The sequence below is a fragment of the Otoolea muris genome (assembly GCF_943193115.1).
Lineage (GTDB): Bacteria > Bacillota > Clostridia > Lachnospirales > Lachnospiraceae > Otoolea > Otoolea muris.
On sequence record NZ_CALPCY010000004.1, the window covers coordinates 56,907 to 114,577 of the forward strand.

Sequence of the window (57,671 nt, forward strand, 5' to 3'; positions counted from 1 at the left end):
GGGAAGCGACTGCGAAGGCGCGGGCGAGATGTTCCAGGTGACGACTCTGGATATGAATAATCCCCCAAAAACCAGCGACGGGGCTGTGGACTTTTCGCAGGATTTCTTTAACAAGCCCACGAGCCTGACCGTGAGCGGGCAGCTCAACGGCGAAACCTTTGCCATGGCTTTCCGCAATATTTATACCTTTGGCCCCACGTTCCGCGCCGAGAATTCCAATACCACGCGCCATGCGGCGGAGTTCTGGATGGTGGAGCCGGAGATGGCGTTCGCGGATCTGAAGGACAATATGGCCGTGGCGGAAGGGATGCTGAAATATGTGATCCGCTACGTCATGGAGCACGCTCCGGAGGAGATGAATTTCTTTAACCAGTTCATCGACAAAGGGCTGATTGAGCGCTTAAACCATGTGCTGAATTCCGAATTCGGACATGTAACCTATACCGAAGCCGTTGAGCTTTTAAAGGAACACAACGACGAGTTTGATTATAAAGTATACTGGGGCTGCGATTTGCAGACTGAGCATGAGCGGTACTTAACCGAGCAGATTTTTAAGCGCCCTGTCTTTGTCACAGACTATCCAAAGGAGATCAAAGCCTTCTATATGAAGATGAATGATGATAATAAGACCGTGGCCGCCATGGACTGCCTGGTTCCGGGCATCGGGGAGATCATCGGAGGCAGCCAGAGAGAAGATGATTACGAAAAGCTGGCGGCCCGTATGGACGAGCTGGGGCTTAAGAAGGAAGATTACGGCTTCTATCTGGATCTGCGCAAATACGGCTCTGCCAGACATTCCGGCTTTGGGCTTGGATTTGAGCGCTGCGTGATGTACCTGACCGGGATCTCCAACATCCGGGACGTGATTCCGTTCCCGAGGACGGTGAATAACTGCGAGCTGTAGCAACCGTTCAGAGGTTGTCTGAACGGTTATGAGCTGTAAGCCATACTGTGAAAAGAAGAGGGGAATGACTTGAAGTTTATCCATACCGGGGACATCCACTGGGGCATGTCCCCTGACAGCGACAAGCCCTGGAGCAGGGAACGCGCCCGGGATATCCGGGATACCTTTGCCGCCATCATTGAAAAAGCAAAGCAGATGGGCGTCGATTTTCTGTTTATCGCCGGCGATCTGTTCCACCGCCAGCCGCTTTTAAAGGATTTAAAGGAAGTCAATTATCTGTTTTCCACAATCCCGCGCGTGAAGGTGGTCATGATCGCCGGCAATCATGACCGCATCCGGAGCAGCTCGGCGGTTCTGAGCTTTTCCTGGAGCCCTAATGTCACATTCTTAAGCGGAGCGGAGATGGCTTCCGTGTATTTTGAGGAGCTGAATACAGAGGTGACGGGCTTTTCCTACTACACGCCCGAGATCCGCGAGCCGAAGATCAATCAGGCGTCCGCCCCGCGGGACGGACGCATCCATATTCTTCTGGGGCATGGCGGGGATATGAACCACTGTCCCATTGACAGGGCCTCCCTGGCCGCGTCGGGCTTTTCCTATATCGCGCTCGGCCATATCCACAAGCCGGAGATTCTCACAGACAAGAAGATGGCCTTCTGCGGCTCCCCGGAGCCGCTTGACAAGACGGAGACAGGGGCGCACGGGATATTTTGCGGCGAAATCAGCCCCATCAGTTTAGAGGTTACCTCCCTGTCCTTTATCCCCATGGCCAAAATCCGCTATATCCCGCTGGTGGTCAACGTAACCCCTGCCACGGCCAATACGGAGCTTTACTTAAAGATCTCGCATGAGGTGGAGAAGCGCGGAACGGATCACATCTACCGCTTCCGCATCCGGGGCATGCGCGATCCGGAGACATGCTTTGATCTGGAGGCGCTTAAGCTTCGCTACCGCATCACGGATATCGTGGACGAGTCCGAACCCCAGTACGATTTCAGCGCCCTGTTTGCCGAGCATCCGGGCGATATGATCGGCTTTTATATCCGCGCCCTGCAAAAGCCCGAAATGAGCCCCGTTGAGAAGAAAGCCCTGTTCTACGGAATCCACGCGCTTTTACTCACGACCGATGAAAGGAGTTAGAAGACATGCGGTTCCTTGATCTATATATCAGCGGCTTTGGGAAATTCCACAATATGTCCGTCTCCTTTGAGGACGGCATCAATGTGGTTTACGGCAAGAATGAGGCCGGAAAGTCTACGATTCACACCTTTATCCGCAGCATGCTGTTCGGCCTGGAGCGCCAGAGGGGACGCGCCGCCAGGAATGATATCTACAGCCGCTACGAGCCCTGGGACAGCAGCGGGACATACGAAGGCCAGCTCCGCCTGGAAGCGGACGGCATGGTTTACCGGATCGAGCGCAGCTTTCAGAAGAACCGGAAGGAATTTACGATCATCAATGAAACCACCGGGCGGGAGGAAACCGGCGGCAAAGCCTTTATGGACGAGCTCCTCGGCGGCTTAAGCGAGATGGCCTACAACAATACCATCAGCATCAGCCAGCTCAAAAGCGCCACCGAGGACGGCATGATCTCAGAGCTGAAAAACTATATTGCCAATATGAACACCTCCGGCAATATGTCCCTTAATATCACAAAGGCCAGCGATTATTTAAAGAAGCAGAAAAAGGAGCTGCAGGCCCAGCTAAGCCCCGAGGCGGCCAGGACCTATACCATGCTTCTGACCGAGATAAGGGGCATCGAAAAGGAGATCGCCTCGCCGGAATATGAGAACCAGATGCTGCAATACACCGCTCTGCGCGAAGAGCTGAAACAGGCGATTGACGAAAAACAGAGGGAAAAGAACGAGCTGGCCGCAAAGCTTGACCGCGGCTGGCAGATGATGGAGGAATTCGAGTTTTCGGACGACGCCTCAATCCAGTCCTATCTGAATAACGCCGAGGCGCTCTACCGCAATTATACGGAGTCTGAGGAGATCGCGAAAAACCGTTCCGGGCGTATCCTGCCCGGCCTGTTCTTTACCGCCGCCGCTCTCCTCTGCGCTGTCTTTGGCGTTTGCCTTTACGCCTGGTATTACCCGGATCGCCTCCCGCTTTTCTCCTCCCTTTACTTTGCCGGCGCGCCTGCCGCGGCGATCCTCTCCGGACTGGCCGGGGCCGCCTCCCTTGCGGCAGGGCTTTTTTCAATGTTCCGCCGCAGGAGGCACGATAAAGAAGCCCGCCTGTGCCATGCGGCTCTCTCCGAGATCTTCCGGCGGCATCTGGGCGACAGCGCCGTCAGCGATCCGGCTATGGAAGCGCTTCGGGTGCGGATCGCGGAATTTAACCAGCTCTATCAGAATATGTCCCATTCGCGGGAAACCTTAAAACAGCAGACAGAAGCCATCTCGTCTCTTTTAGAGCGCCAGAATGCCTGCGGCGAGACGATCGAACGCCAGCAGCGCGTCCAGTGGGAGCTGGAAAAGAAGCTCGAGCATCTCTCGGACTGCAAGGACCGGGCCGCGGCCTTAAAGCAGATTATCAGCGAAAACGACCGGCTGCATGTCGATATCGAGGCCATTGATCTGGCTCTGGAAACCATGCAGGATCTGTCGTTCTCGATCCGCGACTCCTTTGGCCTGTACTTAAACAAGACCGCCTCGGATCTGATCAGCGGCATCACCGGCGGCGTCTATGCCAGCATAAGCATTGACGAAAACCTCAATGCGTTCCTGAATACCAGCCGCAAGCTGATCCCCTTGGAACAGACCAGCAGCGGCACAGCGGATCAGATCTACCTGGCTCTCCGCCTGGCCGCCGCCCGGTTTATCCAGCGCGGGATCGACCGCATGCCTTTGATCTTTGACGACAGCTTCGTGCTGTACGATAATGACCGGCTCAAAACAGCCCTGCGCTGGCTGCCGCAGGCTTATAAGGGGCAGATGATCCTCTTTACCTGTCACGAGCGCGAGGAGCAGGCGCTCCGGGAGATGGATATGCCGTTTCATCTTATTAGAATATAGGTTACAGTTTTCCCCGCCCCGTGTGAGCTGTAACATTTTTTCCTTAGTTTGCATATTGAAAAGTAAAAATGCATATGCTATAATGCCAGTAGGCAGAAAGAGATTGCAAGTCCACATGGACAAAGAACGAAATCCCCTGACCGTGTTGCAGCACAGTCAGGGGATTCTTCTTTTCTTTTTTAGTGGCAAAGCACCCACCAGGCTATTGTTTGCCCTTATCGTTCCTGTCTAGCCATTTGCAAATCGGGTGGCAGACCAGACCCGCTGCGACAGTCACTAAAAAGGAGATTGCAACTTCCACATAAACACCTCCTCCCGCTGCCGGGTATCGGTTGGGCAACACTGAAATTATATCATGTAATACCACAGTTTTCTATAATGTACTCTCGGAATCTCTCTGCGCCTGCTTTTGCGGCTGATTTTCCGCCAGATGCACCCAAATTTAATCAACGTACGCTCCACGTACGCCTCATAAATTTGTGCACATCTGACAAAAAATCATCTCACAAAATCAGGCACAGCAAGATTCCGAGAGTACATTATATTTATTTTATAAGTCCCGTATCACTGCGCTCTCCCTTGGTTACTGTTCACAGCAACCAGCAAAATCCATGAAAATCGCCTGCGGAGATGGGATTTTTGCCCGCCAGCCCAGGTTATCATACGGTCTGCGCAGACCTACTTGAACAGTAACTCTCCCTTCTCTCCCCTCACCCCCGCGCGGTATCTCTCCAGAATCCGGTTAATCCGCCTCGTCGGGTTCAGCAGCTCGCTGAGCGACGCGTCGTGGTTCAGATTGTCAATAATCAACGCGATATATTTGCTCATATCCACATCGATATAGTAAGGCTTTGAGAGAAGCTCCGGCGTCTGGTAGACCAGATTTGTGGTCAGCACCCGGTCAATCAGCCCGTTTTCATAATACTTGTCAAACTTGCCCAGCCCGTTTGTAAAAAGCCCGAAGGTAGAGCAGACAAAAACCTTTCCCGCTTTCCGGCTCTTTAGCTCCTTTGCCACGTCGAGCATGCTTTCTCCGGAGGAAATCATATCATCCACGATGATCACATCCTTGCCCTCCACGCTGGAGCCCAAAAACTCATGGGCCACAATCGGGTTGCGCCCGTTTACAATCTGCGTGTAATCACGCCGCTTATAAAACATCCCCATATCCAGGCCGAGCACGTTGGCAAAATACACGGCGCGCGACATGCCGCCCTCGTCGGGGCTTATCACCATCATGTGCTCGCTGTCAATCTGAAGCTCTGTCTCATATTTTAACAGATATTTGATAAACTGGTAGATCGGCTGCACTGTCTCAAAGCCTTTGAGGGGAATCGCATTCTGCACGCGCGGATCGTGGGCGTCAAAGGTAATGATATTCTCCACTCCCATGCTCACCAGCTCCTCCAGCGCCAGGGCGCAGTCTAAAGACTCGCGCCCGGAGCGCTTGTGCTGGCGGCTTTCATATAAAAAGGGCATAATCACATTGATGCGCCTCGCCTTACCCCCTACGGCGGCAATGATTCGTTTTAAATCCTGGAAATGGTCGTCCGGGGACATGTGGTTTACCATCCCGCACAGGGAATAGGTTAGGCTGTAGTTGCATATGTCCACCAAAATATAGATATCGTCCCCGCGCACGGACTCTGAGATCGAGCCCTTGGCCTCGCCGGTCCCAAAGCGCGGCGTATCGGCGCCGATGATATACGTATCCCTCTGGTATCCCGAAAAGGCGATGGTGGTCTTGTGCTCGCTCTCCCGCTCTCTTCTCCACTCAACCAGATATCTGTCCACCTTTTTTCCCATCCCGGCGCACCCCTTTAAAGGAATTAAACCCAGCGGCCCCGCGGGGATTGTCTCAATAATTTTTTCTTCGTACAGCATTGCTCTCCTCCAGCTATCGTTCTGTCGCTGCCCGCGCCCCGCCCGGCAGCGGACAGTAGCATCGTGTTTCCCGGCATCGTATCTCCTTACAGGGAGCCGGCGGCGGTATACCCTTTCAGTTTCATCTGAATGCGGATGTCCTCGCCGAAGAGCGGGATCACCCGGTATTTGCTGATAATACGGGACATCACACGATCCGTAAATTCATCCCGCATCTCATTGACCGGAAGGTTGGTGGAAATGATGGTTCCCTTTTTCCGGTTCAGGCGCTCATTGATCACATAAAAGAGCTGGGAGGTGGTAAAGGTATTGACCAGCTCTGTCCCCAGATCGTCGATGATCAGGAGATCACACTCCATCAGATACCGCGAGCGATCCCGTTCTTCGTCTGTGGAGTCATAGGAAAAGCGCTCTTTTGAAAAGATCTCGAACATCTCCACCGCGGGAAGATAGACCACGCTGTGGCAGCGCTCGATCAGCTCCCTGGCGATGCAGTTGCTCAAAAAGGTCTTTCCAAGGCCCGTCTTTCCGGTAAAAAGGATATTTCCCTTTTCGCTGTCAAAGCGGTCCACATACTCCCGGCAAATCTGCACGACCTGGCGCATGTACTCCCTGGCTGTCTTGCCGCTGCGGCCGTCAATCCTGGTATCATCGAAAAAATCGTAGGAAAAACGGCTGAAATTTTCCTGCTTTACGATCTCCTTTATATTGGACTGGGAGTACAAAAGATCAATCTCCCTCTGACGGAAACAATGGCACTTCTTCCCGTCCCTGTATCCTGTATCCTTACAGTCCGGACAGTCATAGCGCATCTCCAAGTAATCCTTTGGATAGCCATAGGCCGCCAGCAGAACCTGCCTCTCCTCCCGAAGCCCTTCAATGGTCCTCTTAAGGCGCTCTGTTGCCGTCGTATCGCCGTCCAGTAACTGTCTGGCTCCTTTCACCGCTGACGAGGCGATCTCCTCATTCATCTCCCGGATGGCAGGTATCCTCTCATAGATCTCCGCCGTCCTCTGATCCAGCGCGTGCTTCTGAGAAAGCTGCGTCCGGTTGTAGAGCCGCATGATGGAATCATACTGCGAATTGCTAAGCGCCATCTCTGCCTCCTGCCTCTTTTCCTGCATTAATCATGGTCCATATCATCTCATCATAATCATAGCCGTGCTCTTCCAAATTGTGGAAACGGTTCGACGCGCGCCCGGAACCGGATCGCTTTGCCCTGCCCCTGTCCGGGCTTCTCTCATCCTTTGCCTCTTTTGCGGCGGATTTCTCCCTGCGGACCTTGTCCAGGGCGTTTATGTCGCGCATCGTCCGCACCCCGGCCTCCTTCCAGTCCGTCAGAATCCGGTCCGCATACGCAAAGCTTGGATTATGTATGGCCCTGATGGTCCTGCTGCACGCTTCCACCACGAGCTCGCGGGTAAAACCATAGTTCCGGAACCATTTTTCCATCAGATCATACTCAAAATCCGCCGGGCTGCGCCCGTTTAATCCCATGGCCTTCATAACGGCAAAGGATTCCTTTGAAAAGCTCCGGGAATGGGCCCTGGCCTCCTCCACGGTGGCGATGTTCTTTTCATGCCAGCTTAAGGCCACCTTCTCCGCATAGCGCAGGCTGGTGTGATGGTTCTGCGCGCAGTATTCCATCAGATACTCCAGAAGCTCCGGCGCAATCCCCACATTTGCATAGAGGTTTCCCAGAATCTGACAGTCTGTGGGGGTAAACGTCTTATTCAAATACTTCTGCGCGATGTAAACAAGCTGGGTAAACGCCTCGTCCCTGGACAATGCCTCCATATCACAGGGCCCATACGCGCCGGGAACTTCGGACGGCGCCGGGCCTGACCCGCCGGGCGAAGTTCCTTCCGGGGGCTTTACAGGCTCTCCCGTGCGGACAGGCGCGGGATCTCCCGTCTCCTCTCCCGCCGCCTGCGCAGACAGATCGTCCAGAACCCCGACGCGCTGCCAGTATGCCAGGGCGCGGCGCACATCCGATTCCGTATGGTTCAAAGCGTCCGCCACGGCCTCCACGCTCACAGCCTCGCCCTCATGGCGCATGAGATACAGATACACTTTTATGTATTCCCCGCTGGCGCCGGCTAAATACTGATCAATAAAAATATTGGAGATCGTCGTGACTCCCACGGTCAGTCTGTTCTTTAAACGCACATCCATCTTCTCACCATCCCTGCTCCGCCCGGCAAAAACGCCGTGTTCCCTGTCCGGCGCACATCCGGGCCTTCCTGGCGCGCCGTATCTTGGCAAGCGGCCCGAAGCGCCTTTTGACCCCCGCTCAGTTTCCTCTGTATTCATCATATCACACGTTCCCGCAAAAGGAAATAGTCCGATTTATCCACCAAATATGCTGTGGAAATTGTGGATAATGTGGAAAAGCCTCTGATTTATCCTTCCGATTCGTGTCTGTTAATGTCGAATGCCTGATTTATCAACATTTGCGGACATCCCCCGTTTCCCCGTTTAATCACAAAAAATCCACATAGCTTTCCGTGTTAAAATGTTGAAAACTATGTGGATAATGTGGATAACTAGAGTCCAAGCAGCTCTTCTCCCACTTTTACAATGTCTCCCGCGCCCATAGTTATCAACAATTCACCCTGTATACAATTTTTTAAAATAAATTTTTCCGTCTCCTCAAATGTGGGTAAATACCATACGGAAACGCCCCGGGCCTTTAAGCGATCCGCGATATCCGCCGAGCTCACGCCCAGCGTATCCGTCTCCCTGGCCGGATAGATATCGGTCAGGATCACGCAGTCGGCCAGAGAAAGGGCCTCGGCAAACTCATCTAAAAACGCCTTTGTCCTGGAATACGTGTGCGGCTGAAACACACACCAGATGCGCCCGTCCGTGTATTCCCTGGCGGTCCGCAGCGTCGCCTGAATCTCGCTCGGGTGATGCGCATAATCATCAATGATCGTCACGCCGTCCCTGACCCCTTTTTTCTGGAACCGGCGGTCCGTGCCCTGAAAATTCAGCAGGCCCTTCCTGACCGCGTCCATGGAAATCCCGTGTTCCACCGCGACCGCAACAGCGGCCAGCGCATTATACACATTATGCCCGCCCTCAACGCCCAGACTGACTCTCCCGAAGCTCTCGCCGCGGATATAGACGTCAAAGGAGGGCCTCGCTTCGCTGTCATACGTGATCGCATCCGCGCTGTAATCATTCTCCCGGCCGGGCCCAAAGGTGACGACTCTGCCCTTTGCCTCATCAGCCAGTTCACGGAAACGGTCGATCTCCCCGTTTATCACCACAATCCCCCTCTCCGGCACAAGATTTATAAACCGTTTAAAAGAGCGGCGGATCGCATGGATATCCTTAAAATAATCGAGATGATCCTCTTCCACATTCAGCACCACCGCCGTATCCGGCCAGAAGGAAAGAAAGCTGTCCGTGTATTCGCACGCCTCGGTCACAAAATATTCCGGTCCCCCCACGCGGATGTTGCCGCCGATCGTGTGCAGGATCCCCCCCACTGAAACCGTGGGATCCGTATCCGCCGCCAGAAAAATCTCTGTCACCATCGACGTCGTCGTCGTCTTTCCATGCGTGCCGGCAATCGCGATCGCTTCCTTATAATTCTTCATCATCTGCCCCAGAAGCTCTGCGCGGCTTAAAAGCGGGATACCCTGCCGCTCTGCCTCCTGATACTCTTCGTTGCTCTCTTTATGGATAGCCGCTGTGTACACCACTGCGTCCATCCCTTCCTTTATATTCTCCGCCTTCTGGCCGATCGCAGCCTGTATACCCATCTCGCGCAAGTGCGTAGTCTGCTCCCCGTCCTTTACATCAGAGCCGGAAACCTCAAAGCCCTTATCCTTCAATATCTCCGCCAGGCCGCTCATGCTGATCCCGCCGATCCCGATGAAATGAATCCACTGCGGCCTGTTAAAATCAATCTTATACATATCCCTCTCCACCTTTTTTATTATTATTCCTGCCAGATGCCTGCCCATAACCGTTCAGGCAGCCTGAACAGTTACCTTTTTCTATTTTATTTTACTTCTTTTGTGTAAAAATCTCAATATAGATTTATCTTGTCAGGAGTCATGAACCGTGCGCTCAATTTTTTCCTTGCATTTTGTGTGTCTGTGGCGTATAATTGTCTCTATTGCACGAACAGGCAAAAAATACATGAAATGAGGGAAAAACTATGATTACTGATTTACTTGTAAAAATCGATGATCTGGTCTGGGGGGTTCCTCTGATTGTACTGATCATCTCCTGCGGCATATGGCTGACGATCCGCACCGGGCTTTTACAGGTCTTCCATCTCGGAAAGGCGCTGCGGTTTATGGTTAAAAATGAGGGCGAGGGCCACGGGGAAGTGACCTCCTTCGGGGCGCTCTGCACCGCCCTCTCCGCCACAATCGGAACCGGGAATATCGTCGGCGTTGCGTCTGCCATCGCGGCGGGCGGCCCCGGCGCATTATTCTGGATGGAGATTGCCGCCTTTTTCGGCATGGCCACAAAATACTCGGAAGGGCTGCTGGCCATCAAATACCGCCAGATCGACGCTGACGGCCATGTTCTGGGCGGCCCCTTCTATTATATTGAGAAAGGAATGGGAGCAGGATGGAAATGGCTGGGCAAATGCTTTGCCCTGTTTGGCCTGCTGGCCGGCCTGCTTGGCATCGGAACCATTACCCAGATCAACGGCATTACTTCTGCTGCCCAGAACTTTTTCGATCCGGAAAAGGCCGGCGTGGTGTTTACCATCGGATCCGGCGATTCTGCCGCGGTAATTACCCTGACGACCATCATCGCAGGCGTCATTGTCACGGTCTGCACAGCCCTGGTTTTAATCGGCGGGCTGAAGCGTATCGCGAAGGTGTCGGAAATCGTGGTTCCGTTTATGGCCATTGTCTATGTGCTATCCGGACTTTTGATTCTGATCACGAATATCGGGGCGATCCCCGGCGCTTTCAGCCAGATTGTAACCGGCGCATTTAAGCCGGAAGCAGTTGCCGGAGGCATCGTCGGCGTGACGATCAAAACAGCCATCCAGAAAGGCGTCGCCCGCGGTATCTTCTCGAATGAGGCCGGCCTTGGATCCGCCCCTATCGCGGCTGCCGCGGCCCAGACAAAGGAACCGGTCCGTCAGGGCCTGGTTACCATGACGGGAACCTTTATTGATACGATTGTCATCTGTACCATGACCGGACTTTCCATCATCATTTCCGGCGGCTGGAAGCCGGAGCTGGGACTGGAGGGCGCGGAGATCACAATGTACGCGTTCCGCACATCCCTTCCCCTGCCCGCGCAGGCAGGATCCTTCCTGCTTATGATGTGCCTTACATTCTTTGCGTTTACGACGATTTTAGGCTGGGATTACTATTCGGAACGCTGCCTGGAGTATCTGACAGGCGGGAATATGAACATTGTGAAGGTTTACCGGTGGATCTATATCGCCGCTGTGGCTGTGGGACCGTACCTGACGGTGAAGGCAGTCTGGACGGTGGCTGATATTTTCAACGGGCTTATGGCAATACCGAATATTATCGCGCTTCTGGCGCTGTCAGGGGTGGTGGCTAAAGAGACGAAGGATTACTTTCACAGGAAGGCTTATTTGAATTAAATGAAACGGCAAGCTGTTATTGTGAATTGGCCGCCAGTGAGAGGTTCCTTATGGATATGGAACCTCTCATTAGTGTACTGTACCGATTATATCTGACGAAACTCCGCAGGATAAATTTTCATCAGCAAGGCGGAGAAGGGCGGCGATGCGGCGGCATCGTTGACTGACGACAACGCGGCAATGATGCAAATAGCGAGCGCTTAGTATATGAGGAATTAAAAAACGGTGTACCAGCTGCGTTACCGACAGGCCATGATGAATTGCGTACTTTACTAATGTATTGTAATAGTTCAGATAATCACTGCGCTGTTACGAAATAATAACTTGTGCAGTTAGTTGTGCCAGCCATCTCCGGGCTATGGAAATGGCTGGCCTTTTTATATAAATATGAAATTGAGAAAGCTTTAATAATGCCATACGCACAGATTTATCAATCATTGAGATATCATTTCCTAATAATCCGTCTCCTATGCCTTTAAAAGCAGGATATCCCCTGGCCTGATGCTGAGGGCCGCCAGAGCCCCTTGCGTTAAACCGGGCAGGCGCTTTAGGTGATCCGGGGCGATGCTGCACCAGAGAGGCTTTTGGGCTGAGCCGGATACAGGCTCTAACAGAATATCGGTTTCAAAGGGGCGGGACAGGGCGCCCTGATATCTGCACAGGAACTGGTTCTCCGGCCCGTTTTCCCGGGGAACGCCTTCCGGCTGCGCATATGCGGAGATACTTAAGTGGCGCGCGTGGATTCCCACAAATTCCACCTCGTCTCCCACCTCTTCGGCTGTATTAAGGGCGATCTTCCAGTCCAGGGCCTCAATACGGCGGGGGCCGAGCTTTTTGGCGGGCGATATGTTTTTGCAGCCTGTCAGGCGGGCCGCCGTTACGCTTCTCGGATGCTGAAACATCTCCCTGGCTGATCCAAAGCATTCGGCGCGGCCCTGGTTTAATATCACACATGATCCGCAGAAGCGGTATATCTCATCGCGGCTGTGCGTTACAAAAAGCACGTCGCCCCGGTATGCATCCAGAACCTTTTTGACTTCAAGCTGCAGCTCCTCCTTCAGATAATCGTCCAGAGCTGAAAACGGTTCGTCCAGCATAATTACATCCGGCCGGCTGGCCAGGATGCGGGCCAGGGCCACGCGCTGCATCTGCCCGCCCGACAACTGGGACGGATAGCGTCTTTCCAGCCCCTTTAGCCGGAAGAGCTCTGTCATCTTCTCCACCGCGGCCTTTTTTTCTGTCCGGCTGCCCTTTATTCCAGCGGCAATATTGGCCGTTACAGTCATATTGGGAAAGAGAGCGTAATTCTGGAACAGGTAGCCGACCCTGCGCTTTTGCGGCGGAAGATTGATCCGTTTTTGCGAATCAAACAGCGTCCGTCCATTTAATATGATCCGCCCTGTGTCCGGCGTCTCGATCCCGGCAATGCATTTTAAGGTCATGCTTTTGCCGCTTCCGGAAGCTCCCAGGATGCCCATGATTCCCTGTTCCGTCTGTAGCGATACCTCCAGGCAAAAGCCTGAAAACTGTTTTTTAATCTCTGCCTGAAGACTCATGCCCCTTCTCTCCCGGTTTATCCTTTTCCAGCCATCCAAACCGTCTGATCCGTCTTTTGCCGCGCCCCTTTTGCCCGCGCGGCGCGGCCAGCGCATTCATGACAGCCACAGCCGCGAACGATATGGCCACAATGATCCATACATAAGGATATGCTGTCTTAAAGCTACCGGCCGCCACTTCTGAATAGATGGCCAGAGGAAGCGTCCTTGTCTCGCCTGCAATATTTCCCGCCAGCATGGAGGTGGCCCCAAACTCGCCCAGGCCCCTCGCAAAGGCCAAAATAGCTCCGCTCAGCACCCCGGGCATGGCGTTCGGCATGATAACAGCCCAGAAAATCCTTCTCTCGCCAAGGCCCAGCGTCCGGGCCGCATGGATCAGGTTTTGATCCACCTGCTCAAAAGCGCCCCTGGCCGCCCGGTACATCAGCGGAAAGGAAATTGCCGTGGCCGTTATAACCGCAGCAGCCCAGGAAAAAACAAGCTTCACGCCAAATATTTCAAGGAACATCCGGCCAAGCGGCCGTTTTACGCCAAATATCAGAAGGAGGAAAAATCCGGCCACCGTGGGCGGGAGAACCATCGGAAGCGTCAGGAGCCCGTCCACAACCGCCTTACAGCCCGGGGATTTTGCCATAGCCACCCGCCCCGCGGCCCAAACGCCCAGGAGAAACGTGATAACCATGGAAACCGCGGCTGTCTTTAATGATATAACAACCGGCGACCAGTCCATGCCTACTGTGCGTTGGCGGAAAATCCGTACTCTGCAAACGCAGCCAGCGCTTCCTCTGTCTGCAAATATTCAAGGAAGCGGGCCGCCGCTTCTTTCTTCCCGCTGCCGCTCACGATGCCGACCGGATAGATGACCTTCGTCACGCTTCCCTCCGGGGCAAAGCCGATTACCTCAACCTTGTCGAACTGATCGCTTGTGGTCGCATCCGTCAGGTATACGATGCCCGCGTCCGCGCTGCCCGCCGCAACCCAGCTCAGAACCTCTGTTACATTCGTCCCAAAGCTGGCTTTCGCCTGAACTTCCTCCCACATGCCAAGGCTTTCAAAACACTCCTTCGCGTACTGCCCTACCGGGACGCTCTGCGGATCTCCGACAGCAATCTTCTCCGCTTTTGTGATGTCCTCAAAGCTTGTAATGCCCGCCTCCGAGCCCTTTGGGACAATCAGCGCAATCTTATTTTCCAAAAGCCCGACAACGGAATCCGTGTCGATTAAGTTTTCCTCCTCCAATGCTTTCATCTGCTTCATCGCCGCAGAAAAAAATACATCCGCGTCCGCTCCCTCTTCAATCTGGGCCTGAAGCTTTCCGGAACTGTCAAACGTAAACTTAAGCTTTACATCCGGGCATTCTTTCTCAAACGCCGGCTGAACCGCGTCCTCCATCACATACTGAAGGCTGGCCGCCGCGGCTACCAGGATCTCCTGAGTCCCGCCGCCTGTCTGCGTTTCCTGCTCCGCAGCCTGTCCCGTTTCGTCCGGCGTCTCACCGTCCGTCTTATCCGCCGCCGCGGCCTTTATTTCCGCCGCCTCTGTTACAGCCGGCTCCTCCGCTTTCTGCGGCGCGCATGCGCCTGACGCCGCCGCCATTGCCGCCGCCATCAAAACCACAGCCGCCCGCCTTATCCGATTTCCCGTTCTCATAATACTATGTCCTCTCTTTCAAGCAGAAGTATCGTTATTTTTTTTATAATATAACGGTATTGATTATAAGGCGGACCATCTCTTTTGTCAATTTGTTTTTGAATCTTTCCAAGGTTAGTTGATTTTGCCTTTAAATTCAAGCCGCAGCATTTTGTAAACCAGTGCAATATCTTGCCTGATTACCTCTGCTTTACTTAAGCCGCGCGCCAGGCAGGCTGGGCCATGCGGCGCTGTCCGGACGGACTGCCCTGGCAGAGAGTCGTAAAGCAGGACGGGAGCGTCGCCGGGGGCGGCATGGCTGAACTCAGAAAAGCCATGCTGAAAGCAGAGGGCGTTTCCTTACGCCGGACGGCCGTGTGGACATGGAGCGCTGCCAGTGGACTCGATGAGCACATCCATCACGCCGCCGCAGACCATACCCTCATCCTCCGCGGATTCGGCCGTCAGCTCCACATGGAACACCTTAAAGCGGCCGCTGCCGATCATGAGCCTCGCTTCTGTCAGGACCGCCGCTTCCGCGCAGCCCCCGCCGATGCTGCCCACGCACCTTCCATCCCGGTATGCAAGCATCTTGGCCCCGGCCCCTCTTGGGGAGGAGCCGTGGGATGCGATCACGGTTATAACCGCCGCCGGCTCGTCTGTCTCTGCCAGCGCCTTAAGCACATCATAATCCTGATCCGAACCGCTCCGGATCCGTTTCTCCCCGTCCGGGCAGCGCTTTGCCTTAATGATCTCCGCCAGGATGGAGACAGCGATCTCCTCCGGCGTGACTGCGCCGATCGCTAAGCCAATCGGGCTTTTCAGCCTCGCGAGACGCTCCGGGTCATACCCCTCTTCCAGCAATGCCGCGCGCACCAGGCCGACGCGGCGTCTGGAGCCAATCATGCCCAGATAGGCCGGCTCGGTCCCGCGCCCGATTGCACGGAGGCACAGGCCGTCATAGCGGTGGCCTCTTGTCACGATCACCACATAATCTGTTTCCCGAATGGCCAGTCCCTCTATTGCGTGTTCAAATTCATCGCAGATCACCTTCTCCGCGGCCGGAAAACGCCCCGGATTTGCAAAGGAAAGGCGATCGTCCGCCACGGTAACGGAAAAACCGATCCGGGCGGCAAATTCTGCCACCGGCAAAGCCACATGGCCGCCTCCCAGTATGATCAGGCGCTCCTTTATGAAAAACGGCTCGGCCAGCCTCCATTCCTCTTTGTCCCTCTCGCACACCGGCGCTCCGAGGAGCAGGGCCTCCCGCGCGATCCGGGACGCCGTTCCGGCGTTTTCTTCATTTTGTGTTATAAAATGATCCGCGTTTTCAGTTTCCTTCAGGCTAAACAGGCCCGTCCGCATGTCCTCGATCTTCCCTTCAGTCCCGCTCCAGCCGCGGTACAGGGCGAGGCATGGCTGCCCGTTTAACTCTTCTGCTATCGTTTTATATACATTCATATCCGGTAACTCCTGTTCTCACTGTAGCGGCCCGGCCTTTTTCCTGCGGTTCCTGTCTTTTTCCGGTCAGTGTTTTACCCTTTTCGCGCGCTTCTGCCTTCCTGCGCGCTCTATTTCCCAAATCCGCAGTTCGGGAAAATACACGTGGCACAGCCAAGGCATAAACCGCCCATGCCAAGACGCGCCAGATCCTGCTTTGTCACCTCCACATCGGCCATGATTTTAGGAAGCACGAGATCAAATATAGTCCGTTTTGCGTACATGACGCACCCCGGCAGGCCGACAACCGGCCGTTTGTCCTTTGTGTAAGCCATCAGGAACATGGCGCCCGGCAGGACAGGCGCTCCGTAGGATATAATTTCCGCCCCGGTGTTCTTTATGGCCGTGGGCGTTGTATCATCCGGATCAACGCTCATCCCGCCTGTGCAGACCACAAAATCAGCCCCCTGCTCCAGCCACTCACGGATTGACGCGGAAATTTTATCCGGGTCGTCGTTCATAATCGTCTGTCCCAGGACGTCCACGCCGAATTCCTCCAGCTTCGCCTCCACTACCGGGCCGAATTTGTCCTCAATCCTCCCGTAGAACACCTCATTTCCGGTCGTAACAATACCGGCCCGCTTTTTCTTATATGGAAGCAGGGCTAAAAGCGGCTCATTTCCCACGGCCCTCCTGGCCTCCTCCATCTTCTCTTTTTCAATCACCAGAGGAATGACGCGCGCCCCCGCCAGCTTATCTCCCTTTTTGACAGGGAAATTACCGTGGCGGGTCGCGATCATCATCTCCCCAAGGCTGTTCAGCCGTATCAGGCGCTCTTCATCCACGAGAAACAGGCCGTCTGTCTCTGCGATCAGCTCTATCTTGCCTTCCTTCGGCTCAGTCGCGCTCATATACTCGTTCTGGCATAGGGAGCGCAGGATATCGGCCGCTTCATTTTCATGATATTTCGTGTCATCCTGCTCCCACACGTAAAGCCGGTCTTTTCCAATCGAGAGGAGCAGCGGGATGTCCTCTTCTGTCACAATATGGCCCTTGCGAAACAGCGCGTCCTTTGTGACTCCTGGTATAATCTGCGTCATATCATGGCAAAGCACATGGCCCGCCGCCTCGGTTGTCTTAATCAATTTCATTGCTGCCGATTCCCCTTCCCTCTGTCTGTATCGTCAAATACCGCCTGTCAGCGCGAGGACAAGCGCTTCCGCCCGTTTTGCCTTTTTATATCTCTCTTCCAGAGCGGCCAGAGCCTCCGGATTTTCCTTAAAACGCGCCCGCTTTTCCGCAAATCTCTCCTCGATCGTTGCGCGCTGCTCGCCCTTTGTCAGCTTATCTGCGAGAAACACAAGCAGGCTCTCATTTACTTCATTCAGCTTTTCCTCCGGCAGATCCATGTGATCCGCCACTACCTCCGCCACGGAGCGGTGGGCCAGCATGGAAAGGATGCGCCCTCCGGCCGCCGCGTGATCCACGCTTCCTTTTCCCACATCATGTAAAAGCCCTCCGGCATAAACCAGCTCCAGGTTCAGCGCCGCGCCCGCCGCATTGCATTTTTCTGCCATCTGTACTGCCAGCCCGGCCACAGCCTCACAGTGCCTGGCCGTATTCTCTCCTACCTTAAACCATGCAAGCAGCTCCCGGCAGACAAGCTTATTTGGTATATCCCGCACCTTGACGTAGCTTTCAAGCATCTTATAATCCTGTTTCGTGTCCGCGTCGGTTACCGCGCCCAGATCAACGGTATCAACCTGCACTACGCGGGCTCCCATCCGCTCATACGCGCCCTTTAATCCCTTATTTCCGCCGTATTCTGACAGCGCTTTCAGCACAGAAGCGCGGATCAATATGGGATGCCCGGTGATCCAGCCGTAACGGGGGCAGTATACGTCGCCCTCCCCTTTCGCAAACGCCTCTTTTTCCAGCTCCATCGTAAAACGGGTAAAAAGCGGCACATCCACAGGAAGGACAAAAATCCCGTCCAGGCTTCTTCCCTCCGGGGTTTCAAGCTTTTCCAGGAAATATCGTATGCCTATGCAAACCGAGTCGAACATATTTGTAGCTGCATACGCTTCATTATTCAGGCATGTAACCGTGCCCGGGTACTCATATAAATGGCTTTCGGCCGCCCTGCGGATCTCCGGAGCCCTGTGGCCTGTCACGATCACAATCTCCCTTGCGCCTCCGGCGCGAAACGTATCAAGCTCCCGATCCAGGATGCGCTCTCCTCCCAGCTCCATCAGAGGCTTAAAATCACCCATCCGCGACGACAGTCCCGCCGCTGTGATCAGACCGTCAAAAATATAGTCCTCATGGGCATACACCGCCCCGTACTCCTGCGGTATCTCCATCAAATCCTTAAGACGCCTGCCCTCCAGGGCCGATATCAGGGCGCGGTTAAAACCCGCGTGGGACAGTAAGAGCACATTCCCGCGCGTCTCGCGCTGAACCCTTTCAAATACCGCCCTCGCCCGGTTCTGGCACTTAATAAAGCTCTCGCCGCCCGCAGGCGCAAAGTGCGCCATATCCTCTCCCCGTCTCCTGTATTCCTCCGGATATTGGGCGCGGATGTATGAAAAGGGCTGCCCCTCCCATTCACCCATATCAATTTCCCTCATATCCTCAATCACGATAACGGGTATCCTGCCGCCGCTCAAAATCTGTGCGGACTCCACGCACCGTTTAAGGGGACTGGTATAAATAACCTCCGGCTCTTCCATGCCCATTGTCCCAAACCGCTCTTTAAGCGCCCTCATCTGGCCCCTGCCCTCCTCGGAAAGAGGAAGATCCGTCCGGCCGATACAACATTTTTCACCACCGGGAAACTCCGGCATCCCGTGGCGCACCAGATATATCCTTCTCATACAGGCTCCTCCAATCACGCCCCGCTCCTGTGCCCCTCGCGGGGAAACGCGGCTGCGTTATTCCTCCTCACCGCATTCGCAGCTTCCGCTGTGGCTGTGCCCAAATGCGCCCGGCCCGCCGATATAATCCCGGATCAAATCCAGCCGGTACAGGTTCATATAGTGATACGCCCTCTGCACCGTATGGCCGCTGCCAAGATACCGCGTTACGCCGGCTCCGGCCACAAGCTCAAAAGCCTCCCGTTCCATCGGCCCGCAGATCACGGCCTCGCAGTCGTGCTCGACCACCTTCCTTGCAAACACAAGGTTCTCCGGATCCTGTTTCCCGTATATGTGGAATATCTCGTTCCTGTCCGCATCAATGATCATCAAAAACGGGCTCTCTTTGAAGTTCGCGGGAACCAGCCCGTTTATCTCCTCCGTGTCGGAAGTAATAGCAATTTTCATGTGTTTTGCCTCCATCTGCTTTCCTTCGCTTTTGCGCTTTGATTGTGGGGATCTTCTCCGCTTGCTGCGGTTTTCTGCAGTTTGCTTTTTACGGCGTGGCTGCTTGCGATGATGGTATATGTATAAAAGTATGACATATATTGCCATCATACGCCGGGAGGGAGGTGGAGTCAAGTGTTTTTGTTGGGGAGGGCTGTCTCTGGCCCGGGGGAGTGAGGGGGCCGCCACGAACAGATTACTTATCCAACGGAACCCCGCTTCCGCCAGGAGAAAAGCGCAGCGGTACTAAGCCCGAAAAGACCTCGTTACGTACCGGCCTGCCGGCAACGTTGTCCGGCGCAGGCGGCTCTTCACGAATCCCCCGCTATACCTGAATCCTCCTCTTCCCAGACCCAATATAAGGAGAGATCTCCCCCTCCCGCACCTCAATCGTAAGCGAATCCCCATACCTCTCCCGCAGCCGCGTTTCCACACCGCCGCATATCTCCCCCTGGTATGCTTTTTGCCTCATCACTTCAACGGTCAGCGTTTCCCTCTCTTTATCAAAGCCGGCCGCGAAGTCCTGCACGCCCTCCATGCCGAAAAGCAGTTCATCCAGGATGCGCATGGAGATGAGGCTCCCGTTTTTCAGGCGGATGCTGTCGCCCAGGCGGCCTCTTATTTTGTCCAGCCTTGGCTTTAAGCAGCCGCAGCCGCAGGGCTTGTCTGTCAGGCGTCCTAAGTCGCCGGTGCGGTAGCGGATGAGGGGCATGCCTTCGCGGCGCAGCGCTGTTATTGTAATTTCTCCGTACTGGCCGTCCGGTAGAGGGCGTCCGGTGGCGGGATCGATGATTTCGAGAAGGAGATCCCCATCTCTTAAATGGCAGCCTTCGCGGCTTTTGCACTGGACGCCTCCTCCGTATCCTGTTTCGGTCATTCCCCAGTGAGTGAATACTGTACAGCTCCAGATTGTTTCCAGATATCTTTTTACACTTTCAGGGATGTAGTCGCCGCTGAGGAGTACGGTTTTTGGGCGCAGATGCGGGGCGGCGGCGGCCAGGGCGCGCATCTGGCCTGGGGCGCCGACAAAGCAGGTATAGCCTCCTGCAGCCGCGGCCGCGGCTTCTATGTCTCGGATCAGGCCGTGGACTGTTACTTCTATGTGAATGCGGCCAAGGGCTTCTTTGAGCAGGCCGCCTACGGAAAAACGGCCGGGGCCTTCCATATAAACGATAACCCGGTCGCCGCGCTGTACCAGGTACTGCATGCCTTTTTCAAAGAAGGAAACGGTGCGGAGAAGATCCGATTCGGTGAAATAGAGGCGCTTTGGCTTTCCCCTGGTTCCGGAAGTGGATATGGTAATGATTCTTGCAATCTCCCTGGGGTTTACGCAGAGAAAGCGCTCCGGAGCGTTTTTTATGTCCTCCGGGGTGGTGAAGGGGAGGTTTAAAAAGGACTCCCAGTCTCCGGCCGCGGGTATTTTGGGCAGGTGTTCACGGTAAAAGGGGCTTTTTTCTCCGGCATAGCGGAGCGTCTCCCAAAGGGCGGACGGTTTTGCGGCGCAGATATAGTATCCGCAGCCGGCTTCCTTTAGGCGCTCCCTGTCCCGAGCCGGATCGCCAAAGAGGGCTTCTGCTTCTCCGTCTAAGAGTTTTTGGCCGATCCACTGTATCAGCTCCGGCGAGCGGTCCTGCATTTCCATGATGGAAAAGCCGGCCCGGCGGAGGCGGGAGACAATGGTTTTCGCATATTCCAGACGTCCGGGACGCGCCCCCTCGGCGGAAAATGTCGTTTTCAGCTCCTTTTTTCTGGCGTACAGATCGCTTATCAGGAGCCAGCCGTCCGGTTTCAGCACACGCAGGCTTTCCCGAAGCGCCTGATCCGGATCCCCGGTCTTTGAGAGGCTGCATTCCATAAGGACTGCGTCGAGGCTGGACGCGGGATACGGGAGCGACTCCGCTTTTCCGGTGTCTACGGTTTTGTCCCGCCTCATCTTCGGATCCGGGTCGATACCGCGGATATCCCATGACGGATGCAGCCTGCGCAGGTATGCAATGGATGCGCCGGCGCCGCAGCCGATGTCCGCCGCCCGGACGGGCGCCTTTTTTCCGAACAGGCCCGCCAGCTCAAACAGCTCCCTTGTCATGTGAAAGCCGCCAGGGCGGCAGAGCGTATCTTCTGCGTTCATTGCCCAATTCCCTCCCATGAGGACAGATAATATGCGCAGAACGGAATGTGCTTTCCTTCCTTATATACATGAAGGCTGCACTGGCGGAGGCGTTCGATGTCGAGATTGCCCGCGTCCTGGAAGGCCATGGAGGTGATGGTAAAGCCATGGCTTCTGACGCGGTTTAAGAAGGTTTCCATATCGGTCATATCAGGCTCCGGCGCTGTATGCGGCGCCGGGGACGAAGCGGCGGCCGGCTCCCCGCAGCAACAGCTCTCCCGCTTCGTTTCCTTTTCTCTTATTTCCCAGCGCCGGGCAACAAATTCCCGGTTCTTTTCAGCCGGATCCGCAAAACAGCAGCCTTGTCCCGCTTCCGTCTCCCGGCGGGAGGAATCAGCTCCGGTTAAAGCGTAAAGCGTCTGATCCGGCATTACAACGAAGTCCGCGTGGAAACCGCACATGGGATGATCACAGCAGGACGGCGCAAGGGACTGCTTGCGGACGAGGCCGCCGCTCTGCTTTACGACCTCATCCATAAGCTCATCCAGCGTAAACCGGCCGGAATCCGCCGGAATGGCCGGAATCCGCCCGAAATAGCTGATTGGCTGGAAATGTACGCCGCGCACCGCCGGGGAGCAGCGCACCGCAAAGCGGATGATTTCACCTATCTGATCCCCGTTCACGCCGGGCACAATGACCGGGACAAGCGTAACGCCTATGCCGTGCTTATTGCAGTTTTCGATCGCCTTTTTCTTGAGCTCAAGCATGGGCCTGCGCCGGAGTGTTTCGTACACCCTGTCGTCTACGCCGTCAAACTGCATAAACACAAACGACAGCCCGGCGGCAGCCAGCCGCTTTGCAAGCGCCTCGTCCTCTGCCAGGCGCAGGCCGTTGCTGTTGAGCTGCACATATTTGCAGCCCGCCTGTTTTGCATAGGCCACAATCTCCGGCAGATCCTCCCTCACTGTCGGTTCCCCGCCGGATAGCTGAAGAAGCGTCTTACCCGGCTCTGTCAGGCCGTCGATCCATCCTTTTACCGTCTCCAGATCCGGATCCGCCTTTCCGGCCGGATCCGCAAAGCAGACGGCGCAGTTCATATTGCAGCGGTCCGTGACCTCCAAAAGCGTGCAGCATGTCCCCCTTAAATGGCTGCCGCAAAGCCCCTCGCACGACGCGCAGTCCGGGACATCTTCTCTTTGCCCGGAGCCGACTTCGCCCCTCCAGGCGGCAAAATCCACCCGGTTTCTCCAGATAACGCCTGAAAAAGAGCCGTGCTCCGGGCAGGATTTTGTAAGGACGATTTCCCCTTCCCGCTCCTTTCTGACCGCCGGAATCTGTTTTAAGCAGATTGGGCACACGCTGTATGTGTGTTTCATGTTTTCCGTAAGCATTTCCTATTTATCCTCCAGCTCCCTCTCTACCTCCGCCATCCGGCCTGTCACCAGATATTCCGGGATGTATACCTCCCCGCACAGGGGGCATTTTAAGAGATCTGTGTGGAAATTATGGCCGATATAATTGAAAAATGTCCGCTCCGGCTTCATTTCCACATGGCAGCGGCGGCAGATGACCGCCTGATCCGACGGCTTTAAAAGCGACTGGTTCCGTCCCCCGTGGATAGCCCCGTCTTTGCTGTTTTCATCTCCCATGCTACTCTCCCTCCAGGTTCATACGGTGGCAATAGCCGTTGCAGAGCTTAAAGCTCCCGTCCTCAAGCGTCTCATATTCCGCCCAGTATGTCATGTTCTGGATCTTTAAGTGGCCTGTGATTCTCCCGCTTCCAGGCTGCACTGTGCCGCGCCCTTCGCGCTCGCAGAATGCGATCACCTGCTCCATATCTTCAAGAAGGATCTGTGAATCAGAGAGCTTTTTCTCCAGCTCTTTGCTGACAGTCAGCTTCATATGCGTCTTTTCCTCCATCGTCTCGTTCCAGCGCGCTTCTAAAAGCTGTTTTTTGGCCGCAAGCCGCTGCCTCCTGCGCTCTGTCACCGTAACCGGCGGGCGATCCCCGCCATTTAAGCCAAAGGCCAGATCCAGGAAATGGACGGCCTCCTTTCCCTGCCCCGCAAAAGATTCCCGGCAGTTGACGCAGGATGTCAGGTACGGCGTGTCCGCGTCCTTTACCCGATCCCTTGCAACCTTTCTGACAAAATTGGGGGACGCGATATTTATATGGCCCCCATAGCCGCAGCAGCGCGCGTTTTCGCCGTCATAGGGCAGGTTTTCCCATAAAATCCCCAGGGAATCCGCCAATGCGCGGACGCTTGTCTGAAGCTGTGGGTAACCGCGGCCTGCGCAGGGATCGAATACGGCGTACAAAGCGCGGTTTTTTCCTGTTTCTGTCTCTCCTCCTGCCGCATCCGCGCCCCATTCCATCTGTCCCGCCATGATCTCCGACAAAAATATCCCCGGTATCTCCGGCAGATACTGTTCAAACAGCCGGCGGCAGTTCGGGCAGGCGAAGATCACCTCCGGCCTTCCAAGCGTCTCCCATTCCTGTCTCAAATTCTCCACATACGCCCCGTGCAGCGCGCGATCCCCGGCCCACTCCGCCGCCGCGCCGCAGCAGGTCATCCATATGGCCGTGTCAGGCATTCTCTCTGTCAGCCATGCATAGGTCCTGGTCACATACCTGGCGTCTGACGCGGCAAGCTGGCAGCCCGGGAAAAAGGCGTAGCGGCTTTTTTCTGCGCCGGCAGGCTTTCTGCACAGCTTTGCCTCCCCGGAGGAAAATTCCATGTCCCGCAGCCAGAAATCATGATAGGGCCACGGCATCGCGCCCTTTTCATGCATCGCGCGGCGCGCCTCCAGGAAAAACGAGCCGAAATCAATGTCCTGCGGGCACACCTGCTTACAAAGACCGCACTGATCGCAGGTGGTGATCAGCCTGGTGGCCCAGGTTCCGTCCCTGGAAAGCGTGCCGGGATGGATCGTGATATAGACCTCCTCATAGATCCTGCGCGGCGTTTTTTCATTGATACGCATCAGATCGCACGCCTTCATGCAGGCGTCGCAGGAGCATTTCACACAGCGCCCGATCTCCTCCATGGCCTCCTCCTGCGTATAACGGGAGCCGTTTGCAGGCACAATGGCCTCCCGGCGCGCAAGCCGCTCCGCGTCCACGCGGATCAGGGTTCCCTTTTTCCGGAACGGCTCGTTCATCATCCCGGTTTTTAAGTAGCGTTCCGCAGCCAGCGAGGCTTCCAGCCCCTGGGCCAGCGCCTCCACGCTTCCGGCCCCGGTCACGCCGCCTCCGATGAAAATTCCCGGAATTTCCGTCGCATACGCGCCGCCCGCCGCCTCTGTAAGCCCGAAACGCCGCCCGCCTTCTCCTGTGGCCACGTAAATCGCCTCAAATTCCGCGCGGAGCGGTTCCAGCGACGTTATCTCCGTACCCATACGGCGCTCCCAGCTCTCGAACTGGAACTGGTTTTCTATTTCTGCGCCAAACAGCCCGGGATCCATCAGGTCCCTCGCCCGGCCTCCCAGGCTGTCTGACCGCTCAAATACCGTTACCTCGTATTTCTTATTGCTTAAGCGCAGCGCGCAGCCAAGGCCGCTTAAGCCCCCGCCGATCACCGCGATTTTCCTGCCCTTTGAGGGCATGTTGTAGGCGTTCGGCGCTTTGCGTTTTGCAAAATCCACGGTGGCTCTTTCCATAAGGCCAAGCGAAACCGCCCGGTCCGCCTGCGCCCGGATGCACGCGGCCTCGCAGGGCCTTTCGCAGATCTCGGACACGATCTGCGGAAAGCCCACGGCATTCTGGAACATCCGGTATGCGGCGTTAAAACGGCCCTTTTTCCATTTTTCCTCCAGGCCCTTAATGTCCATATGAAACGGACAGGCCGCCTGGCAGAACGGAGGCTCATTCTGATGGCAGCGCTCTGCCAGCGTCCTTTCAAAATCCTGTAAAAATCCCATCTTAGAACGGGCGCTCCGCCGTGGGATCATCCAGGGAAACATAGAGTCCGCCCGGTCCCGGCGCAACCGGATTTTCCTTAATATTCTCCAGCTCCTCATAGAGATCCGAGCCAAGGAAGTATTTCTTCGGGGCTTCTGGCTTCTCACCCTTTGCAATCGCGTCCATCCCGGCCTTTACCTTTGCCGGCAGGGCGGGCAGCTCATGGATCCGCACGCCGCAGGCATTGTAAATCGCGTTTGTCACCGCACAGTGCCCGGATGCCTGGAACGCCTCGGAAGCGCCTGTGGATCCGAACGGCCCATCGGAAACCTCCCCGTCAAGGTGGATCACATTGATGTCGTCCGGGATATCCTTGATATAAGGAACGCCCGCGCCGAACATATTGGCGTGCTTCTTCACATCATGGTAATTCTCGCTCAGCGCAAAGCCGATGCTGTGGGAAATGCCGCCGTACGCCTGTCCGTTTACGGCATCGATATTGCCGATACGGCCTACAAAGTCCACGCAGGTGAATTTCAGCACCGTCGTCTTGCCCGTGGCGGCGTCAACCTCCACCTCGGCCATATTTAAGCAGTAGGTGAATGCCGGCGTCGGATCGCCGATGCCCGTATTCGGATCCAGACGGCACAGGCCCGGCGTGGCGGTCGTCTCATAGCGCCCCACATACTTTGTCTCAATGCCCTCTGCCACCATCTCGTCATAGGTGCGGAACGTCCCGTCATCCTTTTGCATCGCGTTCATGAGCTTTTCCGCCGCGATCTTGGTTGCATTTCCGTCCATATATAAGGAACGGCTCGCGCCGGCCATACCCGTATCCGGGCAGAGCTTGGTGTCATTCTGGATAAGCTGGATATCCTCCGGCGTGATTTTAAGCTTCTTGAGCGCCTCCAGCGTCACCATCACAGAACCGACCGTTCCGCCCTGGCCCATAGCATGCCATGTGTCGTATTTCTTTATCTTATTGCCCTTTGCAAGCTCTAAGGCCACCTCCGCGCTGTCCGTCACACCCTCTGTCACGTTAAAGCCGCCCCATGCAAGGCCCACGCCGCGGCGCTTCTGCGGTGTATCAGCGGCCTTTGCGTCCGCTACGGCCTTCTCATAGATCGGGCGCATGGTATCCATCATCCGCTCCATGGGATACTGCGGGTACTTGTAGCTGTTGATATTCAGATCTCCCTCGCGGCAGATATTCTTGTAGCGGAACTCAAAGGGATCCATGCCGAGCTCTTCTGCCATCATATCCATCAGCGGCTCGCTTAAGGTAAATGCCTGCGGAGAGCCGTAGCTTCTGTACGCGGTGCCAAAGGCGTGGTTCGTATTGGCCACGCGGCACAGGCCCGCCACGTTCGGGACATTGTACGGGAAGAACGCAAACCTCGGCGGCTTGGTCATAACATCGTCGCCGCCCCAGGAATACGCGCCGTGATCCATTCCGAAATCAAATTCCGCGGCAATGATCTTTCCCTCGTCGTCGCAGGCAAGGCGTCCGTTGGAGTAAGCCGGGCAGCGCTTTCCGCTGAAATGCTGGTGCTCCTCATACGACATGGACAGGGATACCGGCTCGCCTGTCACCACCGCCGCGGCCGCTGCCAGGGCGATATCGCCCGCGTTCGTGGACCAGCCGAAGCTCGCGCCTGTGGGGTTCATGATAATCCTGTATTTATTCTTCGGAACGCCCACGCAGTTTCCGAGACGCCCGATGGAGGAATACGTGCACTGGGATTTACACTGGATGGTCAGCATCCCGTCGTCGCCCCAGTATGCCTGAAGCACGCACCCCTCAATGGACAGATGCGGCTCACGGCTCGAGAAAAAGCTGCCCTCAACCACATGCGGCGCGTCGTCGATCAGATCCTTTACATTCTCCGCATCCTCAAGGCCGACGCCCTTTAACACCGGCTGCTCGCAGAAAATATTGTCCGTATCCTCATGGATGCGGATTGCGTCCGGCATAACCGCGTCTAAGTAGGTCAGATATTCCGGAAGCTGCTCAATATCCACCGTAACCTTCGCCGCGGCCGCGCGCGCCCGGTCATGCGTATCAGCCACGACAAGCGCCACCACGTCGCCGTAGCGGAAAATCTTCTCATCCTGCAGAACCTTGCGGGACGGCGTCATGACTGTGCTTCTCTCGTGGAACTGGCCCTCGGCCATGATATTCGTACCGCCTGCCGCGAGGATATCCTTTGCCGTGATCACCTTCACAACGCCCGGCATCTTCTCCGCTTCCTCCGTGTGAACCGCCAGAAGCTTTGCGTGATGCGTCACTCTCGGCTGCACCACCGCCGCGTAAAGCGTGCCCCTGGGCATCTTAAGCGCCTGATCATCGCCGTAATCCGCCAGGCCCGTCACCTTGGCCAGGGCGTCCGGGCGCACCACGGGCTTTCCGTAATACTCGCCGTCCTCGGGATTCTTAAACTTAATATCCTCAATCGAGCACTCGCCGCGCATCACCTTTGCGGCAGCCATAACCGCGTCCACAATCTGCTTGTAACCCGTGCAGCGGCATACATTTCTCGTCTTCTGGAACCAGTCGCGCACCTCTTCCCTGGTCGGATCCGGATTCTCCTCCAGAAGCTGGTAAGCGGACACGATAAAGCCCGGAACGCAGAAGCCGCACTGAACCGCGCCGTAATTCATCCAGGCAACCTGTAACGGGTGCGGGTGCTGCGGCGTGCCAATGCCCTCAATCGTGCGGATTTTGGAATACTCCTCAACCTGCGTGATCTTCTTCGTGCAGGAGCGGATTACCTGGCCGTTTAAAATAACGGAACAGGAGCCGCAGACGCCTGTCCCGCAGCCCACCTTCACGCCGGTCAGCCCTAACCGGCGAAGGACGTCCGATAAACGGTCATTTTCCGGATCACACATAAAAATGCGATCCACATCGTTGATGTTGAGCACCATTTTTCTCAATTTCATGGTTTACTCCTCCTTATATAATGTATAATATCGAACAGTTCCCGGGAAAAGCGGCGCGCAGACCGCCCAAACCGCCCTCCCCGGACTGCCTGACATTTCCCAAATGGCGCGCCGCCTCATTCCTCTTCCAGATGTTCCAGCATATCATCAATGTCAAAGCCGGCGTCCTCTAAAATCTCCCGCGCACGGCGGTATGTGCTTTCAACCAGCGCAGGGCAGCGCACGGCTTTATTATGTATATCTCTTTCCAGTATTTCGTCGCAGGAGATTCCGCCGTAGAGCTCCCCGTAGGTATCCCGGAACCACTCTGTCAGCTCCGGGATCATCTCGCCTGCTGCCAGAGCCGGATCAAACAGGCACAGCATCATCGCCGCCCCTGTCAGAGCCCCGCAGATCAGGCCGCTCCTCACCCCCAGGCACAGCCCGGCCGCCGCCCGGACAAGCGCGTCACTTTCCTCTCCCCTTAGCCTTAAGCCCATGGCGGCAAGCGCCTGCGAACAGCACTTGCCGGACTGCAAAAATTCATGCAGCATCAAAATATCTGATTCCACCGTACCTCCCCTTTCTTATAATAAGCGCTTCTAAACACGCTCCGGCGCACAGTCTTCCCGCGCGGCAAAAAAGCAGCCCTGCCCGAAAAGGACAGCGGCTGCTTTTAACACCCCGGGAGAAAAAAGAACGGATCTCTCCCGTAAACAGGATTATAAGGCATAAAGGCGCCCCGAAACAACAACAGCCCGCCCGCTGCGGACGCTCTCCCACGTTTCAATCCACGCCTCAATGCCAGTATAAGCAGAACATCTCATTTGCTTTCCTTTTCAAACACGGAAGGCGATACCGTTTCCGGTATCACCCATTGGTCTGGCTGCATATAGCGGTGTCCGCCACACAGCAGCTTCGACTCGAAAAACAGATTTGTTTCTGAATGGTTTTATTTATATATGTTATTATCTGATTGTTATGTTACACGTTTTGATAGGGTTTGTCAATAGAATGATTTCATAAATATGAATTTTTTTCACCATTATGTTATTATTATTCCTATATCTTCCTCCTTAAAACGAACATGTACTCTCGGAATCTCTCTGTACCTGCCTTTGCGGCTGATTTTCCGCCAGATGCACCCAAATTTAATCAACGTACGCCTCATAAATTTGTGCGCATCTAAAATCATCTCACAAAATCAGGAACAGCGAGATTCCGGGAGTACATGAACTGGAAGATTATTCCTTTTTCACCTTCTCTAAAACAGGCCCCAATATCTCCGTCCACGGCCCGAAAGCGTCCTTCTCCTCCAGATGGGTCAGCCCCATCCAGTTAAGCCCTCCCGGCGTCATTTCCCTCGCCAGATCCTCGAGTGTACCCGGCCATGCAGATGCCTTTTGGGACAGCGCGGATGTAAATGCAGTCACATATTTCCTGGCCGCGGGCTCGTCCAGCCCGTTGTCCACGCACCAGCCGGTCAGGCGCGTCAGAAGCATGTAGTAGGCGCTCATCAGCCCTGTGACAGAGCGCAGAATCGCGATCTGATCCGGTGTTTCGACCAGAACCGGAGTCCCCACATGAGACATCAAATCACGTACTGCCGGGATCGGCGGATACACCACGACCGGCCCAAAGCGGTTGGCGGCAAAGGTGAGGGGCACTACGTCGGCGATGATCGCGCGCGTTCCGATCAGTTCCTCTGCGCGCTTTAAACTCAGCGTAGCCACCAGATTAATAAAATGCTTGTCCGGGGGGAACGAAAGGCCCGCGATCACTTCCTCCGCAGCCGCCGGAAGGAGCGCTGCAAATACCCAGTCTGAGCGATCCACGACCTCCTGGTTGTCCGCCCCGACTGTGATAATGTCCGGATACTTCTCCCGGAGCGCCTGCGCCCGCTCCCGGTTCCGCGGCGATACGGCAATGCTCAGCCCTTCAATCCCGCTCTCGCAAAAGCCGGTTGCAACGGCTGTCGTGATAATCCCGGTTCCAATAAATCCAAGTTTCATCATAGATTCCCCCTTTTTCAGCAATCATTTAAATCTCATTTTAACATAGCCTTTTAGCGGGAGTCAAATTTAATCTGATTCTTTGATTGCTGCCCTCGGGTTTTCTGTGACCTTCGCTCACAAAAAACACCTCGCAGAGCCGAAGGCCGAACTGTTACATTCGGCAGCCATATCTCTGAAACCGCAAAACAAAAAAGCGCCGACCCCACAGCTCTCCGTCTGCAAAATCAGCACTTCTCAGTGCGCCTTCAGGGACTCGAACCCTGGACAAATAGATTAAGAGTCTACTGCTCTACCAACTGAGCTAAAGGCGCTTGTCTTTATTTTGTTTTGTCATCTCCGTGACACATGACATATTCTATCCTATAACACAGAAAAAGTCAACACTTTTTTTAACTTTTTTTTACAGTTTTTTTAGATAACTGGTAACAGTTCAGATAATCTCTGAACTGTCAGGGCATACGGCCATTTAGAATCGCTTCGCGACGGGCCGTATGCCTGCCTTTCGTACGGTCAGCGCAGCAGGTGCGCTGACCTATCTGGACTGTTACGATAACTGTTCAGACGCCAAACGTATCATTATTATTGCAACAGAGATTATAAGGACAGCAGGCGTCTGCCCTTCTGCGCTTCGCTGCGCCCGCTTACCGGAAACGCATGTCATTTAGAACCGCGAAGCGCTTTTATGGGCAGATGCCGCCCCAACTACTAAAGTATTTCTAAAATACGCTCTAAAGAACCTGGCCGATCGCCATCTCTATACTCTTTTTGGTCTGAACCCCTGCTTCCCTGCGGAAGATTTCTCCGTTTTTGAAAATAATGAGCGTCGGGATGGACATGATGCCGTATTTCACCGCCATATCCGTGTTGGCGTCCACATCCATTTTGCCGACTTTCAGCCTTCCCTCATATTCCGCCGCGAGCTGCTCTACGATCGGCGCCATCCGCTTGCACGGGCCGCACCAGTCCGCATAAAAATCAACCAGCACCGGAACGTCTGACTTTAATACCTCCGCCTCGAAATTCTCACTCGTAAATCTCATTTCCATTTGCAACTCCTCCTATCTCTTCTTTTTTCTGTCAGCACTTAACACCTTTGAAGCCTCGTCGAACTGCTTTTTCCATTTCAAAACAGCTCTGTTTAATTCCGTCTTGTCGCTCGTTGCCCTTGACAGCGTGCGGCTCACCTTTGTTTTCAGGCTCATGCTGCAAACTCCACTCTTATTTTTTATATCATATGCAGTTTACAGGCAGCCGGGAAGCCGCCAGCTTACAGATCGGCTTTCCTTCTGCCGAGAACTTTGTCTCATACTCGGTCATCACATTTCCCTTTGCCAGATCGCTTTGGTGCAGATCGAATGTGGAATAGAGAATGTTCCACCCGGCCTGCGGGATGGACTCCATGGAATATTCAAACAATGCCCTGTTATCCGTCTTGAACTCCACAATGCCGGACGCTGCAAGTATCTGGCTGTAAACCGCCATGTACTTCGGCGACGTCAGCCGGCGGCCCGCATGGCGCTCTTTGGGCCATGGATCCGAAAAATTCAGGTAAATGCGGCTCACTTCGCCCGGGGCGAACACCTCCGCAAGATTTCCCGCGTCCAGGCACATGAAATACAGGTTCCCTAGCGGCGTCTCCAGACGCTCTCTTTTGCGGATCGCCTTAACCAGCACCGTGGAATACCTCTCGATCCCGATAAAATTCTTATCCGGATTCTGCATCGCCAGCTCTGTAATAAATTTTCCTTTCCCCATACCGACCTCAATCTCGATCGGATTTGTATTCCCAAACAGTGTGCCAAAGCTTCCCCGCCGCTCTGACGGCTGTGTGACAACATACGGGCTTTTCTCTATCATCTCCTCTGCTCCCGGTATATGGCGCAGTCTCATATGCTCCCTCCCCGCGCGCGGCCTGCGGTCCGGCCCGTCCGCACCCGTTTGTTGTAGCTGTATAACGGATGTATGGCCTTTTCCTTTAGTCTGCTCGCTTTTGCCGTTTTTATCTATTCATTATTTCCATAATTTTATCCCCGCATCAGCCGGGATTTTTGTAAATAATAACTATATATTACCATTTCATGGTTTTTTATGCAAGTCAACAATTTTTTCAAAAATGACGTGCATAAAACCCCGCGATATATTATAATAATAGTAATTCATCATTAAGGACACGATACGCAGTATTTCATCAGGGGACGCGCGGCGCGGCCGTGCGGATCAGATGGACTGCTGCCGTACAAAGGAGACAGCCTATGAGCACTACAGACAACCCGGCAGGAGGTGGCTGGGACAAAATTCAGACCGGCATTAAGGATACCGAGCGCCTGATCGGCCAGAAGAAATATAATATGGCCATGATCAAAGCGCGTCAGACATTGGAGTGCATGGTAAAAGCGCTCTGCGAACAGTCCGGTATCATGCAGGGAAACTTAATTGACATGATCGACGCCCTTTACGAGGACGGCGTGATCAGCAGGACCACCAGCGAGCACTATCATAAGATCCGAACGATTGGGAATAAGGCCATCCATGAGGATGACAACAATTCCTATAACGCCAGCCAGGCGCATCATCTGCTTGCGCAGGAGGTATATACCTTTATCAACGATTACAGCGGACGCCGCAAAAAGGCGGCCCCGCCGCAGAGACGGCCGGTTCCGGACGGCAGCGTAAGGCGCGGCAGCCGTCCTCCCGCTTCCTCAAACGCCAGCCGCCGGCGCAGGGGCGCGCCCCAGAGAAGGGGCCTGGATCCCGGAAGCATTATCAAGCCGCTTCTTCTGATTGCCATTATCATTGCGCTGATATTTATCATCAAGATGATCCGGCCCGCCGAGGAGAAGGCCCCTGAAACCTCTTCCGAGCCTGTGACGGAAGCGCCCGCAGAAACGCCGGCTATGAGCATGCCGCCGATTGAGATCCCGACCACAGAGGCTGCGGCGGCTCCGGCCATGAGATACAAGACCACAGACGCGTTAAATGTCCGCTCCGCGCCGTCCACCGATGCCTCTACAAAGATCGGGCTTCTGACGCTGGGTACGGAAGTCGAATTTGTGTCAGATTATGATGACACATGGTGCGTTATCAAATACAACGGTCAGGATGCTTATGTTTCAAAGGAATTTTTAACGCCTGTCCAGTAACATCAAAGCCCCGCAGCCGGGAGCATTAGGACTCCCGGCTGCGGGGCTTTATATCCCGGCCACATATCCCATTATGTATCGTATCATAACCGTTCAGATACCCCGAACGGCTGCGGCATCCTCTCTGTCCAGCAGCCGTTTCGCAAGGGGAACGACAGCCCGAAGATCCGCAAGCTCAAAATCCGCCAGGCTCCTGTCAAAGCAAAAGCGCTCGTCTATCAGCGCCGCCACCGTCATACCCGCATTATGGCCGGCCGTTATCCCAACGGTCGAATCCTCTATCACAAGGCATTCCGCCGGCGCCAGCCCCATCCGCTCTGCCGTATGCAGATAAACCGCCGGATCCGGCTTGCTCCGTTTAAAATCGCTTCCGCTGACCATCAGCTCCAGGCGTTCCGCCACCTTATTCTCAGTCAAAATCTTTTCCACCTGCCCGATATTCGTGGACGAGGCCACGGCAAGGCGCAGCCCCATATCCCTTAACTGATCCATGACCTCCAGCACTTCTGGCCGGAAGATAGACATGTAATCCACGGATGAAAAAATTTCCGTCCAGCGCCCCAGATATTCATCGTGCAGCTCCTCCCATGTCTGTCCCGTCTTCACAGCCGCCTCCACCACGACCCAGCAGTCCCTCTTCGTCGTGCCGACCGTCCCATAAAGCTCCTCCAGCCTCACATCCGGATTCTTTTCCCGGACAAACTCATACAAATATTTTAAATACTCTCCCTCGCTGTCAATAATCACGCCATCCATATCAAAAATGACTGCTTTTATCATAAATCTCCTGTCCTCCGTAATCTCAGTGTAATTTGAACTGTATGCAATACCAACAGTATACAGGACGTCATCCCGTTTTGGCAAGAGGCGTTTGCCTCTTCCTCTGCCTCCCTTTTTCTGATATAATACATTTTTGAAAACATTACTGCTCACACCCCTGCCGGGCTGTGCCCGGTAACACGCTTCGCAATGCACACAAACCGCTGCCATCACAACAATCACTTTTAAAGGAGCCACAACGCCATGAAATATTTCAACCATTTCCTCGGGATCCTCTGCGCCTTCTGCCTGATGATCCTGTTTCTCATCACCTCCGTAGAAGCCGTCGTCTACTGGATTCCCGGCTATTTTGAGGCCAAGTACACAAAATACGGCGTCGCCGGCACGGTTGACATGACCATGGAGGATCTGCTCGACGTCACGGACGAAATGATGGACTACCTGCGCGGCAACCGCGAGGATCTGCATGTCCCCACCGTTGTGGGCAGTGCAGAGCGCGAATTCTTTAATGAACGCGAAATAGCGCACATGGAGGACGTCCGCGGCCTCTTCCTGGCCGCGATCGCTCTCCGCCGCATCTGCGCAGCCGTGTGCGTCCTCTGCGTACTTATTTTGATATGGAGAAAAGCCCCCCTCGCCGTCCTCCTCCCCAAAATGCTCTGTACCGGCGCCCTGCTCTTCCTGGCCCTGGCCGCGCTGCTGACCGCCATCATATCCACAGATTTCACAAAATATTTTGTCATTTTCCACAAAATATTCTTCAACAATGATCTGTGGATCCTTGACCCCAGAACCGATCTCCTGATCAACATCGTCCCGGAGCCCTTTTTCATGGATACCGCGCTCTACATTGCCATCACCTTCGCATTCCTGACGCTCCTCTTATTCTTCATCTGCATGTGGATGATCCGCCGGAACAGGAAAACGTCAGATAAAAACACCCCAAAAAGCTAACGGCAACGTAGCCAGAGGCAGCTTCTATATCCATGAGGTCTTTTCGAGCTTAGTACCGCTGCGCTTTTCTCCGGGCGAAAGCGGGGTTTCTGTTGGATATAGAAGCTGCCTCTGGCGGCCCTCCCACAGCAATCCACGCAGCGCCAACATAATATTTCCCTTTACAGAATCCCATTCTTCCGATATACTGTTGAATATAAGTTACATTTCTATTACAAATATTTTAACCAAGAGGAATGGATTATTTATGAAACGCAAGATCATCAACCTCTGCCTGTGCCTCCTCCTTCTATGCAATTTTTTCTGCACAGAGGCTCTGGCATCCACAGACTGGCCCGACGAGCTTTACCTGGAATCGGACGCCGGAATCGTAATGGATGCGGACACGGGCATTGTGCTTTTTGGAAAAAATATTCACGACACCTATGCGCCGGCCAGTATCACCAAGGTATTAACGGCGCTGATTGTGCTGGAACGCTGCTCTCTCGACGAAACCGTTACCTTTTCCTTTAACGCCGTCCACAATGTGGAGGCCAACAGCACCAGCGCCGGCTATGAGACAGGCGACAAGGCCAGCGTAAAGGACTGTCTCTACGCGTTGCTGCTGAAATCAGCGAATGAGTCAGGCAATGCCCTGGCAGAGCATGTGGCCGGTTCGATCGAGGATTTCGCCGGGCTGATGAACGAGAAAGCCAAAGAACTGGGCTGCCAGGACTCCCATTTCAACAATCCCAGCGGCTTAAATGACGAAAACCATTATGTGAGCGCGTATGATATGGCGCTTATCACAAGGGCGGCCTTTGAGAATGAAACCTTTTCAAAAATTGTCGCCACCACCTACTACAAGCTTCCTCCCAGCAAGAACAATCCGGACGGGCTTGGAATTTCGCCCGGTAACCGCATGGTCAAGCGCAATTTTCCTGATCAGTACCGGCCTGATGTGATTGGGGGCAAGACCGGATTTACCTCGATAGCGCTGAATACGCTTGTGATCGGGGCCCGGCAGGGAGATACAACGCTTGTCACTGTGGTTCTTCACAGCCGATCTACACAGTATAAAGACACCAAACGGCTGTTAGACTTCGGATTTTCCAATTTTCAGTCTGTCCGAATCGGCGATTATGATCAGACCTTTTCCAGCATCGGAGATGATTTAAAAATTGCCGGCCTTCCCACCTCGACCGACCAGGTTCTTACCATCAATCCCGACAGCCGGATCATTCTTCCCAAAACGGCGGATATTTCTGAAACGACTATTTCACTTGACTATGAGGTTCCCCCGTCCGCTCCGGAAGGGACAATCGGCTGTGTCAACTATCAATTGGGGGATCGCCCGGTGGGGCAGGCATACTTAACATTTAAAGACAGCCTGCCAGAGCTGAATGAGACGCTGCCCGACGAGCTTTTGGAAGTGAATCCGGCCTCCATGACTCCCGGGCAGGAGGCGGAAGATGTTACCGCCGCAGAGCCGGACGATACGGCCGGCCGGATGCGCAGCCTTCCTGAGGAGCCGGCAGAGAGCGGCGCAGACACAGAGCAGAAGGGAGATTCCCGCTCGCTCAGGGATCTGTTTGCCATCTCTATCCCGTTCCAGAGCGTGATCTTTAAGGCGCTGATCGCCGTTTCGGCGCTGGTCCTGGCCAATTATTTGATTTTAAATACCATCAAGAAAAACCGGGCCCGCGAGGAAGCGGCGGTACTCGAGCGGCGCAGGCGGCGGGCGGAACGTCTCCGTGATGCCGGCATTTCGGAAGCGGAATTTGATCTGATGATGCAGGAAAAGCGGCAGGCCGCCGCCTCTGACAAACAAAAAAAGCGCTCCGGGGCGGGGCGCATAAAAAAGTAAAATGTACGCCCGCAATCTCGCTGCGCCTGATTTTGTGAATACATTAAAGGGAAACGGTCTCAACGCCGCTTCCCTTTACTTCTCTCTGAACGTTTCTTCTTTGTCTCTTCCTTTTTTATCTCCACCGCGCGCGCGCCTTCCTCGTCCACCTGCTTGACGGTTTTTACTGCGTACACCTGGCCGTCCTCCGTCTTTTTAATGCGGATTTTTCCTTTAAACAGGCCGTGCTCCGGGCAGATCGCCAGGCAGAAATAGAATTTCTGATTCGCAGAAAACCAGCGGATCTTTTTCCGGAGCATCCTCCGGCATTTATAGCACACCATATCCGTCATCCTGCGCTCTTCCATCACCTGCTCGCGGTATTCAAACTGCCTGGAAACGTATTTGGCATAGCTTGGGAATTCCAGGTAGATCTCTTCCTCCTCTGTCTCAGGCACACGGTAATAGTCCACGGATACATACTCCACCATACTGTAAAAGTCCATTGCGCCCATCACGCGCCCGGTATAGTATGCGTCGTCAAGCGCCCTGTGAAAGGGGCGTTCCTCCGCAAGCCCCAGCTCCTCCACCGCGCGGTCTAAAGACTCCCGCTGCCCCTGTCCCTTTACAAGGGCGTAGATCTTCTGCACATCATAGTAAAGAAGAGGCCAGCCAAACGGTATCTCCATGCCGTGATAAACGATATTGCGCTGCAGCTCTGTCAAATCCATCGGCCCCCATGTGCAGAGGCTGTAATCCGTTCCGCACCACTCCAGAAACTCCTTCATCGCATTCATAAAGGAAGTTCCCTCCTGGTTCAGCTCCTCGATCGACATATGTGTCACTTCTGAAATAATAAAATGCATCTCCCGGTACACCCTGGGCCGGATCAGACGGCGGAATTCGGATACGATCTGCAGGCTGCTGTTCAGTTTCACCGCGCCGATCTCAATAATCTCAAACGGCAGCCTGTCCGCAGAGCTGTCCTTACCCATGGGGCTCTGGTTCCACTCAAGGTCTAATACGATATAATGTCTCATAATCATGTCCTCTGCGCGGCAGCAGCCGCTTTCTGCCGCCGCGATCTGAATGTTTTAATCCTTATAACTTTACCACATTGTCTTCCATTCGTCTATTGAATCTGCTTTTTCTTTCGTATATAATATCAGCTAATGAGTAACAGCGAAGACTTGTCTGCGCGCTGGCTGCGCTGGCCGTACGGTCTGCGCAGCGCCGGCTGTATGAAATATTGAAAAGCAGGAAAATCTAATGTACTCTCGGAATCTCGCTGTGCCTGATTTTGTGAGATGATTTTTTGTCAGATGTGCACAAATTTATGAGGCGTACGTGGAGCGTACGTTGATTAAATTTGGGTGCATCTGGCGGAAAATCAGCCGCAAAAGCAGGCGCAGAGAGATTCCGAGAGTACATTCTATGGAAAAGGAGGCGTTCATATGGATCTGATCAGCCAGTTTATGGAAAACTATAAAAAGAAAATGCCTTTTTATGAGACAGCCGGCCGCCTGGCCGCCCTGCAGCTTGAAGAAGAGCTCCGCTCCGCCGGCATCCGCTCCATCGTAACCTTCCGCGCCAAAAATCCCGGACGCTTAAAGGCCAAGGTACAGCGCCGCAACGAGCTCAACGCCGGGCCCTATAAAAATATGAAGGAAATCTATGAGGATATCGCTGATCTGACCGGCGTGCGCGTCTCCCTCTATTTCCCGGGCGATCGCGATATCGTGAACACCCTGATCGGCCGCCTTTTCACGATCCTGGAGACAAGGCAGTTTCCCGAGCAGTCCAAGCCGCCGTCCTACCACAAGCGCTTTTCCGGTTATTGGGCCAACCACTACCGCGCCCATATGCGGGAGGAGCGTCTGGAACCGCCGCAGAAAAAGTACGCCGCCGCGCGGATCGAGATTCAGGTGGCCTCTGTCCTGATGCATGCGTGGTGCGAAGTGGAGCACGACCTCGTTTACAAGCCCATGCAGGGCGCTCTCTCGGATGAAGAGCTGGCGATCCTGGATGAGCTGAACGGCCTGGTGCTGGCCGGGGAAATCGCGCTGGAGCGCCTGCAGAGAGCCGGAAATTTGCGGATCCGCACCAAAAACGCCGCCTTCAGCAGCCAGTACGATCTCGCCTCCTATCTCTACAACTACTTAAGCGGCCAGTTTGAAAATGAAGAAATTGAGCTGCGGATGGGGAATATCGAACTCCTGTACAGCCTGATCAGCCGTCTCCGTTTCACCGGTGTGAAAGAGATGGAGGCGGTCCTGAAATCCGTAAAATTTGAAAAGGACAAGCGGAACCTCTCCCAGCAGATCATAGATCAGATTATCACCGGAAACGAAAAACGCTACCAGATCTATCAGGAGCTCCGTGCCGGCCGCGGCGGGCTTGATGAGGTGCACAGGGCCGCGATCGATTACTTTATCGAGCGGTGGGTATCCCTTGAAAAGCTGTTGAACCAGATCACTTACCAGAACGCTCCAAAGGCCAGAGGTTCCTTTAACATCAACCGCCTGAAACGGATGGGCCTGCTTGACCAGGATACGCTGAACCGGATTGTCCTCCTGAGAAAGACAAGAAACGTTTTAATCCACGACATCGAAATACCGGATAAAGATGATTTGCTGCGGCACGGGGATGAGGCGGGAAACCTCCTTCTGCACATTCGCGCAGAGATCTCCGCGCAGGACAACAATGGAGAGGGGTAAAAGCGCCTCTCTCCACTGCGGACTAAAACAGCGCCGCATACGCAATGCGGTTCCAGGAACATTTCCTTTACAAAACGTCTAACTGTCCATCCTGGCCAGACATGCGGACACTGCGCCGCCAAGCTTGTCGTCCCCATCCTCTTTTGCCAGCTCCAGGAGAACCTCAAGCCATTCCTTACACTGATAATGTATCGAAAATTTATCATCGTATTCCTGAAAGGTTTTTACATTTTCCTGCTCCGCCTTGCTGATAAATTTTGGAAAAGCCTCGCTCAAATAGGCTCTCACCCTGTTTTTCTTAACCTCCTCCGGCTCCCGACTCCATATCGGAGCCGGCCGGTGCTTCAGGGCCAGATAAAGCAGCTTGTCAATCTCAATGCTCCCGGCATCATAATAATCCTCCAGGTAAATTCTCCCTTCCTCCCGCTCCTGCGCCGCCGCAGGGTATCTCTTCAGCCATTTTTCCTTTTCCGATTCGCTTTCCGGCGCCGCTGTCTCCGGCTTTGGTTTGTTCAGGCAGCATTTCTTGTATTTTTTTCCGCTTCCGCAGGGACAGGGGTCGTTTCTCCCGATTTTGACTGTCTTCTCCGGGGCGTTATACTCCCTCTCCAGAGCTTTAAACAGCTTGTCAATGCTCTTTTTTTCCATTGTATCCCGCTTTGGCTCCTCAAACATCGCCCAGCCGCGCAGCATCTTTGCCGCATCAATCGGACTTGTGTAAGTATCTCTATTCTTCCGGAACATCCTGTCCACACAATCATCATACCTGCCTATCGCAGATTCATCGATCCGCTCCCTCTCATACAGATACCGGATCTCCGGGAGCATGTCCTTCATATTACAGTCGCATATAACGTCCGCCAGGCCGGTGTATATATAACTGTCGTCACGCTCATCGCCGTGGGCCTCCTCCCTGATAAAATCCTCCCATTCGTCCTTTCCCAGGCTGCCGTCCAGATACAACTGTCCCATCACCCTCAACATTCCGGTTCTTGCAAATTCGTCGCTTTCCTGATTTCGGATCGCCTTCTTCAGCAATTCCAGATCTCCATTGTATGTATGGTAAAGAATCTGCGGCAGGCCCTCTGTGACTGTGTCTCCGATCAGGTAATCTAATATATCGGTCGGAAACGACGCCATCTCCATGATCAGAGGAAAGCACTCCCTGGCCTGGAACTCTCCCAGGAAAAATAGGGCGTAAAAATGCAGCTGGTATTGCACGTCCAGCTTGTCCTTTTCAGCGACCGCCTTTTCCAGCGCCGCGCGCAGGAAGGGAATCGCCTCCTCCCTGTTTTTACTGATCGTTTGAAATGCTTCCTCAGGGAATACTTTGCTTCTGGAAGTAATGTCATTAATCGCCTTTTGTACGGATTCCGTCATTTTTAAACCTCCCTTGTCTCCATATGTACTCCCGGAACCTCACAAAATCAGGCGCAGAGAGATTTCGAGAGTACATCCATATAACGGCGCGGACTTTTTGAAAAATCCACCTATACAGCCGCCATCCCGCTGCATAAATGACTCTTCTATATATCTGCGACAAACTGATCCGGATAAATATCACTTCCGCAATAACCGCACGTTTTGCCCCCGGCCTCCTCCGCCCATTTTTTCCGCCGTTCTTCACACACTGGCAGATGCCTGCCTGATTTCTTACAATAATCTTTTCAATCATAAAACCTATGAAAAAGTAACCTATAACGATATAAGGCCAGGATTTTTAAAAGTTCAAAGATCAAAGCTCCATCTGCCTCATTTCCTGATTCGCTCTTTCGTACAGATAGACCTTGTTCGACAGGGTTTCTGACGGATCGAAAGTTTTGTTCATCTGCTTGATCCGCATAAGTATATCTCGTGGATGTATCGTGCCCTTTTTATGAAGCCTGGCTTCGCTTGTTCCCGTGAAAGCTATATAATAATCGTCTCCGAAAAGCTCTGCCAAACGCTTCATTACTCCGGGATAAAACATGGCGATTGCGCCGTTTATCTGCGCTGTCGTTGTCACAGTCGGCACTTCAAGCGGTGAAAGTGAAGTTATATCACTGTTCAGCGCCATAAACGCGCCTCTGTGATAAGGCGGATTTAATAAGTCCATCGGTTTTAAGTATATACGCGGCGGCGCCATGATGTATGTATTGCTCATCGCATCCTCCCACACTTGTTCCTCATCTATCCCCCATGCCTGTATTGAGGATTTATGTACCTTAACAGATAATACGTCATGTCTTTTGCCGTCATTTTCATCACTTACAAGAATATAGAGAACCAGCACCATATCGCCGATGCGCCTGTAAATATGATCCTTCAGTTCAAATCGGTGGTCGTTAAAATTCAGCGGGCGGATAAAAAGCTTGTCTTTTAACGAACCATACTCATTTTTTTCAATCAGATCCATAATTCCCAGTTCCATGAATTTTCTGCTGGAGTCGATCGCAGAACGAATCTGTTCCCACACAGCCGTCCAGCCGCCTTTTTCATACTTACGGTACAACTGCCCGCAGTCAAATCTGCATACCTGTTCTCTCTTGCCCTTATATTGGTACAGGATAATATAATCGCCAATCAGCACATCCGATTCCGTTTTGTGATACTTGATGTTTGTTTCGCGTATGACAGAAAGCTCCTCCATATCAGACGATGTGGCCCCATCCTCTAAGAAGACCATTTTGTCATAACCCAGCTCCTGCTTGTTTTCCTCAAGCTTTTTCTGCAGTTCGCTGATAAAATCCTTATATGCCATTTCTTTACCTCCGTTTATTTTTGAAACCGTGGAATGGTTTGTCGATTCTGAAAAGTTTAATTTTATTACATTTAAAAACAATTTACGTTGATTATCCCTGCGAAATCACTTTCTACATTTTAGCAAATGTAATAATAAAGATGCTTTTACAAATCTTGAGTATTTCATCTGACGATTTATTTACCAGCTTCCCGCAAAATAACTTTACGATTAAATTATTGTATTCGTATTTAGGGAGATTCCCATTATTATCTAATTCTTTTGCTCAATCCTGACATACTTTTTCAATGCGCAAAACCGCAAAAGAGTTTCCATGTCGCGTTCTGCAGCATCCTCTTGCCCCCATATTTTTCGCCATTTATCATCATACCTGTTATATTCCTGCAGCATCGTATAAAAATCACATACGTATATTACGTTTCTCAATTCCTGCTGCGTTAAAAGAGAACCTTTAGAATTTAAATTTTCAAAAATTTTTCTTAATATTTTTGTGCGCTGTTTTTCGTCATCAATTTTTATTTCTATAACAGTAATTGACGTATAGTCTATGCGTCTTTTCATTTCCATGGGAAGAGAAGCATAATCTACATAAATTTTTTTTCATCCTCATTTATTAGTTGAATATGAAGTTCTTCTAATGTCAGTTGGCTCGTTAAGGCTTCTTTAAAAGGAATGTTATGCACTTGGATTTCTGAAAAATCTACAGAATTACTTTCTCTTCTGTCTAAATAAAAACCTATATAATAAAAAAACAAACTCAAAACACGCTGTTGTCCATCTAAGATTCCCAATTGATTCTCACTGTTTCTGCACGTATAAATTGGCGGAATCGGTAAACCACGGATCAATGATTCAACTAATGAAATAATCTGTTCCTTACTCCAGCGATATTTTCTCTGATATTTGGGTATAATATACAAATTTTCGTTTACACCTTCTACCAGAGTACGAAATCCAACATCTGTCTTATATTGTTGAATACTAATTCCTTTTAAATCGCTCATCGTGCTCAATATCGTTTCCTCCTCAGATTCTTTGGCTTGTATTATAATATTTGCCATAAGGTCAACCGATCATTTTGCAAATCATACTTAGTATACCCTAAAAAACAGTTCCTCTCAATATACTTTCAACACTCTTTTTCGTCTCTTCTTGAATACTACAAAAGCGGAAGATGTTATATCCTCCGCTCCCCATCCATCACCTTACAAAAAATCACTGCCACTAACGTACTCACCGCCGTCGCCGCAATTCCCGGCCCCACAACCGCTGCCGGGTTCACGCTCCCATACTGGCTCCTATAGGCAATCATATTCACCGGAATGAGCTGCAGGGAAGAGATATTAATGATCAGAAATGTACACATCTCATTACTGGCAATTCCACGCTTTCTCACCGGGCCCGGAAGCCGGCCGTTTCTCCTGTCTTCCTCCAGCTTCTCCAATTCCTCCATCGCCCTAAGCCCAGCCGGCGTAGCCGCCCACCCGACTCCTATGACATTGGCGATCATATTCGCCGCAATGGCTTCCAGGGACGGATGATTCTCCGGAATATGCGGGAACAAAAAGCGCAGAATTGGCCGCATCCTGGCGGAAAGCTGTTCGATCAGCCCGGCCCGGCGGCCCACCTCCAGGATCCCGGTCCAAAAGGACATCACGCCCAGCATGGTAATGCACAGCTTTACCGCCTCCCCCGCCGATTCCAGAGCCCCTGCCGTGACCTGGCCAAGGTTCCCGTGAACAGCCGCCCACAATATACCGACAAGCATCATAAAGCCCCACAGATAATTCAGCATAGCAAACCTCTTTCCCGGTTATGTCTTTGGCAGCATCAGCAGGCAGCCTGACATCAGGCCAGCGCCTGCTGCGAATGCCGCATGCCGCCATCATTTACTCTAATCTATGAGTCCTGTACGCCCTCTTATGACATAAGCTCCCTGTACATCTCAGCCAGCCCCTTCGTCGGCCTCCATCCCAGGGCGCGCATTTTCTCAGATGAAAGGCGCAGCCCGGTATCTTCGGCATATCCATGCGCGCCCGCCTCATCCGCCCCGCAGATGACTTTAATCTTTCCCCCTGCTATCTCCTGCGCCACAAGCTGCGCCATGTCCCGGATCCGCATCGTAGCATCCTCATTCACGACATTATATACCTCCCCGTCCCGGCCATTCTCAAGGATCGTCCAAATCGCATTGACCGTATCGGATATCTCGCAATAATTTCCCATAGACATACCGCTCGTATGCAATAGAATATCACGCCCCTCTGCCGCCGCCTTTGCGAACTGTGCAAAAACCCGCCCGTCCTCCGGAGGAACCCCTTTCCCGAACGTCTGAGCCAGCCTTGCAATGCGGACAGGTACGCCGTATTCCCTGTAAAAAATATGGCAGTAGTGCTCTGCCATGCGTTTCCCCAGCGGATAGCAGCTACGCGGCGCGTCCAGGCTCACATCGCCCAGCCGCTCCTCCGATACGCGCTCCCCCTCGCTGCAGTCAACCTTTCCGTAAACCTCCATAGAGGAGAGGTATACCATGGAACGAACCTTCTTTTTTGCCGCCAGCTCCAGGATCCGGCGCGTCCCCTCCACAATACAGTCCGCTGTCTCTACCGGCCGCGATATCATCTCATGGGACTTCGTGGGGCAGGCACAGTGGATGATACGGTCAACCTCCTGCGGAATGGTTTCCTCATCCCAGTCCCTGATACCGCCTTTGCACAAAATGACTTCCGTATCGCCTGCGTTCAGCTCCCCCTTTATGATATCCCCCGCCTTTTCCATATCCCTGACGGGCAGAATCAGGCGTCCCGCCCCTCATCGGGGCGTATGCACAATATCCTTTGCCAGCATCCGTCCGATATAACCTGTGCCCCCTGTGAGGAGAATCGTCTCTTTTTTCAGCACCAGCGCCACACTCCTTTCCATTATGAAAAACATCCATATTAAAAATTATAGCCTCCCGCCGCCTTCTTGTCACCCGCGGTTTAGGATTTTCTCTTGCTATTTCCCTGTCGCTGCTATAAAATAATAACAGTTCATAACCTCTGAACTGCTGCGGCAGACTGCTGAAAACGTAAGTCAATGATAAGTCATTATAAGCCAAAGAAAGGAACACCCATGAAACAGTCGCATGATTTGAGAAGACTTCTGGAAAGCATTGATCACAAGAGCTATCCGGCCTACAAAGACGCCCGGGGCGCTTATGATTTTAAAGACTACATTTTATCCATTGACCATGTGCAGGGGGATCCCTTTGCCTCCCCGTCCAAGGTCAGCGTAACCATAAGCCATCAGGCCGCCGGCTTTCCGGCCGAATATTTCAATGAGGGCTTTAAGAAAACCGCCCTGGAGGATTACCTTCTGCGCTGCTTTTCGCGCGAGATCGCGCGCTTTAATTTTAAAGCCAAAGGCTCCGGCAAGAGCGGCCTGATCGCAACCAGCCGCCCGGGGCAGGAGATCCTGCCCCGCACGGCCTGTGAGATCGGGGCAAATTCCATTACGGCGCGCTTTGAGGTCGGTTTTCCGGCTTTTGGGCGCACGATCAATTCCGGAGAGCTGATCCGCATCCTGTTCGATTTTCTGCCGGGCTGCGTGCGCAATGTATTCTTTTATAAAAACAGGGATAAAAAGGAAGTGCTGGACGTCATTCACCTCTCCGAGGATCAGGAGTTTATCCGGGGCGAATTAAAGCGCCTTGATCTGGTGTCCTTTGCGGCTAATGGATCCATCCTGCCCCGCGAGACAGGCATCTCGGATCGGCCCATGAAAGACAGCATCCCCTTTACCGCCCCGGATTCCCTGACAATCACCCTTGAACTGCCGCACCGCGGTCCTCTCTCCGGGCTTGCCGTCCGCCGCGGCATCACACTGATTGTAGGAGGCGGCTACCACGGGAAATCCACGCTCTTAAAGGCTCTGGAATCCGGCGTATACAACCATATCGCCGGCGATGGCCGGGAATATGTGATCACGGACTGCACGGCGGTTAAGCTGCGCGCGGAGGACGGGCGCAGCATCAATAATGTGGATATTTCCCTTTTTATCAACGATCTGCCAAACGGCAAGAATACAGCCGCCTTTTCCACAGCCGACGCCAGCGGAAGCACCTCCCAGGCCGCGGCTGTCATAGAAGGCGTTGAGTCCGGAGCGCGGGCCTTCCTTATTGATGAGGACACCTCGGCCACGAATTTTATGCTGAGAGATGATTTGATGCAGCGCATTGTCAGCCGCGATAAGGAGCCCATCACGCCGTTTATTGAACGGGCAAGGGATCTGTATGAGCAGGCCGGGATCTCCACGGTTCTCGTTGCCGGAAGCTCGGGCGCGTATTTCTTCATCGCCGACACCGTGCTCCAGATGGACTCCTACCGGCCGTATGACATCACAGATACGGTAACGGCGGCCTGCCAGGCGTCCGAATCCCGCCCCGAGATCTCGGCCCCCGGCTTCCGGCTTCCGGAAAAGGGCCGCCGCCTCGCCTCCAGCGTCACAGGCGCGCGCAGGAACAACGGGCTTGGCGATATCTGGGACGGCGGAGGCAGGAATACCGGAGACGAACCGGGAGACGACGGGGACAGCAGTAACGAACGCGGCGGACGCGGCGGCAGAGACGGGCGCGGGAACGGAAACAGCGCCGGCGGCGGATACGGCAGAGACGGCGGGTATAGCAGAGGCGGCGGATACGGCAGAGGCGGACGCGGCGACCGGGACGGCAGAGGCGGCGGGCGCGGCGACCGGATTAAGGTCAAGGTGCGCGGAAAGGACGCCTTCCAGGTGGCAAAGGAACCGGTTGATCTGCGTTTTGTGGAACAGCTTGCAGACAGCGAGCAGACGAACGCCCTGGCTCAGATGGTCCGTTACTGTCTCGAAAAGGGCCTTTTTGAGCGCTGCACCCTTCAGGAAATCGTTTCCCTGATCATGAAGGAATATGAAAAACACGGGCTGTCCGCATTTACCGACGCGTCATATGCCGCCATGGGCCTGTGCCTGCCGAGAGTCCAGGAAATCTACGCCTGCTTAAACCGGTTCAGGGGATAGAAACAGGAACCTGTTTGGGGCATACTCCGGCGGATATAGGGATATTATTCACTTTTTTGCAATTATTCAGATTATCTCTGAACCGGTACTCATTTTTAACTGTTATGAATGTTCAGACAAAAGAGGGGTATTATGGAACAGTATATAGAGCTTTCGCAAAAACAGGGGCTGGCTCAGCACATGATCCAATCCATGGAAATCCTTCAGATGAATGCGCTTGAGCTGGAGAGCTATCTGGAAAACCTGGCGCTTGAGAACCCTGTCATGGAACTGGACGAGCGGGGCCGGGAAGACCTCCCGGCGCAGCAGGAGGAGCTGCAGCGCAAATTAGACTGGCTGGAATCGACGGATCTGCAGAACAGGGTGTATTACCAGCAGGAACGCGGCGATGACAGCCCGGAGGACAACTGGCATGATCAAAACTGGGCGGAGGAAAGCTTAAGCGATTATCTTTTATCCCAGATCCTACTGTCCGGCTTTTCCGGACAGGATCGGTCCATCCTGAAATTTATGATCCTGTCCCTGGATGAGCGCGGCTATTATCCGGATGAATTGTCGGTCGCCGCCGAAGCGTATCATGTGGATGTCCCGCATATTGAGCGTCTTCTGAAGGTGATCCAGTCTCTAAACCCCGCGGGAATCGGCGCGCGCTCCCTGGAAGAATGTCTGCTTTTGCAGATAGAGCGCGGAGGCAGTACACATAAACTGACAGAGGCTATTATAAAGAACCATTTAAACGATATCGCCAGGAACCATCTGCCGCATATTGCGAAAAAACTGAACGCCTCCATGGAGGAAGTAACCCTGGCCTGCGAGGAAATCCGCAGGCTCCAGCCTAAACCGGGAAGCGCCTTTTACAGCAGGAATTACCTTCAATATATCACCCCGGATGTTATTATCGTTACATTAGAGGGTTCCTTTGAAATTCTGATCAATGAGTACAAGTATCCCGGATTTCATATCAGCAGCTATTATCAGGATATGCACCGCACGATCGCCGATAAGGAGGCCAAAGCCTATCTGCACGAGAAAATCCGGCAGGCCAGGTGGGTTTCCAGCTGCATCGAACAGCGCGCCTCCACGCTCGCGCGCGTCATGCATGAGCTCGTGCAGCTTCAGAATGACTTTTTCCTGCGCGGAACCGGATACAAACGCCCGATGAAGCTCTCTGATCTGGCGGATAAGCTTAACCTGCACGAATCCACCGTCAGCCGGGCCCTGCACGGCAAATATCTCCAGTGCCACTGGGGGATATTCCCGCTGAACTATTTTCTGACCTGCGCCGCGGGGAAAGCGGCCGGGACAACGCAGGAAAAGACCCCGGAGCAGGTAAAAGCATTGATTAAGACCATCGTGGACGGGGAAGACAAGCAAAATCCCTACAGCGATCAGGCGATCAGCGAAAAGCTTTTGCAGCATGATATCCATATCTCGCGCAGGACCGTCAATAAATACAGGGGCGAAATGAATCTGCCGGATAAAAACGGGCGTAAAATCTGGGGGTAGCGCGCCATTTACATCAGATCCTTAACCTGCGCGCTGAAGCGCTGACGTTTCCGCACAAACGTGGAGGGCGTCATGCCAAGGCTTGCGGCGGCGTCCCGCACGTTGCCAAACGTCTCATACGCATGGTTGATATATTCCAGCTCCAGCGCCTCGATCGCGCTCTTTAAGCTTCCTGTGTGCGCCGGCACGCATGGCGCGGCCTTCGGGCGTTCCCCGGCCGGATACAGCGAAAGGGCGTCCGGCGTGATCTCGTCGCCGCTGCTGATGATGGCCGCCCGTTCCACAATATTGCGCAGCTCGCGGATATTCCCGGGCCAGTTATAGTCTTTCATCATGGTAATGGAAATCAGCGAAAAATATTTCTTGAAATTATACTTCTTATTGAGCTGTGACAGAAACAGGCTGGCAAGCGGGATGATATCCGCGGGCCGCTCCCTGAGCGGCGGGATATGGATTGGGAAGATCATCAGCCTGTAGTACAGATCCTCCCGGAACGCCTTCTGCCTCACCATCTCCTCTAAGTTCCGGTTGGTGGCCGCCAGGACCCGCACGTCGGCCTTCACGGGCTTCCGGCCCCCGATCCGCTCAAACTCCTGCTCCTGCAGCACGCGCAGGAGTTTGACCTGCATATCCAGGGGCAGTTCCCCCACCTCGTCAAGAAAAATGGTTCCCGTATCTGCCACCTCGAACAGCCCCATCTTCCCGTTCCGGTCCGCTCCCGTAAAAGCGCCCTTTTCATATCCGAACAGCTCGCTCTCCACCAGGTTCGCCGGGATTGCGCCGCAGTTTACCTTAATAAAGGGCTTGTCATTCCGGCTGCTGTTCTGGTAAATATATTTTGCAAACACCTCCTTCCCCACCCCGGTCTCTCCCAGCAGGATCACCGTGGTATCCAGAGGAGCAACCCGCTTTGACAGGGAGATAATCTCCATTGTTTTCTGATCCTCGGCTGTCAGGCAGCAGCGTTTGAGGGAATCCCTCTGTATATGCTCCAGCTCCTTGCGAAGCTTGCGCTCCTTTTGATGGAACTGCGCGGCCTCCTCCTTTAAGCGGTACAATTCCGTTATATCACGGACATTGGTGATCACAAGAATCACCTCATCCTGCACATTGGTAATCGGAGTGCTCGTAATTAAGGCGCGCTTTCCGGTCTTAAATTCCTGCTGAATCGTAATCGGGCGCTTCTGCGCCAGAGCCATCAGCGTACCGGAAGCGGAAATCGTCTTATTGCGGACCAGCTCCCTCATATTATAGCCCAGCACCTCGCTTTTCTTTAAGCCCGAAATCGTAAGATAAGAACGGTTCACCTTAATCGTATTGGCCTGTCCGTCCGTAATATAAATCCCGTCAAAGGAATGCTCAATAATCGCATCCAGATATTCGCTGCTCAAAGGCTCCGCAATCTCTTTTCTGTTCTGCATCATTTCTCCCCTCTCCCCCTGATTTTTCGTAACAGTTCAGACAACCTCTGAACTGTTATGATTCTTCAGCCGCAGACGGCTGTCCGACAGCCTCATTTTAACGTGCTGTTAAAAAAATATCAACACTGTTAAAACAGCGATGTATGGCATAACCCGGCTCAAAAAAACGCCTCGCGCCGGCTCATGTGCGACAGCATCTGCCGGACCGCCCCGGGAAATGATGACGGCCAGGGAGAGCTTGAAAGCGCCGCCTGCTCCCGGCGGACTTTCCACGACTCCCTCTGGCCTGTGTATCTTCTGTAATTTTACGCGTTCGACGCTTTTTCCTCCACGACCGGATTTTTGAAATTCCCATAGATCAGAATGTAGACAATCACGCCGGCAGCAAGCCCCCAGGCCGCGCCCTTAATGGCGAGGATACCGGCCATAGCGCCTGCGATGCCGCGCTCTGCGTCTGTCTTTATCATGCCCAGCCCAATCTGGCAGCATACATATCCCTGCACAATCAGCGTAAGGGACAGGGCCGCCGGAAGGATCGGCTGCACAAAGGATGCGACCGGGACGAGCGCCACGCAGATGAACGTCATCCAGCGGAATGTGCCCACGCCGCTGAAGATCGAATCCATAGATTCCCTGCCGTCCTTATAGCGCTCTGCAACAGAGGCGGTTACCGCCGCCCACAGAGGCCCGCAGAGAGCCACATAGGGGCAGATCAGGGACTGTACGATGTTGCGGATTGCGCTGATTATATTGGAACGGTTGGCGTTAAAGTCAATCTTTTCATCCTGCCGGATCTCGTCGGCGGCTGACAAAAGCTGCTCGCTGGATACGAAATCGCCGAAGGCGATGATATAGACAGAGATCGCCGTCGGGATCGCCGCGATAAACTGCCCGATGCCCGGAAAACCGATGGAAAACGGACTCAACGTGCTCATAATCGCGCCGAATTCCGGAATCTTGATCACCTCTCCGAGCACCAGGTTTGGCGGCGGAAGCTCGCCGGAAAGCGGCCCGATGATCACCGCGATGATGATCGCCGGCAGCATGCCGAAATTCCCGACCATATACCACAGCTTATTCTTTGCCTTCATTTTCTTAAACAGCATCGAAAAAAGCAGGAAATAGGCGATGACAGAGCCGATCAGCACTGTGGCCGGGTACATGCCCGCCCGTCCGCCGTCCTTAAATTCGCCCATAATCGCGGAAAAGCCCGCGCCGACAAGCACGCCGGATTTGATCGCGTTCGGGATCGCGCCGATGATTTTGCTGGCAAGCCCCGTTACTCCCATAAAAAGGAAGATGATACCGACCATGAGCTGCAGGGCAATCAGGCTTTGCGTTCTCGCCGGCCCCTGCTCGGACAGGGTCAGGAACGCGGTGACAAGCGGAATGGCCGGCGTGATCCAGCCCGGAACGACCGGATCGCCCAGCAGCGCGTGCATACTGTAGAAAAAGCCGTTGATAATCACCATGCTCCAGGCCACCTCATAGGGAACCCCCAGCACCTCCTCGAGGACCGGGATCGCGCCCAAGCAGGTCGCGCACATCAGGATGGCCTGCAGGCACTCGGAAATCTCCCATCTGTAGTGGATAAATGGAAGGCGGATCTTAAATATGCCGGCAGGAATATACGGCTGCTCCTGTCCATATTCACGTTTCATTGCCATAAGTAATTACTCCTATTCTGTCCAACTGTTTATGTTACGGTTCACAGTAACCTGTTTATTCATATTTACAATGGAACCTCTGTTCATACACTGATTTTAAGCCGTCGCGGAAATCGGGATGCGCGATCTCGATCAGCGCTCGGGCGCGATCCTTTAAGGTCTTTCCCGCCAGCTTCGCAACGCCGTACTCTGTCACAGCGTAGTCGATATCGTTCCGGGACGTTGTGACGGCCGCTCCCTCGTCCAGCAGAGGCACAATCTTGGACACGGTCCCTTTGGCCGCCGTGGACGGGAACGCCAGGATCGAGCGGCCGTTTTTAGCCATGGATGCGCCGCGGATAAAGTCCACCTGGCCGCCGACGCCGGATATCTGCGTATAGCCGATCGATTCCGAAGCCGCCTGTCCCATCAGATCAATCTGCACGCAGGAATTGATGGAGACAATATTGTCCTCCTTCATCACCACAACCGGGTTATTTACATAATCAACCGGGTACATCTCCACATCCGGATTGTTATTTACAAAGTCATACAGCCGTTTTGTCCCCATCAGGAAATTGGCCACAAATTTTCCCACATGCGTGGTCTTTTTCTTATTGGTAATAACGCCGCTCTCCACTAATTCCACAACGCCGTCGGAAAACATCTCGGAATGGATGCCCAGATCCTTTTTCTCTTTCAGGAATAAAAGCACCGCGTCCGGGATCGCGCCGATCCCAAGCTGCAGCGTATCGCCGTCGTTTATCAGGGACGCGCAGTTTGCGCCAATAGCCTTTTCCACGTCGCTGATTTTCGGCGGGGCCAGCTCAATGATCGGGGCGTCATGCTCGACAATGGCCACAATATTCGCATCCGCCGCGTTTATGCAGCTATCTCCCCCGGTTCCCGGCATTTCTTTATTCACCTGTACAATGACCTTCTTCGCGGCTCTGGCAGCCGGAAGCGTATAATCCACCGAGATTCCAAGGCTCATATTCCCGTTCCCGTCCGGGCGGGATGCCTGGATCATGGCCACATCGACCGGAAGGCTTCCGTTTGTAAACAAATCCGGAATGCGGTAGAAAAAGCACGGGGTATAATCGCCGCGGCCCTCCTGAACCGCCTTTCTCGTCGTCCCGCCCACAAACAGGGCGTTGTGGCGGAAATGTTTTTCCATGCCCGGCTGTGCGTAGCCGGCCTTGCCCATGGCCACCATATGGACGATCTCAACATTTTCGTACTGCTCTGCCTTCGCTATCATAGCCTCAACCACATGGGACGGCTCTCCGCAGGCATGGCCGATCACAACGCGTTCGCCGGATTTAATAAAATCAACGGCCTTTTCGGCCTCCGTCAATTTACTCTGATACTCGCTTTCCCAGCTCATGGGATTCCTCCATTTCTAAATAGTATACTATCGGAATCTCGCTGCGCCTGATTTTGTGAGATGATTTTAGATGCGCACAAATTTATGAGGCGTACGTGGAGCGTACGTTGATTAAATTTGGGTGCATCTGGCGGAAAATCAGCCGCAAAGGCAGGTGCAGAGAGATTCCAAGAGTACATAATACAAATGCGGGCGGCAGATCTCTCAAATCCACAGAGAGAGCGCCGGGCCCTCTCTGCGACCCCCGCAAACGCCGCGCTCCTATTCTTCGATCTTGGCGATCGCCTTTGCCAGTTTCTTCTTCATGGCAAGGTTGCCCTGACGGGAGATCATGATTCTCTGCGCCTGCGGAGAGCCTGCGCCGTGCATGGACTCGGTCCGGTAGCCGACTGCCGCCGCGCCGAGCGTCAGATTTTCGATGAGGCGCATCATGCGCAGCCTGTTCTCCGTCGATACGGCATTTACGCCGCGGAAATACTTCTCCACATATTTGCCAAGGAACGGATCCTTTAAGTCCTTCTCCGACGGGGCTGTTACCATCAGGCCGCCTGCGATGTCCTCGGCAAGACGCGCGATCTCATACGGGAACCGGGTGACATTCTGCTTACATACATTGGCCAGAAGCAGATCGATTAAGTAGTTGCCGGATTTTGTCGGCGCGCCCTCTGCGGAACATGCAATGCCGCAGCAGTATAAGGTTTCATTTAAGTGCGTCATCTCGATCAGTTTGTCCTTTACGTGGGAAGCTCTCTGCGCGCCGTTGTACTCCGCGATCACAGCCGCCGCGCCGATCAGAACATCGCCCACGCCAACCTTGCATCCGCCGTAGGACTGTCTGTGGTAGCCCGCGAAACGCTCTACCAGAACGCCTGCAAATTCATACTCTCCATTTAAGAAGATGCGCTCGTTCGGCACAAATACATCGTCAAAAATAACCAGGGCCTCTGTCCCGCCGTACTCGGAATTGCCGACGTCGATCTGGCTGCCCTCCAGCTTTCTCGTATCGCAGGACTGACGGCCCACGATCATGAAGATGCCCTTTGCGTCAGTCGGTACTGCAAAGGATACGGCATAATCCCTGTCGTCCTCGCCCATGGCGATGGTCGGCATAACGATCACCTCATGGGAGTTTACAAAACCGGTCTGATGCGCTTTTGCACCGCGGACAACAATGCCGTCCTCTCTTCTCTCAACAACCCGTAAATACAGATCCGGATCCGCCTGGGCATGCGGCGCAAGGGAACGATCTCCCTTGGGATCCGTCATAGCGCCGTCTACGGTGAGATCCTTTTCCTGAACATACTGTAAAAACTTCTTGAAATTTTCATGATAATGCGTTCCGTGCTTTTCATCAGTTTCATATGTAGTGCTGTATACGGCGTTGAACGCGTCCATGCCTACGCAGCGCTGGAAGCATGCCGCAGTCTTCTGTCCGCAGAGACGCTGCATCTTTACCTTCTTGATCAGATCCTCTGTGCTCTGATGGATATGAGTAAAGCGGTTGATCTTCTCTCCGTTAATCGAAGAGTTTACAGTCATCAGATCCTCGTATTCCGGCATCTGAGCCAGATCATAGGTCGCCTTCACGGAATTTAAAGACGGACGGAGAATGGGGTCATCGACCGGATTTTCAATCTTCTTTCCGAACATGTAAACCTGAAGGTTTAATTTTCTCATGCTTTCCACATACTGCTCACCTGTCATTAACATAGCTTATAATTCCTTTCTTTATAAAATTTATTTATAACTGTTATAACTGGATTTAATGCAAATCGCGTGCCAAAACACGGGAACCTTTTCCTGTTTTCTTTTAATTTTTTTTCGGCGGCCCGCAAAACATCCCTTATTTCGGCACATCGGGCGGCCCTTCCCGGGGGAAATTTTTTCTTTTTTGATAAATAGCGACAAAAAAAGCGCCGGGACAGACAAAAAACCAGCAATATTTTGTTGCGAAAATGCAACCAAACGGATATTTGATCCAAAAATGCATCAGGAGTTTCCACATTCCGGCGTAAAAACCTTAAAAAGCGTATACGTTTCCATCCAAAACCGCCCCGCCTCCCTGGCATGAAAATTGCTGTATATTATAGCAAAGAAAGAAAGCAGGAGTATCATACATGAATATCATTGAAAAAATCGAAGCCGTGCTGGAGGAGAAGGTTCGTCCGTCGCTTCTGGCGCATGAAGGAAATGTACAGATTCTGGAATTTACAGACGGAATCCTGAAAATCCGTCTGACCGGACAGTGCGCGGGCTGTCCGTCCGCCCGTCTGACGACAGAGGAGCTGATCGGCAAAACGGTGATGGACGAGCTTCCCCAGGTTCAGGATGTCGTCCTCGTCAATGAGGTCAGCCCCGAGCTTCTGGATTTTGCAAAGAAGCTTTTAAACCATCAGGTGAAAGGATAAACAGCCTATGACTATCGGAATCAAATACTGCGGCGGCTGCAACAGCGTCTATAACCGCGGGAGGCAGACGCAGCTCTTAAAGGAACAGTTTCCGGAACATGAATTCCGCACCGCGGCGGCCGGGACTGTCTGCGACGTGTGGCTTATTGTCTGCGGCTGCATGCGATCCTGCGCCTCAACCGACGGCCTTACGGCCAGGAAACGGATGTTTATACTGCCCACGGAGCGCAGCTTTGAAGAGGTCCTGGCTTATCTCAGAGCGGAGCGCAGCGAGGCCAAAAGCAGGGGCCGGGACGAAGCCGCAGGGGAGGAAGTTTCCCCCGCTGATGCGGGAAACGGGCGGAAAACGGTTCTCCGCGTGGGCCAGAGCGCGCAGATGGAAAAGACCTTTTTTAAGGACGACATCGACAAATTCGCGGCCCTGACGGGAGATTTCAGCCGTCTGCACACGGACGCGGCGTTTGCGGAAAAATCAGATTTCGGACGCCCGCTCGTGCACGGCATGCTGACCGCCAGCCTGATTTCCTCTGTCATGGGTATGCAGCTCCCCGGAGAGGGGACGGTTTTCACAGAGGCGCAGACGCGCTTTTTAAAACCCGTATTTTACGGCGACACCATAACGGCCCGTGTCCGTTTCCTCTCCTGCCGCGAGGGAAAAGCCGGCTACATCGGCACATTTTCCGGCATCTGCACAAACCAGAACGGGGAAATGACCGTGGCCGCGCGCTGCCGGCAGCTTATGTCCAAAGAGCTGTTTGAGGTCGCAAATCCCGGGGAGACGGAGGCCGATCCCGATACGGACGGATACTGGGGATAAGGCGGCCCCGAGAGGCGGTGGAAGCGCTGATTTCCAGGCGCGAAGATTATGCCAAACCGGAAACCTGCACCATAAAGAAAGCGAGGAACCAGCTATGACAAATTTAGAAACCTATAATAAAATTTTCCGCGGCATATTCCGCAAAACCGATGACGAGCTGCCCGGTTTAAAGTACAGAGGGATCGCGCTCTGGGATTCTATTGGCCATATGGATCTGATGAGCGAGCTGGAGGAGGCGTTCGACATTCGTATCGACACGCAGGATGTGCTGGCGTTTACCTCCTATGAAACCGGAAAAGAGGTGCTGGGAAAATATGGAGTGGCCATTGAATAACCGGGACGGATGGCGCAGATGCCGGAAACCGGACGGGATGGAGGCAGATATTTTCTGCGCCTCTGATCCGGTGACAGGAAGCGGCTGCTATCTGCTTGTCAAAAACGGAACCTGCGCCGTTGTCGATGCCGGCTGCTTTCCGCTCCCCGCCCCGGCTCTGTCCGGGCATGTCCCGGCCTTTCTCCCCGTTTTCCTGACGCACGGGCACTGTGATCACATCAGCGCCTTAAACAGCCTGCGGGAGCATTTTCCTGTCCTCACCGTCTGCAGCCGGGCCTGCAGTGAGGAAATCCAGGATACAAAGGCCAACATGTCGCGGCGCATGGAAGCGTTTCTCTATTATAAGAGCAATGAGACGAAGCTGACGCCCTACGCACCCTTTCGCTGCGGGCCGGCGGATCTCTGCTTTGAGGAGGAGATCCGCTTTCTCCTGGGCGGCTGGCGGCTCCATATGAAGCGCCTGCCGGGCCATACCCCCGGCAGCTCTGTGATTTCCCTGGACGGCGCGCTGTTTTCCGGGGATTATCTGCTTCCAGGAGAGCGCGTGGTCACACGCCTGCCGGGCGGCAGCCAGGAACAGTACGAAACATATACGCGGCCATGGCTTCAAACCATCGCGGAGG

The 57,671-nt window shown here is 53.8% G+C and carries 47 protein-coding genes, 1 tRNA gene, 1 pseudogene and 1 riboswitch (2 of these 50 cut by a window edge); of the genes and pseudogenes, 15 read left to right on the forward strand and 34 right to left on the reverse strand.

Annotated features, from left to right (window positions below):
• The 3 genes from asnS to NFS31_RS04310 all read left to right on the forward strand — a co-directional run.
• On the forward strand, positions 1–904 hold the 3' portion of the coding sequence (gene asnS, locus NFS31_RS04300) for an asparagine--tRNA ligase (protein ID WP_251491993.1). 488 nt of this gene lie to the left of the window's left edge; only the last 904 of its 1,392 coding nucleotides appear in the window; the start codon falls outside the window, past its left edge; its stop codon occupies positions 902–904.
• A 69-nt stretch (positions 905–973) separates the two neighbouring features.
• The gene (locus tag NFS31_RS04305) at positions 974–2,044 is read left to right on the forward strand and encodes a metallophosphoesterase family protein (protein WP_251491995.1); all 1,071 of its coding nucleotides are present in this window, start codon (positions 974–976) and stop codon (positions 2,042–2,044) included.
• Positions 2,045–2,049: 5 nt separating this feature from the next.
• Positions 2,050–3,924 (forward strand): ATP-binding protein, encoded by a 1,875-nt coding sequence (locus NFS31_RS04310; RefSeq protein WP_251491997.1) that lies wholly within the window; start codon positions 2,050–2,052, stop codon positions 3,922–3,924.
• Positions 3,925–4,602: 678 nt separating this feature from the next.
• Here the strand turns inward: NFS31_RS04310 and NFS31_RS04315 are convergent.
• From NFS31_RS04315 to murC, 4 genes are all read right to left on the reverse strand, one after another.
• Positions 4,603–5,808, reverse strand: coding sequence for a ribose-phosphate pyrophosphokinase (locus NFS31_RS04315; RefSeq protein ID WP_251491999.1), 1,206 nt, complete (start codon positions 5,806–5,808; stop codon positions 4,603–4,605).
• 86 nt (positions 5,809–5,894) lie between these two features.
• Positions 5,895–6,905, reverse strand: coding sequence for an ATP-binding protein (locus NFS31_RS04320; RefSeq protein WP_251492001.1), 1,011 nt, complete (start codon positions 6,903–6,905; stop codon positions 5,895–5,897).
• Positions 6,895–8,124, reverse strand: coding sequence for a DnaD domain protein (locus NFS31_RS04325; protein ID WP_331482487.1), 1,230 nt, complete (start codon positions 8,122–8,124; stop codon positions 6,895–6,897). Before NFS31_RS04325 ends, NFS31_RS04320 begins: the two co-directional genes overlap by 11 nt.
• A gap of 230 nt (positions 8,125–8,354) precedes the next feature.
• The gene (gene murC, locus NFS31_RS04330) at positions 8,355–9,737 is read right to left on the reverse strand and encodes a UDP-N-acetylmuramate--L-alanine ligase (RefSeq protein WP_251492003.1); all 1,383 of its coding nucleotides are present in this window, start codon (positions 9,735–9,737) and stop codon (positions 8,355–8,357) included.
• 245 nt (positions 9,738–9,982) lie between these two features.
• Here murC and NFS31_RS04335 point away from each other — a divergent pair, with 245 nt between their 5' ends.
• Entirely contained in the window at positions 9,983–11,407 is a 1,425-nt protein-coding gene (locus NFS31_RS04335; RefSeq protein ID WP_251492005.1) for an alanine/glycine:cation symporter family protein, read from the forward strand.
• Between the two features lie 467 nt (positions 11,408–11,874).
• Here the strand turns inward: NFS31_RS04335 and NFS31_RS04340 are convergent, their stop codons facing one another.
• The 3 genes from NFS31_RS04340 to modA are packed head-to-tail and all read right to left on the reverse strand — an operon-like array spanning position 11,875 to position 14,613.
• Entirely contained in the window at positions 11,875–12,963 is a 1,089-nt protein-coding gene (locus tag NFS31_RS04340) for a sulfate/molybdate ABC transporter ATP-binding protein (RefSeq protein ID WP_251492007.1), read from the reverse strand.
• Positions 12,941–13,693 (reverse strand): molybdate ABC transporter permease subunit, encoded by a 753-nt coding sequence (modB, locus tag NFS31_RS04345; RefSeq protein WP_251492009.1) that lies wholly within the window; start codon positions 13,691–13,693, stop codon positions 12,941–12,943. The genes NFS31_RS04340 and modB overlap by 23 nt, the downstream gene beginning before the upstream one ends.
• A 2-nt stretch (positions 13,694–13,695) precedes the next feature.
• Positions 13,696–14,613 carry a molybdate ABC transporter substrate-binding protein gene (gene modA, locus NFS31_RS04350; protein ID WP_331482488.1) on the reverse strand — a complete coding sequence of 306 codons (918 nt, stop codon included), beginning with the start codon at positions 14,611–14,613 and terminating at the stop codon, positions 13,696–13,698.
• Between the two features lie 210 nt (positions 14,614–14,823).
• Here modA and NFS31_RS28200 point away from each other — a divergent pair.
• Positions 14,824–14,937: pseudogene (locus tag NFS31_RS28200) on the forward strand (hypothetical protein); the annotation flags it as partial.
• A 15-nt stretch (positions 14,938–14,952) separates the two neighbouring features.
• Here the strand turns inward: NFS31_RS28200 and NFS31_RS04360 are convergent.
• From NFS31_RS04360 to trmB, 15 genes are all read right to left on the reverse strand, one after another.
• Positions 14,953–16,053, reverse strand: a complete 1,101-nt coding sequence (locus NFS31_RS04360) for an XdhC family protein (protein ID WP_251492011.1) — start codon at positions 16,051–16,053, stop codon at positions 14,953–14,955.
• Positions 16,054–16,163: 110 nt separating this feature from the next.
• Positions 16,164–17,183 carry a molybdopterin-binding protein gene (locus tag NFS31_RS04365; RefSeq protein WP_251492013.1) on the reverse strand — a complete coding sequence of 340 codons (1,020 nt, stop codon included), beginning with the start codon at positions 17,181–17,183 and terminating at the stop codon, positions 16,164–16,166.
• Positions 17,184–17,216: 33 nt separating this feature from the next.
• Positions 17,217–18,908: a DVU_1551 family NTP transferase gene (locus NFS31_RS04370; RefSeq protein WP_251492015.1), complete on the reverse strand. Its 1,692-nt coding sequence runs from the start codon at positions 18,906–18,908 to the stop codon at positions 17,217–17,219.
• Between the two features lie 57 nt (positions 18,909–18,965).
• Positions 18,966–19,355 carry a NifB/NifX family molybdenum-iron cluster-binding protein gene (locus NFS31_RS04375; protein WP_251492017.1) on the reverse strand — a complete coding sequence of 130 codons (390 nt, stop codon included), beginning with the start codon at positions 19,353–19,355 and terminating at the stop codon, positions 18,966–18,968.
• A gap of 364 nt (positions 19,356–19,719) precedes the next feature.
• Positions 19,720–21,522 (reverse strand): DVU_1553 family AMP-dependent CoA ligase, encoded by a 1,803-nt coding sequence (locus tag NFS31_RS04380; RefSeq protein ID WP_251492019.1) that lies wholly within the window; start codon positions 21,520–21,522, stop codon positions 19,720–19,722.
• The gene (trsS, locus tag NFS31_RS04385) at positions 21,519–22,892 is read right to left on the reverse strand and encodes a radical SAM (seleno)protein TrsS (protein WP_251492022.1); all 1,374 of its coding nucleotides are present in this window, start codon (positions 22,890–22,892) and stop codon (positions 21,519–21,521) included. The genes NFS31_RS04380 and trsS overlap by 4 nt, the downstream gene beginning before the upstream one ends.
• A gap of 3 nt (positions 22,893–22,895) precedes the next feature.
• Positions 22,896–23,150 (reverse strand): DVU_1557 family redox protein, encoded by a 255-nt coding sequence (locus tag NFS31_RS04390; RefSeq protein WP_251492024.1) that lies wholly within the window; start codon positions 23,148–23,150, stop codon positions 22,896–22,898.
• Between the two features lies 1 nt (position 23,151).
• On the reverse strand, positions 23,152–25,422 hold the full coding sequence (locus NFS31_RS04395; protein WP_251492026.1) for a pyridine nucleotide-disulfide oxidoreductase/dicluster-binding protein: 2,271 nt from the start codon (positions 25,420–25,422) through the stop codon (positions 23,152–23,154).
• A gap of 1 nt (position 25,423) precedes the next feature.
• On the reverse strand, positions 25,424–28,345 hold the full coding sequence (locus tag NFS31_RS04400; RefSeq protein WP_251492028.1) for a molybdopterin-dependent oxidoreductase: 2,922 nt from the start codon (positions 28,343–28,345) through the stop codon (positions 25,424–25,426).
• A 116-nt stretch (positions 28,346–28,461) separates the two neighbouring features.
• A complete protein-coding gene (locus tag NFS31_RS04405; RefSeq protein ID WP_251492031.1) occupies positions 28,462–28,896 on the reverse strand; it encodes a DVU_1555 family C-GCAxxG-C-C protein in 435 nt (144 codons plus the stop codon).
• A 244-nt stretch (positions 28,897–29,140) separates the two neighbouring features.
• A riboswitch (molybdenum cofactor riboswitch) is annotated at positions 29,141–29,265 on the reverse strand.
• A 303-nt stretch (positions 29,266–29,568) separates the two neighbouring features.
• Positions 29,569–30,339 (reverse strand): NAD(P)-binding domain-containing protein, encoded by a 771-nt coding sequence (locus NFS31_RS04410; RefSeq protein WP_251492033.1) that lies wholly within the window; start codon positions 30,337–30,339, stop codon positions 29,569–29,571.
• A 238-nt stretch (positions 30,340–30,577) separates the two neighbouring features.
• Positions 30,578–30,650, reverse strand: a tRNA-Lys gene (locus tag NFS31_RS04415).
• Positions 30,651–31,067: 417 nt separating this feature from the next.
• Positions 31,068–31,385 carry a thioredoxin gene (trxA, locus tag NFS31_RS04420; protein ID WP_251492035.1) on the reverse strand — a complete coding sequence of 106 codons (318 nt, stop codon included), beginning with the start codon at positions 31,383–31,385 and terminating at the stop codon, positions 31,068–31,070.
• Positions 31,386–31,397: 12 nt separating this feature from the next.
• On the reverse strand, positions 31,398–31,541 hold the full coding sequence (locus NFS31_RS04425; RefSeq protein WP_251492037.1) for a hypothetical protein: 144 nt from the start codon (positions 31,539–31,541) through the stop codon (positions 31,398–31,400).
• 28 nt (positions 31,542–31,569) lie between these two features.
• Entirely contained in the window at positions 31,570–32,229 is a 660-nt protein-coding gene (gene trmB / locus NFS31_RS04430; protein WP_251492039.1) for a tRNA (guanosine(46)-N7)-methyltransferase TrmB, read from the reverse strand.
• A 362-nt stretch (positions 32,230–32,591) separates the two neighbouring features.
• On the opposite strand from trmB, the gene NFS31_RS04435 reads away from it, so the two are divergent.
• Positions 32,592–33,479, forward strand: a complete 888-nt coding sequence (locus NFS31_RS04435; protein ID WP_251492041.1) for an SH3 domain-containing protein — start codon at positions 32,592–32,594, stop codon at positions 33,477–33,479.
• Positions 33,480–33,572: 93 nt separating this feature from the next.
• Here NFS31_RS04435 and NFS31_RS04440 read toward each other — a convergent pair whose 3' ends face one another.
• Complete coding sequence (locus tag NFS31_RS04440; RefSeq protein WP_251492043.1) at positions 33,573–34,259, reverse strand: HAD family hydrolase; 687 nt, start codon at positions 34,257–34,259, stop codon at positions 33,573–33,575.
• 243 nt (positions 34,260–34,502) lie between these two features.
• On the opposite strand from NFS31_RS04440, the gene NFS31_RS04445 reads away from it, so the two are divergent.
• Both NFS31_RS04445 and NFS31_RS04450 read left to right on the forward strand, forming a co-directional pair.
• On the forward strand, positions 34,503–35,213 hold the full coding sequence (locus NFS31_RS04445) for a TIGR01906 family membrane protein (RefSeq protein WP_251492045.1): 711 nt from the start codon (positions 34,503–34,505) through the stop codon (positions 35,211–35,213).
• A gap of 247 nt (positions 35,214–35,460) precedes the next feature.
• Entirely contained in the window at positions 35,461–37,059 is a 1,599-nt protein-coding gene (locus tag NFS31_RS04450) for a D-alanyl-D-alanine carboxypeptidase family protein (RefSeq protein WP_251492047.1), read from the forward strand.
• 59 nt (positions 37,060–37,118) lie between these two features.
• Here NFS31_RS04450 and NFS31_RS04455 read toward each other — a convergent pair whose 3' ends face one another.
• Positions 37,119–38,078, reverse strand: coding sequence for a 3'-5' exonuclease (locus tag NFS31_RS04455; RefSeq protein WP_251492049.1), 960 nt, complete (start codon positions 38,076–38,078; stop codon positions 37,119–37,121).
• 414 nt (positions 38,079–38,492) lie between these two features.
• Between NFS31_RS04455 and NFS31_RS04460 the strand changes: the two genes are divergently transcribed.
• On the forward strand, positions 38,493–39,755 hold the full coding sequence (locus NFS31_RS04460) for a RelA/SpoT domain-containing protein (RefSeq protein ID WP_251492051.1): 1,263 nt from the start codon (positions 38,493–38,495) through the stop codon (positions 39,753–39,755).
• Between the two features lie 78 nt (positions 39,756–39,833).
• On the opposite strand, the gene NFS31_RS04465 is transcribed toward NFS31_RS04460, so the two are convergent.
• The 6 genes from NFS31_RS04465 to NFS31_RS04490 all read right to left on the reverse strand — a co-directional run bounded on the left by NFS31_RS04465 (position 39,834) and on the right by NFS31_RS04490 (position 45,273).
• On the reverse strand, positions 39,834–41,135 hold the full coding sequence (locus NFS31_RS04465; RefSeq protein ID WP_251492053.1) for a DUF1186 domain-containing protein: 1,302 nt from the start codon (positions 41,133–41,135) through the stop codon (positions 39,834–39,836).
• A 355-nt stretch (positions 41,136–41,490) separates the two neighbouring features.
• Positions 41,491–42,495, reverse strand: coding sequence for a DUF5688 family protein (locus NFS31_RS04470; RefSeq protein ID WP_251492055.1), 1,005 nt, complete (start codon positions 42,493–42,495; stop codon positions 41,491–41,493).
• A 252-nt stretch (positions 42,496–42,747) separates the two neighbouring features.
• A complete protein-coding gene (locus NFS31_RS04475; protein ID WP_251492057.1) occupies positions 42,748–43,062 on the reverse strand; it encodes a hypothetical protein in 315 nt (104 codons plus the stop codon).
• Positions 43,063–43,079: 17 nt separating this feature from the next.
• The gene (locus NFS31_RS04480) at positions 43,080–43,499 is read right to left on the reverse strand and encodes a DUF262 domain-containing protein (RefSeq protein ID WP_251492181.1); all 420 of its coding nucleotides are present in this window, start codon (positions 43,497–43,499) and stop codon (positions 43,080–43,082) included.
• 173 nt (positions 43,500–43,672) lie between these two features.
• Positions 43,673–44,290, reverse strand: coding sequence for a nucleoside recognition protein (locus NFS31_RS04485; protein ID WP_251492059.1), 618 nt, complete (start codon positions 44,288–44,290; stop codon positions 43,673–43,675).
• Between the two features lie 125 nt (positions 44,291–44,415).
• Complete coding sequence (locus NFS31_RS04490) at positions 44,416–45,273, reverse strand: NAD-dependent epimerase/dehydratase family protein (RefSeq protein ID WP_251492061.1); 858 nt, start codon at positions 45,271–45,273, stop codon at positions 44,416–44,418.
• 336 nt (positions 45,274–45,609) lie between these two features.
• Between NFS31_RS04490 and NFS31_RS04495 the strand changes: the two genes are divergently transcribed.
• Positions 45,610–47,529 carry an ABC-ATPase domain-containing protein gene (locus tag NFS31_RS04495; protein WP_251492063.1) on the forward strand — a complete coding sequence of 640 codons (1,920 nt, stop codon included), beginning with the start codon at positions 45,610–45,612 and terminating at the stop codon, positions 47,527–47,529.
• 132 nt (positions 47,530–47,661) lie between these two features.
• Positions 47,662–49,035, forward strand: coding sequence for an RNA polymerase factor sigma-54 (gene rpoN, locus NFS31_RS04500; protein ID WP_251492065.1), 1,374 nt, complete (start codon positions 47,662–47,664; stop codon positions 49,033–49,035).
• 8 nt (positions 49,036–49,043) lie between these two features.
• On the opposite strand, the gene NFS31_RS04505 is transcribed toward rpoN, so the two are convergent.
• The 4 genes from NFS31_RS04505 to NFS31_RS04520 form a co-directional block, all read right to left on the reverse strand.
• On the reverse strand, positions 49,044–50,459 hold the full coding sequence (locus NFS31_RS04505) for a sigma-54 interaction domain-containing protein (protein WP_331482492.1): 1,416 nt from the start codon (positions 50,457–50,459) through the stop codon (positions 49,044–49,046).
• 302 nt (positions 50,460–50,761) lie between these two features.
• Positions 50,762–52,123, reverse strand: coding sequence for a SulP family inorganic anion transporter (locus NFS31_RS04510; RefSeq protein WP_251492067.1), 1,362 nt, complete (start codon positions 52,121–52,123; stop codon positions 50,762–50,764).
• 55 nt (positions 52,124–52,178) lie between these two features.
• A complete protein-coding gene (locus NFS31_RS04515; RefSeq protein WP_251492069.1) occupies positions 52,179–53,489 on the reverse strand; it encodes an acetyl-CoA hydrolase/transferase family protein in 1,311 nt (436 codons plus the stop codon).
• A 261-nt stretch (positions 53,490–53,750) separates the two neighbouring features.
• Positions 53,751–55,199, reverse strand: a complete 1,449-nt coding sequence (locus NFS31_RS04520) for a 4-hydroxyphenylacetate 3-hydroxylase family protein (protein WP_251492071.1) — start codon at positions 55,197–55,199, stop codon at positions 53,751–53,753.
• Positions 55,200–55,606: 407 nt separating this feature from the next.
• Between NFS31_RS04520 and NFS31_RS04525 the strand changes: the two genes are divergently transcribed.
• The 4 genes from NFS31_RS04525 to NFS31_RS04540 form a co-directional block, all read left to right on the forward strand.
• Positions 55,607–55,897 carry a NifU family protein gene (locus tag NFS31_RS04525; RefSeq protein WP_251492073.1) on the forward strand — a complete coding sequence of 97 codons (291 nt, stop codon included), beginning with the start codon at positions 55,607–55,609 and terminating at the stop codon, positions 55,895–55,897.
• Between the two features lie 7 nt (positions 55,898–55,904).
• Positions 55,905–56,714, forward strand: coding sequence for a MaoC family dehydratase (locus tag NFS31_RS04530; RefSeq protein ID WP_251492074.1), 810 nt, complete (start codon positions 55,905–55,907; stop codon positions 56,712–56,714).
• 94 nt (positions 56,715–56,808) lie between these two features.
• Complete coding sequence (locus NFS31_RS04535) at positions 56,809–57,048, forward strand: acyl carrier protein (protein WP_251492075.1); 240 nt, start codon at positions 56,809–56,811, stop codon at positions 57,046–57,048.
• On the forward strand, positions 57,029–57,671 hold the 5' portion of the coding sequence (locus NFS31_RS04540) for an MBL fold metallo-hydrolase (protein ID WP_251492076.1). It continues 74 nt past the right edge of the window; the window shows 643 of its 717 coding nt (coding positions 1–643); it begins with the start codon at positions 57,029–57,031; the stop codon falls past the right edge of the window. The genes NFS31_RS04535 and NFS31_RS04540 overlap by 20 nt, the downstream gene beginning before the upstream one ends.

Coding starts and splice junctions, on each gene's coding strand:
- NFS31_RS04310 (WP_251491997.1), top strand. CDS start 2,050: ATGCGGTTCCTTGATCTATATATCAGCGGCTTTGGGAAATTCCACAAT.
- NFS31_RS04315 (WP_251491999.1), bottom strand. CDS start 5,808: ATGCTGTACGAAGAAAAAATTATTGAGACAATCCCCGCGGGGCCGCTG.
- NFS31_RS04320 (WP_251492001.1), bottom strand. CDS start 6,905: ATGGCGCTTAGCAATTCGCAGTATGATTCCATCATGCGGCTCTACAAC.
- NFS31_RS04325 (WP_331482487.1), bottom strand. CDS start 8,124: ATGATGAATACAGAGGAAACTGAGCGGGGGTCAAAAGGCGCTTCGGGC.
- murC (WP_251492003.1), bottom strand. CDS start 9,737: ATGTATAAGATTGATTTTAACAGGCCGCAGTGGATTCATTTCATCGGG.
- NFS31_RS04335 (WP_251492005.1), top strand. CDS start 9,983: ATGATTACTGATTTACTTGTAAAAATCGATGATCTGGTCTGGGGGGTT.
- NFS31_RS04340 (WP_251492007.1), bottom strand. CDS start 12,963: ATGAGTCTTCAGGCAGAGATTAAAAAACAGTTTTCAGGCTTTTGCCTG.
- modB (WP_251492009.1), bottom strand. CDS start 13,693: ATGGACTGGTCGCCGGTTGTTATATCATTAAAGACAGCCGCGGTTTCC.
- modA (WP_331482488.1), bottom strand. CDS start 14,613: ATGAGAACGGGAAATCGGATAAGGCGGGCGGCTGTGGTTTTGATGGCG.
- NFS31_RS04360 (WP_251492011.1), bottom strand. CDS start 16,053: ATGAATGTATATAAAACGATAGCAGAAGAGTTAAACGGGCAGCCATGC.
- NFS31_RS04365 (WP_251492013.1), bottom strand. CDS start 17,183: ATGAAATTGATTAAGACAACCGAGGCGGCGGGCCATGTGCTTTGCCAT.
- NFS31_RS04370 (WP_251492015.1), bottom strand. CDS start 18,908: ATGAGAAGGATATATCTGGTGCGCCACGGGATGCCGGAGTTTCCCGGT.
- NFS31_RS04375 (WP_251492017.1), bottom strand. CDS start 19,355: ATGAAAATTGCTATTACTTCCGACACGGAGGAGATAAACGGGCTGGTT.
- NFS31_RS04380 (WP_251492019.1), bottom strand. CDS start 21,522: ATGAACGCAGAAGATACGCTCTGCCGCCCTGGCGGCTTTCACATGACA.
- trsS (WP_251492022.1), bottom strand. CDS start 22,892: ATGCTTACGGAAAACATGAAACACACATACAGCGTGTGCCCAATCTGC.
- NFS31_RS04390 (WP_251492024.1), bottom strand. CDS start 23,150: ATGGGAGATGAAAACAGCAAAGACGGGGCTATCCACGGGGGACGGAAC.
- NFS31_RS04395 (WP_251492026.1), bottom strand. CDS start 25,422: ATGGGATTTTTACAGGATTTTGAAAGGACGCTGGCAGAGCGCTGCCAT.
- NFS31_RS04400 (WP_251492028.1), bottom strand. CDS start 28,345: ATGAAATTGAGAAAAATGGTGCTCAACATCAACGATGTGGATCGCATT.
- NFS31_RS04410 (WP_251492033.1), bottom strand. CDS start 30,339: ATGATGAAACTTGGATTTATTGGAACCGGGATTATCACGACAGCCGTT.
- trxA (WP_251492035.1), bottom strand. CDS start 31,385: ATGGAAATGAGATTTACGAGTGAGAATTTCGAGGCGGAGGTATTAAAG.
- NFS31_RS04425 (WP_251492037.1), bottom strand. CDS start 31,541: ATGAGCCTGAAAACAAAGGTGAGCCGCACGCTGTCAAGGGCAACGAGC.
- trmB (WP_251492039.1), bottom strand. CDS start 32,229: ATGAGACTGCGCCATATACCGGGAGCAGAGGAGATGATAGAGAAAAGC.
- NFS31_RS04435 (WP_251492041.1), top strand. CDS start 32,592: ATGAGCACTACAGACAACCCGGCAGGAGGTGGCTGGGACAAAATTCAG.
- NFS31_RS04440 (WP_251492043.1), bottom strand. CDS start 34,259: ATGATAAAAGCAGTCATTTTTGATATGGATGGCGTGATTATTGACAGC.
- NFS31_RS04445 (WP_251492045.1), top strand. CDS start 34,503: ATGAAATATTTCAACCATTTCCTCGGGATCCTCTGCGCCTTCTGCCTG.
- NFS31_RS04450 (WP_251492047.1), top strand. CDS start 35,461: ATGAAACGCAAGATCATCAACCTCTGCCTGTGCCTCCTCCTTCTATGC.
- NFS31_RS04455 (WP_251492049.1), bottom strand. CDS start 38,078: ATGAGACATTATATCGTATTAGACCTTGAGTGGAACCAGAGCCCCATG.
- NFS31_RS04460 (WP_251492051.1), top strand. CDS start 38,493: ATGGATCTGATCAGCCAGTTTATGGAAAACTATAAAAAGAAAATGCCT.
- NFS31_RS04465 (WP_251492053.1), bottom strand. CDS start 41,135: ATGACGGAATCCGTACAAAAGGCGATTAATGACATTACTTCCAGAAGC.
- NFS31_RS04470 (WP_251492055.1), bottom strand. CDS start 42,495: ATGGCATATAAGGATTTTATCAGCGAACTGCAGAAAAAGCTTGAGGAA.
- NFS31_RS04475 (WP_251492057.1), bottom strand. CDS start 43,062: ATGGAAATGAAAAGACGCATAGACTATACGTCAATTACTGTTATAGAA.
- NFS31_RS04480 (WP_251492181.1), bottom strand. CDS start 43,499: ATGAGCGATTTAAAAGGAATTAGTATTCAACAATATAAGACAGATGTT.
- NFS31_RS04485 (WP_251492059.1), bottom strand. CDS start 44,290: ATGCTGAATTATCTGTGGGGCTTTATGATGCTTGTCGGTATATTGTGG.
- NFS31_RS04490 (WP_251492061.1), bottom strand. CDS start 45,273: ATGGAAAAGGCGGGGGATATCATAAAGGGGGAGCTGAACGCAGGCGAT.
- NFS31_RS04495 (WP_251492063.1), top strand. CDS start 45,610: ATGAAACAGTCGCATGATTTGAGAAGACTTCTGGAAAGCATTGATCAC.
- rpoN (WP_251492065.1), top strand. CDS start 47,662: ATGGAACAGTATATAGAGCTTTCGCAAAAACAGGGGCTGGCTCAGCAC.
- NFS31_RS04505 (WP_331482492.1), bottom strand. CDS start 50,459: ATGATGCAGAACAGAAAAGAGATTGCGGAGCCTTTGAGCAGCGAATAT.
- NFS31_RS04510 (WP_251492067.1), bottom strand. CDS start 52,123: ATGGCAATGAAACGTGAATATGGACAGGAGCAGCCGTATATTCCTGCC.
- NFS31_RS04515 (WP_251492069.1), bottom strand. CDS start 53,489: ATGAGCTGGGAAAGCGAGTATCAGAGTAAATTGACGGAGGCCGAAAAG.
- NFS31_RS04520 (WP_251492071.1), bottom strand. CDS start 55,199: ATGTTAATGACAGGTGAGCAGTATGTGGAAAGCATGAGAAAATTAAAC.
- NFS31_RS04525 (WP_251492073.1), top strand. CDS start 55,607: ATGAATATCATTGAAAAAATCGAAGCCGTGCTGGAGGAGAAGGTTCGT.
- NFS31_RS04530 (WP_251492074.1), top strand. CDS start 55,905: ATGACTATCGGAATCAAATACTGCGGCGGCTGCAACAGCGTCTATAAC.
- NFS31_RS04535 (WP_251492075.1), top strand. CDS start 56,809: ATGACAAATTTAGAAACCTATAATAAAATTTTCCGCGGCATATTCCGC.